Source organism: Stenotrophomonas sp. GD03958, from assembly GCF_029839005.1.
Lineage (GTDB): Bacteria > Pseudomonadota > Gammaproteobacteria > Xanthomonadales > Xanthomonadaceae > Stenotrophomonas > Stenotrophomonas hibiscicola.
Genome location: NZ_JAOBZT010000008.1, coordinates 1 through 57,671 on the forward strand (window position 1 = coordinate 1; position 57,671 = coordinate 57,671).

47 protein-coding genes (1 of these 47 running past the window's edge) are annotated in these 57,671 nt (G+C 66.3%); 24 read left to right on the forward strand and 23 right to left on the reverse strand.

The genetic code is table 11. From position 1 onward, the window contains the following. The 3 genes from metH to N5C25_RS04060 form a co-directional block, all read right to left on the reverse strand. A partial coding sequence (gene metH, locus N5C25_RS04050; protein ID WP_279936473.1) for a methionine synthase occupies positions 1-2,675 on the reverse strand: 2,675 nt, incomplete at its 3' end. Further along, positions 2,672-3,766 carry a homocysteine S-methyltransferase family protein gene (locus N5C25_RS04055; protein ID WP_279936474.1) on the reverse strand — a complete coding sequence of 365 codons (1,095 nt, stop codon included), beginning with the start codon at positions 3,764-3,766 and terminating at the stop codon, positions 2,672-2,674. The genes metH and N5C25_RS04055, both read right to left, overlap by 4 nt. A gap of 13 nt (positions 3,767-3,779) precedes the next feature. Next, a complete protein-coding gene (locus tag N5C25_RS04060; RefSeq protein WP_019660391.1) occupies positions 3,780-4,709 on the reverse strand; it encodes a metalloregulator ArsR/SmtB family transcription factor in 930 nt (309 codons plus the stop codon). A 153-nt stretch (positions 4,710-4,862) separates the two neighbouring features. Here N5C25_RS04060 and N5C25_RS04065 point away from each other — a divergent pair, with 153 nt between their 5' ends. Continuing rightward, positions 4,863-6,011: an acyl-CoA dehydrogenase family protein gene (locus tag N5C25_RS04065; protein ID WP_279936475.1), complete on the forward strand. Its 1,149-nt coding sequence runs from the start codon at positions 4,863-4,865 to the stop codon at positions 6,009-6,011. Positions 6,012-6,056: 45 nt separating this feature from the next. Here N5C25_RS04065 and N5C25_RS04070 read toward each other — a convergent pair whose 3' ends face one another. Then, the gene (locus N5C25_RS04070; protein ID WP_058981279.1) at positions 6,057-6,974 is read right to left on the reverse strand and encodes a hypothetical protein; all 918 of its coding nucleotides are present in this window, start codon (positions 6,972-6,974) and stop codon (positions 6,057-6,059) included. Positions 6,975-7,251: 277 nt separating this feature from the next. On the opposite strand from N5C25_RS04070, the gene N5C25_RS04075 reads away from it, so the two are divergent. Then, on the forward strand, positions 7,252-7,545 hold the full coding sequence (locus tag N5C25_RS04075; protein ID WP_058981281.1) for a hypothetical protein: 294 nt from the start codon (positions 7,252-7,254) through the stop codon (positions 7,543-7,545). A gap of 153 nt (positions 7,546-7,698) precedes the next feature. Here the strand turns inward: N5C25_RS04075 and N5C25_RS04080 are convergent, their stop codons facing one another. From N5C25_RS04080 to N5C25_RS04090, 3 genes are read right to left on the reverse strand one after another with little or no spacing between them, the layout of a single operon-like run. Then, on the reverse strand, positions 7,699-10,872 hold the full coding sequence (locus tag N5C25_RS04080) for a multidrug efflux RND transporter permease subunit (RefSeq protein ID WP_279936476.1): 3,174 nt from the start codon (positions 10,870-10,872) through the stop codon (positions 7,699-7,701). 15 nt (positions 10,873-10,887) lie between these two features. Then, complete coding sequence (locus N5C25_RS04085; protein ID WP_134735630.1) at positions 10,888-12,156, reverse strand: efflux RND transporter periplasmic adaptor subunit; 1,269 nt, start codon at positions 12,154-12,156, stop codon at positions 10,888-10,890. Continuing rightward, positions 12,156-12,812: a TetR/AcrR family transcriptional regulator gene (locus N5C25_RS04090; protein ID WP_019660385.1), complete on the reverse strand. Its 657-nt coding sequence runs from the start codon at positions 12,810-12,812 to the stop codon at positions 12,156-12,158. The genes N5C25_RS04085 and N5C25_RS04090 overlap by 1 nt, the downstream gene beginning before the upstream one ends. A gap of 250 nt (positions 12,813-13,062) precedes the next feature. Between N5C25_RS04090 and N5C25_RS04095 the strand changes: the two genes are divergently transcribed. The 3 genes from N5C25_RS04095 to N5C25_RS04105 all read left to right on the forward strand — a co-directional run bounded on the left by N5C25_RS04095 (position 13,063) and on the right by N5C25_RS04105 (position 20,098). Further along, positions 13,063-18,039, forward strand: a complete 4,977-nt coding sequence (locus N5C25_RS04095) for an NAD-glutamate dehydrogenase domain-containing protein (protein WP_279936477.1) — start codon at positions 13,063-13,065, stop codon at positions 18,037-18,039. A 293-nt stretch (positions 18,040-18,332) separates the two neighbouring features. Then, on the forward strand, positions 18,333-19,106 hold the full coding sequence (locus N5C25_RS04100; protein WP_279936478.1) for an NAD kinase: 774 nt from the start codon (positions 18,333-18,335) through the stop codon (positions 19,104-19,106). Positions 19,107-19,153: 47 nt separating this feature from the next. Continuing rightward, positions 19,154-20,098, forward strand: coding sequence for a 5'-nucleotidase (locus N5C25_RS04105; RefSeq protein ID WP_019660382.1), 945 nt, complete (start codon positions 19,154-19,156; stop codon positions 20,096-20,098). Positions 20,099-20,146: 48 nt separating this feature from the next. On the opposite strand, the gene N5C25_RS04110 is transcribed toward N5C25_RS04105, so the two are convergent. The 12 genes from N5C25_RS04110 to asnS all read right to left on the reverse strand — a co-directional run bounded on the left by N5C25_RS04110 (position 20,147) and on the right by asnS (position 30,623). Then, a complete protein-coding gene (locus tag N5C25_RS04110; protein WP_058981293.1) occupies positions 20,147-20,698 on the reverse strand; it encodes a DUF2939 domain-containing protein in 552 nt (183 codons plus the stop codon). A gap of 42 nt (positions 20,699-20,740) precedes the next feature. Further along, the gene (locus N5C25_RS04115) at positions 20,741-21,721 is read right to left on the reverse strand and encodes an aldo/keto reductase (RefSeq protein WP_279936479.1); all 981 of its coding nucleotides are present in this window, start codon (positions 21,719-21,721) and stop codon (positions 20,741-20,743) included. Next, entirely contained in the window at positions 21,721-22,407 is a 687-nt protein-coding gene (locus N5C25_RS04120; RefSeq protein WP_021202728.1) for a DUF2461 domain-containing protein, read from the reverse strand. Before N5C25_RS04120 ends, N5C25_RS04115 begins: the two co-directional genes overlap by 1 nt. Next, entirely contained in the window at positions 22,404-23,843 is a 1,440-nt protein-coding gene (gene sbcB, locus N5C25_RS04125; protein ID WP_279936480.1) for an exodeoxyribonuclease I, read from the reverse strand. The genes N5C25_RS04120 and sbcB overlap by 4 nt, the downstream gene beginning before the upstream one ends. Continuing rightward, positions 23,843-25,210: an NAD(P)/FAD-dependent oxidoreductase gene (locus N5C25_RS04130; RefSeq protein WP_155029810.1), complete on the reverse strand. Its 1,368-nt coding sequence runs from the start codon at positions 25,208-25,210 to the stop codon at positions 23,843-23,845. The genes sbcB and N5C25_RS04130 overlap by 1 nt, the downstream gene beginning before the upstream one ends. A gap of 31 nt (positions 25,211-25,241) precedes the next feature. Further along, positions 25,242-26,516 (reverse strand): kynureninase, encoded by a 1,275-nt coding sequence (gene kynU / locus N5C25_RS04135; protein WP_019660376.1) that lies wholly within the window; start codon positions 26,514-26,516, stop codon positions 25,242-25,244. Positions 26,517-26,654: 138 nt separating this feature from the next. After that, positions 26,655-27,176 (reverse strand): 3-hydroxyanthranilate 3,4-dioxygenase, encoded by a 522-nt coding sequence (locus tag N5C25_RS04140; RefSeq protein WP_251103007.1) that lies wholly within the window; start codon positions 27,174-27,176, stop codon positions 26,655-26,657. A gap of 19 nt (positions 27,177-27,195) precedes the next feature. Continuing rightward, positions 27,196-27,858, reverse strand: coding sequence for a carbonate dehydratase (gene can / locus N5C25_RS04145; protein WP_005417406.1), 663 nt, complete (start codon positions 27,856-27,858; stop codon positions 27,196-27,198). A 72-nt stretch (positions 27,859-27,930) separates the two neighbouring features. After that, positions 27,931-28,569 carry an FMN-binding negative transcriptional regulator gene (locus tag N5C25_RS04150; protein ID WP_279936481.1) on the reverse strand — a complete coding sequence of 213 codons (639 nt, stop codon included), beginning with the start codon at positions 28,567-28,569 and terminating at the stop codon, positions 27,931-27,933. A 7-nt stretch (positions 28,570-28,576) separates the two neighbouring features. Then, complete coding sequence (locus N5C25_RS04155; RefSeq protein ID WP_019660373.1) at positions 28,577-28,891, reverse strand: hypothetical protein; 315 nt, start codon at positions 28,889-28,891, stop codon at positions 28,577-28,579. 7 nt (positions 28,892-28,898) lie between these two features. After that, on the reverse strand, positions 28,899-29,198 hold the full coding sequence (locus N5C25_RS04160) for a hypothetical protein (protein WP_005417403.1): 300 nt from the start codon (positions 29,196-29,198) through the stop codon (positions 28,899-28,901). Between the two features lie 30 nt (positions 29,199-29,228). Beyond that, positions 29,229-30,623, reverse strand: coding sequence for an asparagine--tRNA ligase (gene asnS, locus N5C25_RS04165; protein ID WP_134730866.1), 1,395 nt, complete (start codon positions 30,621-30,623; stop codon positions 29,229-29,231). A 128-nt stretch (positions 30,624-30,751) separates the two neighbouring features. On the opposite strand from asnS, the gene N5C25_RS04170 reads away from it, so the two are divergent. The 6 genes from N5C25_RS04170 (at position 30,752) to zipA (ending at position 37,091) form a co-directional block, all read left to right on the forward strand. After that, a complete protein-coding gene (locus N5C25_RS04170) occupies positions 30,752-31,090 on the forward strand; it encodes an iron-sulfur cluster assembly accessory protein (protein ID WP_019660371.1) in 339 nt (112 codons plus the stop codon). A 221-nt stretch (positions 31,091-31,311) separates the two neighbouring features. Next, the gene (gene rpsF, locus N5C25_RS04175) at positions 31,312-31,749 is read left to right on the forward strand and encodes a 30S ribosomal protein S6 (protein WP_005410228.1); all 438 of its coding nucleotides are present in this window, start codon (positions 31,312-31,314) and stop codon (positions 31,747-31,749) included. 11 nt (positions 31,750-31,760) lie between these two features. Then, entirely contained in the window at positions 31,761-31,991 is a 231-nt protein-coding gene (rpsR, locus tag N5C25_RS04180) for a 30S ribosomal protein S18 (protein WP_002804494.1), read from the forward strand. Positions 31,992-32,095: 104 nt separating this feature from the next. Next, on the forward strand, positions 32,096-32,545 hold the full coding sequence (gene rplI / locus N5C25_RS04185) for a 50S ribosomal protein L9 (RefSeq protein ID WP_005410227.1): 450 nt from the start codon (positions 32,096-32,098) through the stop codon (positions 32,543-32,545). 258 nt (positions 32,546-32,803) lie between these two features. Then, positions 32,804-36,307: a chromosome segregation protein SMC gene (gene smc / locus N5C25_RS04190; RefSeq protein WP_279936482.1), complete on the forward strand. Its 3,504-nt coding sequence runs from the start codon at positions 32,804-32,806 to the stop codon at positions 36,305-36,307. A gap of 46 nt (positions 36,308-36,353) precedes the next feature. Next, entirely contained in the window at positions 36,354-37,091 is a 738-nt protein-coding gene (gene zipA / locus N5C25_RS04195; protein WP_019660368.1) for a cell division protein ZipA, read from the forward strand. Positions 37,092-37,209: 118 nt separating this feature from the next. Here zipA and N5C25_RS04200 read toward each other — a convergent pair whose 3' ends face one another. Beyond that, a complete protein-coding gene (locus N5C25_RS04200; RefSeq protein ID WP_279936505.1) occupies positions 37,210-38,334 on the reverse strand; it encodes a pyridoxal phosphate-dependent aminotransferase in 1,125 nt (374 codons plus the stop codon). A 330-nt stretch (positions 38,335-38,664) separates the two neighbouring features. Between N5C25_RS04200 and ligA the strand changes: the two genes are divergently transcribed. The 7 genes from ligA (at position 38,665) to N5C25_RS04235 (ending at position 50,385) form a co-directional block, all read left to right on the forward strand. Then, complete coding sequence (gene ligA / locus N5C25_RS04205) at positions 38,665-41,136, forward strand: NAD-dependent DNA ligase LigA (RefSeq protein ID WP_279936506.1); 2,472 nt, start codon at positions 38,665-38,667, stop codon at positions 41,134-41,136. Positions 41,137-41,183: 47 nt separating this feature from the next. Then, the gene (locus N5C25_RS04210) at positions 41,184-41,669 is read left to right on the forward strand and encodes a GNAT family N-acetyltransferase (RefSeq protein ID WP_019660365.1); all 486 of its coding nucleotides are present in this window, start codon (positions 41,184-41,186) and stop codon (positions 41,667-41,669) included. Then, a complete protein-coding gene (gene epmA, locus N5C25_RS04215; protein WP_279936483.1) occupies positions 41,666-42,622 on the forward strand; it encodes an EF-P lysine aminoacylase EpmA in 957 nt (318 codons plus the stop codon). Before N5C25_RS04210 ends, epmA begins: the two co-directional genes overlap by 4 nt. 141 nt (positions 42,623-42,763) lie before the next feature. Further along, on the forward strand, positions 42,764-43,492 hold the full coding sequence (locus N5C25_RS04220; protein ID WP_058981310.1) for a DUF3011 domain-containing protein: 729 nt from the start codon (positions 42,764-42,766) through the stop codon (positions 43,490-43,492). A gap of 47 nt (positions 43,493-43,539) precedes the next feature. Continuing rightward, positions 43,540-44,604, forward strand: coding sequence for an S-methyl-5-thioribose-1-phosphate isomerase (gene mtnA, locus N5C25_RS04225; protein ID WP_251103014.1), 1,065 nt, complete (start codon positions 43,540-43,542; stop codon positions 44,602-44,604). 215 nt (positions 44,605-44,819) lie between these two features. Then, positions 44,820-47,534 carry a DNA gyrase subunit A gene (gyrA, locus tag N5C25_RS04230; protein WP_134735639.1) on the forward strand — a complete coding sequence of 905 codons (2,715 nt, stop codon included), beginning with the start codon at positions 44,820-44,822 and terminating at the stop codon, positions 47,532-47,534. Between the two features lie 322 nt (positions 47,535-47,856). Next, positions 47,857-50,385 (forward strand): membrane-bound PQQ-dependent dehydrogenase, glucose/quinate/shikimate family, encoded by a 2,529-nt coding sequence (locus tag N5C25_RS04235; protein ID WP_279936484.1) that lies wholly within the window; start codon positions 47,857-47,859, stop codon positions 50,383-50,385. A 43-nt stretch (positions 50,386-50,428) separates the two neighbouring features. Here the strand turns inward: N5C25_RS04235 and N5C25_RS04240 are convergent, their stop codons facing one another. Beyond that, positions 50,429-51,418 carry a zinc-dependent alcohol dehydrogenase family protein gene (locus N5C25_RS04240; protein ID WP_279936485.1) on the reverse strand — a complete coding sequence of 330 codons (990 nt, stop codon included), beginning with the start codon at positions 51,416-51,418 and terminating at the stop codon, positions 50,429-50,431. Positions 51,419-51,537: 119 nt separating this feature from the next. Between N5C25_RS04240 and N5C25_RS04245 the strand changes: the two genes are divergently transcribed. From N5C25_RS04245 to N5C25_RS04260, 4 genes are all read left to right on the forward strand, one after another. Continuing rightward, positions 51,538-52,443 carry a LysR family transcriptional regulator gene (locus N5C25_RS04245; protein WP_279936486.1) on the forward strand — a complete coding sequence of 302 codons (906 nt, stop codon included), beginning with the start codon at positions 51,538-51,540 and terminating at the stop codon, positions 52,441-52,443. A 51-nt stretch (positions 52,444-52,494) separates the two neighbouring features. Beyond that, on the forward strand, positions 52,495-52,887 hold the full coding sequence (locus N5C25_RS04250; protein WP_279936487.1) for a DUF4952 domain-containing protein: 393 nt from the start codon (positions 52,495-52,497) through the stop codon (positions 52,885-52,887). Positions 52,888-53,058: 171 nt separating this feature from the next. Then, the gene (locus tag N5C25_RS04255; protein WP_279936488.1) at positions 53,059-54,489 is read left to right on the forward strand and encodes a serine hydrolase; all 1,431 of its coding nucleotides are present in this window, start codon (positions 53,059-53,061) and stop codon (positions 54,487-54,489) included. Between the two features lie 62 nt (positions 54,490-54,551). Continuing rightward, positions 54,552-54,776, forward strand: a complete 225-nt coding sequence (locus N5C25_RS04260) for a hypothetical protein (protein WP_138984362.1) — start codon at positions 54,552-54,554, stop codon at positions 54,774-54,776. 12 nt (positions 54,777-54,788) lie between these two features. On the opposite strand, the gene N5C25_RS04265 is transcribed toward N5C25_RS04260, so the two are convergent. Next, positions 54,789-55,181, reverse strand: coding sequence for a DUF3037 domain-containing protein (locus tag N5C25_RS04265; RefSeq protein WP_279936489.1), 393 nt, complete (start codon positions 55,179-55,181; stop codon positions 54,789-54,791). Then, entirely contained in the window at positions 55,159-55,935 is a 777-nt protein-coding gene (locus N5C25_RS04270; protein ID WP_251103163.1) for a HipA family kinase, read from the reverse strand. The genes N5C25_RS04265 and N5C25_RS04270 overlap by 23 nt, the downstream gene beginning before the upstream one ends. A 238-nt stretch (positions 55,936-56,173) precedes the next feature. Here N5C25_RS04270 and N5C25_RS04275 point away from each other — a divergent pair, with 238 nt between their 5' ends. Continuing rightward, positions 56,174-56,503, forward strand: coding sequence for a hypothetical protein (locus tag N5C25_RS04275; RefSeq protein ID WP_010480503.1), 330 nt, complete (start codon positions 56,174-56,176; stop codon positions 56,501-56,503). A 166-nt stretch (positions 56,504-56,669) separates the two neighbouring features. Further along, positions 56,670-57,671 carry the start of a prolyl oligopeptidase family serine peptidase gene (locus N5C25_RS04280; RefSeq protein ID WP_279936490.1) on the forward strand. It continues 1,461 nt past the right edge of the window, so only the first 1,002 of its 2,463 coding nucleotides appear in the window; it begins with the start codon at positions 56,670-56,672; its stop codon lies beyond the right edge, outside the window.

The following is a 57,671-nucleotide window of genomic DNA, read 5'->3' on the forward strand; positions in this document are numbered from 1 at the left end:
TCGTAGTCGAGATTGGAGGCCAGCCAGCGTTCGGCCTGGGCGCGGTCCACGCCCTTGCGCCAGGCATAGTCGGTGACCTGTTCGCGGCTGAGCCGTCCGACAACGAAGTACTGGCTCTGCGGATGGCTGAAGTAGTAGCCGGAGACAGCGGCCGTGGGCAACATCGCGAAGCTCTCGGTCAGTTCCATGCCAGCGTTCTTCTCAGCCTGCAGCAGGTCGAACAGGCGGCGCTTCTCGCTGTGCTCGGGGCAGGCCGGGTAGCCCGGCGCCGGACGGATGCCGCGGTACTGCTCGTCGATCAAGGCTTCGTTGTCCAGCGTCTCGGCGCGGTCGTAGCCCCAGAATTCTGTACGCACGCGCTGGTGCAGGCGCTCGGCCAGTGCCTCGGCGAAGCGGTCGGCGAGGGCCTTCAGCAGGATCGCGTTGTAGTCGTCATGCTCGGCCTCGAAGCGCGCGACGTGGGTGTCGATGCCGATACCGGCAGTGACCGCAAACGCGCCGATCCAGTCCTGCTTTCCGCTGTCGGCCGGTGCAATGAAATCGGCCAGGCAGAAATCCGGGCGTTCGGCTGGCTTGTCCACCTGCTGGCGCAGGAAGTGCAGGGTGGTTTCGCCCTGTGCGTGCTGCACGCGGACATCGTCGCCGATGCTGTTGGCCGGCCACAGGCCGAACACGGCCTTGGCCGTCAGCCACTTCTCGCCGACGATGCGCTCGAGCATCGCACGGGCATCCTTGTACAGCTCGCTGGCCTGGGTGCCGACGATCTCGTCGGTGAGGATCGCCGGGAACTTGCCGGCCAGCTCCCAGGCCTGGAAGAACGGCGTCCAGTCGATGTAGTCGACCAGTTCGGCCAGGGGATAGTCGTCGAACACGTGCAGGCCGGGCTGATTCGGTGCCGGTGGCGTGTAACTGTCCCAGCCGCCCTGGAACTTCTGCCCGCGCGCATGTTCCAGCGTGACCAGACGCTTGGCGTCGCCCCGGTTGCGGTGGCGTGCGCGGATTTCGGCATAGTCGGCTTCGTTGGCGGCAACGAAGGCCTCGCGCAGATCACGCGAGATCAGCGACTGCGCCACGCCAACCGCGCGCGACGCATCCTTCACCCACACCGTCGGCGCCTTGTAGTGCGGGTCGATCTTCAGCGCGGTATGCGCACGCGAAGTGGTTGCGCCCCCGATCAGCAGCGGCAGGTCGAAGCCCTGGCGCTCCATCTCGCGGGCGACGTGGCTCATCTCCTCCAGGGACGGGGTGATCAGCCCGGACAGGCCGATCAGGTCTGCGTTGTGCTCGCGGGCAGCATCGAGGATCTTCTGCGCCGGCACCATCACGCCGAGGTCGACCACGTCGAAGTTGTTGCAGGCCAGTACGACGCCGACGATGTTCTTGCCGATGTCATGCACATCGCCCTTCACCGTAGCCATGATGATCTTGCCGTTGCTCTTGGCGGTGTCACCGCTGCGCGCCTTTTCCGCTTCGATGTAGGGCAGCAGGTAGGCCACGGCCTTCTTCATCACGCGCGCGGATTTCACCACCTGTGGCAGGAACATCTTGCCGGCGCCGAACAGGTCGCCGACGATGTTCATGCCGTCCATCAGCGGGCCTTCGATCACATCCAGCGGGCGGCTGGAGGCCTGCCGGGCCAGTTCGGTGTCTTCCTCGACGAAGGCATCCAGGCCGTGTACCAGGGCATGCGCCAAACGCTGTGCCACCGGCTTTTCGCGCCAGGCCAGGTCTTCGGTCTTCGCCGCGCCCTTCTTGCCCTTGTAGCGCTCGGCGATCTCCAGCAGACGCTCGGTGGCATCGCTTCGGCGGTTGAGGATCACGTCTTCGACGCGCTCGCGCAGGTCCGGCTCCAGGTCGTCGTAGATCGGCATCGCGCCGGCGTTGACGATGCCCATGTCCATGCCGGCGGCGATCGCGTGGTACAGGAACACCGAGTGGATGGCCTGGCGTACCGTTTCGTTGCCGCGGAAGGAGAACGAGACGTTGGAGACGCCGCCGGAGACGTGGCAGTGCGGCAGGGTCTGCTTGATGATGCGGGTGGCTTCGATGAAGTCCACTGCATAGTTGTCGTGCTCTTCGATGCCCGTAGCGACGGCGAAGATGTTCGGGTCGAAGATGATGTCCTGCGGCGGGAAACCGATCTCGTCGACCAGGATGCGGTAGGCACGGGTACAGATTTCGACCTTGCGCGCGCAGGTGTCGGCCTGCCCGTTTTCGTCGAACGCCATCACCACCGCAGCAGCACCGTAGCGCAGCACCTTGCGCGCGTGCTCGCGGAACAGCGCCTCGCCTTCCTTCAGCGAAATCGAGTTGACCACGCTCTTGCCCTGCAGGCATTTCAGGCCGGCCTCGATCACGCTCCACTTGGAGGAGTCGACCATCACCGGGATGCGCGCGATGTCCGGCTCGGACATGATCAGGTTCAGGTAGCGGGTCATCGCCGCTTCCGAGTCGATCAGGCCCTCGTCCATGTTCACATCGAGGATCTGCGCACCGCTGGCCACCTGCTGGCGGGCCACGTCCACCGCTTCTTCGTAGCGGCCTTCCTTGATGAGCTTGCGGAACTGCGCACTGCCGGTGACGTTGGTGCGTTCGCCGACGTTGATGAACAGCAGGTCCGGGGTAATGACCAGCGGTTCCAGGCCGGACAGGCGGGTGAGGGGCGTGCTGCTCATGCGGCGTGCTGCTCCCGTGCGCCCGGCAGGGCACGCGGTGCCAGCCCGGCCACGGCCTGGGCGATCGCGCGGATATGGTCGGGGGTGGAACCACAGCAGCCACCGACCAGGTTCAACAGGCCATCCTCGGCGAAGCCCCGCAGGGTGGTGGCCATCTCTTCAGGGGTTTCGTCGTACTCGCCGAACGCGTTGGGCAGGCCGGCGTTGGGGTGGGCGCTGACGTAACAGTCGGCGACCTGCGAGAGGGTTTCCACATGCGGGCGCATCGCATTGGCGCCCAGCGCGCAGTTCAGGCCGATCGACAGCGGTCGCGCATGCGCCAGCGAGGCGTGGAAGGCTTCGGCAGTCTGTCCGGACAAGGTGCGCCCCGACGCGTCGGTGATGGTGCCGGAGATCATCACCGGCAACCGCGCGCCACGTGCATCAAAGGCCTCTTCCAGCGCATACAGCGCGGCCTTGGCATTGAGCGTATCGAAGATGGTCTCGACCATGAGCGTGTCGGCGCCGCCGTCGATCAGGCCTTCGATGGCTTCGCGATAGGTGTCGCGAAGCTCGTCGAAGCTGGTGTTGCGGAAGCCCGGATCGTTCACGTCGGGACTGATCGAGGCGGTGCGGCTGGTCGGGCCGATCACCCCGATCACGAAGCGCGGCTTGCCGGGCGTGGTCGCTTCCGCCGCGTCACAGCAGGCGCGCGCGACGGCCGCACCGGCTTTGTTCAGTTCGTACACCAGGTGCTCGAGGTGGTAGTCAGCTTGGCTGACCGAGGTGGCATTGAAGGTGTTGGTCTCGACCAGATCCGCGCCTGCCTCCAGGTAGGCGGTATGGATGTCGGCGACGATCTGCGGCCGGGTCAGCAGCAGCAGATCGTTGTTGCCCTTCAGATCATGGCCTTCGGGCACGCCGTGGTCACAGCCGGGGCCATGCGCATGGTCGTAGCCACCGGCGAAGCGCTCGCCACGGTAATCGTCTTCCTGCAGGCCATGGCGCTGGATCATCGTGCCCATCGCGCCGTCGATGATCAGGATCCGCTCGCGCAGGGCGTCGAGCAGCGCGTTGGCACGATCGGGATGCAACCAAGGCAGGGCAGGCATGGCGGTCTCGGGCTCAGGGCTTGTTGGCGATCAGCGAAATCACTTCAAAGTGCGGCGGGCGTTTCTCGCGGGTGACCGTCTCCAGGCTGGACACCTGCAGGCCGGCCTTGTCGACGAACCTGCGCAGCTCCTTGTCGCTGAAGCCGAGGTTGACATGGCCATAGGCCTCCACGGCGGCCTTGTGCTCGTGGCGCGCCAGGCTGCACAGCAGCAGCCGGCCACCGGGCCGCAGCACGCGCGCGGCTTCGGTCACCGCCTGCGCCGGCTTGCTGGCGTAGGTCAGCGCGTGCATCAGCACGACCAGATCGAAGCTGGCATCCTTGAACGGCAGTGCATGCATGTCGCCCTCGCGCACTTCCACGTTCGGCAGGCGGCGCAGGCGTTCGCTGGCGGCGGCGACCACGCGCGCGCTGGTGTCGATGCAGATGTAGCGCTTGGCATGTGGGGCTACCAGTTCGGCCAGCACGCCGTCACCGGAAGCGATATCCAGCACGTCGCCGGTCTCCAGCAGCGGCAGCGCGGTACGCGCCAGTGCCTCCCAGGTGCGGCCAGGTGAGTAGTGGCGTTCCATGTCGCCGGCCACGCTGTCGGCCCAGTTCTGGTCCGAGGCGCGGTGCGCCAGCACGGCGGCGACGCGTTCGGCATCCTGGCGCAGCAGCGGGTCATCGCTTCCGTTGCTCAAGGCATGCCACAATGCACGCTGCGCCGGGTCCAGCTGGGCCTCGTCGAAGCGGTAGTACGCCGACACGCCAGCACGGCGGTCGCGGACCAGGCCGGCTTCCTTCAGGCGTGCCAGGTGGGTGGACACGCGCGGCTGCGCCAGCCGGGTGATCGCCGACAGTTCGGCCACGGTCAGTTCCTCCTGCTCCAGCAACGCCAGCAGGCGGACGCGAGTGGCATCGGCGAACACCTTCAGGCGGGTCGACCAGTCTTCCAGATCCATAAACATCTACCTATCGCGATATAGAGATATATTCGCCGAGAGGGCCTGTCGTGGTCAAGTCGGCAGCGTACGGAAGCAGCCGGCCCCCGGTACAATCGAGGCACCTGGGCGCGCCGTATGCGGCCCATAACTTCATGTACCCGGGAGGGTGTTGTGGATTTCAGCTTTACCGAAGAGCAGTTGATGCTGCAGGACGTGGCGCGGCGTATCGCGCAGGAGAAGATCGCCCCGAGCGCGGAGCATCATGACCGTACCGGCGAGTTCCCGCTGGACAACATTCGCCTGTTGGGCGAGAACGGCCTGATGGGCATCGAAGTGCCGACCGAATACGGCGGCGCGGGCATGGACCCGATCGCGTACGTGCTGGCAATGGTGGAGGTCGCCGCCGCCGACGCAGCCCATTCGACGATCATGTCCGTCAACAACTCGCTGTTCTGCAACGGCATCCTCACTCACGGTTCCGAGCAGCAGAAGCAGAAGTACTTGCGTGCCATCGCCGAGGGCGAGGCCATCGGCGCGTTTGCGCTGACCGAGCCGCAGTCCGGCTCCGACGCCACGGCCATGCGCTGCCGCGCGGTGAAGCAGGCAGACGGCACCTTTGTCATCAATGGCAAGAAGAGCTGGATCACCTCCGGCCCGGTGGCAAAGTACATCGTGCTGTTCGCGATGAGCGAGCCGGACAAGGGCGCACGCGGCATCACCGCCTTCCTCATCGACACCGACAAGGCCGGCTTCGGCCGCGGCAAGACCGAGCCGAAACTGGGCATCCGCGCCTCGGCTACCTGCGAGATCGAGTTCAACGATTACGTGGCGCGGGCCGAAGACGTGCTGGGCCAGGAAGGCGAGGGCTTCAAGATCGCCATGAGCGTGCTCGATGCCGGCCGCATCGGCATCGCTTCGCAGGCCATCGGCATCGCCCGTGCCGCCTATGAAGCGACTCTGGAATACGTGAAGGAGCGCAAGGCGTTCGGCGCGGCCATCGGCACTTTCCAGATGACCCAGGCCAAGATTGCCGACATGAAGTGCAAGCTGGACGCAGCGCTGCTGCTGACCCTGCGCGCGGCGTGGGTGAAGGGCCAGGGCAAGCGCTTCAGCAATGAGGCTGCCATTGCCAAGCTGACCGCCTCTGAGGCGGCGATGTGGATTACCCACCAGGCGGTGCAGATCCACGGCGGCATGGGGTATTCCAAGGAAATGCCGCTGGAGCGCTACTTCCGTGATGCCAAGATCACCGAGATCTACGAAGGTACTTCGGAGATCCAGCGCCTGGTGATCGCCCGCAACGAGACCGGGCTGCGCTGATGGACACGACGGGGCGGCGATTGCCGCCCCGTTTCCTCTGCGCTGTCAACGTGGCAACCGGCAAACGATATCCTTTCCATTCCATTCACAGACGATCTGAAGGGATTCCCGTGGCATTCCCGGATGCATGGTCACGCCGTAGAGCCGGGCGGAGTCAACCCATCGTTCGAGCTCGCCGGCATCGTCAAAGCGATAGTTGCCGATGAAGCTCCGGGCCATCTCTGGATCGGTTGCCGCACCATCCGGAATCTTGTTGCCCTTGGCGTCACGGCTTTCACCTTGCACATAGCGGGCTTGATCAACCGCAGAAGGCGTGATGACCAGCGTGGTTTTTGAACCATCGCGCCATGTGATCCGATAGATGGCGCTGTCAATGCCGACGGTCTTGCTGACGAAGCTCAGGCCGATCGAGGAAAGGAATGTTGCCATGCCGTTCCAGGCGGCCGACGATGTTGTCGCCCCCGTGAAGGCCTTGCCGATGTCACCTTCCAGCCTTGATCGCTCAGTGGCCATCTGAACGACATCGTAGGCGTTGAGGTTCTTGTGCTCTTCCGGGAAGCTTATGCCGTTGGCGTATTGCGGGTCATCAGGATGAACCTCGTACTGGACTCCTCTTCCGGCCCGCTGCCGCGGCGCGAACTGTACGGTTGGCACGTTGTTGTCGAGCATGCCCATGATCCGATTGAAGGATGCGTTGATTGGCCCCGGAATCTGCGCCCTTGTTGCGCGATAGCGCCGTAGCTCGCGATCGTATTCCACATCGAAACCATGGATCCGGCGCTGCTGGAAGTCGGCGACGATGGTCGGCCCCGTACCCGAGGAAAGCGCCAATGCGCGCGGGTCACGACAGTTGTCGCAGACGAGGACGCCTGCCGCGTGGCTGTCCTGGATGCTGCTGGCCGCGAAGAGCGCGCCAAACAGCAGGGCAGGGCAGCTGAAGAATCGTAGTGGTGCTCTTTCCATGATCAGTCTCCTGGAGGGCTTCGGATCGATTGCCGTGGAGGCATCTGGATAGCAACGATCCGGGCGTGCCGCACTTCTGCGCGCCCAGGAATCCAAAGCGGGGGCCTTATGCGAAACCGGTAGACGCCTTGAGCGCCTCGTTGTCGGCGCAGCAGTGGAAGGGACTTTTCAGTACAGGCCGTATGCGACCGGTCTCCGGGCAGGCGACATGCCAACGATCCATTGGCATTCCCGCTCCTTGGTCGCAGAATGCTCCACCGTTCATGGACGCCACCACATGCTCATCTATCGAGGCGCAGGGCTGCTGACCCTGCTCACACCGATCGCTGCCGTGCTGCTCATCCTCATCCTGTTCCCGGATCCAGCGGTGGGTCGCGGCAATACTTCACTCGGCCAGGTCCTGCTGGCGTTCGGCCTTGGCTCGGCAATCAACACGGTGCTGGGTTTCGTGCTCAATCGAAAGCCGCGTGCACCTGGGCAGCATGCTCCGCATCACTTTTTCTTCCTGCCGATGCAATGGCCTGCGCTGGCGATTGTGGCGGCATGCGTGGTGATCGCAGTGTTGCGCTGAGACGTTGCCCGGACAGCGCCCACCAAGGTTGGCGACTACCGGGTATGCCGTTGCCCCGGTAGATGCCAACCTGGGGCGGCATGGATCCAGAAGCGGCAACAAAAAAGGCCCCGGATCGCTCCGGGGCCTTTCTCGTTTCAGCGCACCGCCGGATCAACGATCCGGACGGTGTGCTGCATCCGCGTCGCGCTGGCGCTCCATGAACTCCTTGGACGGTTCATCCAGCTTGTCGCCCAGCATGCGGCGCACGACCACGAAGAACACCGGGATCATCAACAGGCCGAGCAGGGTGGCGAACAGCATGCCGCCGATCACGCCGGTACCGATGGCATGGCGGGAGTTGGCGCCTGCGCCGGTGGAGATCGCCATCGGGATCACGCCCATGATGAACGCGAACGAGGTCATCAGGATCGGGCGGAAACGCAGGCGCGCCGCTTCGATGGTGGCATCACGCAGGTTCTTGCCTGCTGCGCGCTGCTCCACCGCGAACTCCACGATCAGGATGGCGTTCTTCGCCGCCAGGCCGATCACGGTGATCAGGCCGATCTTGAAGAACAGATCGTTGGGCAGGCCGCGCAGCATCGACAGGCCGAGGGCACCCAGCACGCCCAGCGGCACCACCAACAGCACCGCCACCGGGATCGACCAGCTTTCATACAGGGCGGCCAGGCACAGGAACACCACCACGATCGACAGTACCAGCAGCAGGGTCGCCGCGTTGCCGGCCAGGATTTCCTGGTAGGACATGCCGGACCAGTCGTAGCCGAAGCCGGCCGGGAGGTCGTCGTTGACGATGCTCTCCATGGTCTGCATCGCTTCGCCCGAGCTGGTGCCCGGGGCCTGCGAGCCGACGATGTTGATCGCCGAATAGCCGTTGTAGCGGCTCAGCGACGGCGGTGCCGACACCCATTCGGACTTGACCACCGTGTTCAACGGGATCATCGCGTTGGTGCCATCGGCGTTCTGGGTCAGGCTGGACGGGCTGTAGAAGCTCTTCAGCGATTCCTGGCCAGTGCGGTACGGACCATCGGCCTGCATGGTCACGCGCTTGATGCGGCCTTCGTAGAAGAAGTCGTTGACGTACACCGGGGCCAGCATCAGCTGGATGGTGCTGTACACGTCCGACACTGACATGCCCATCGACTGTGCCTGCACACGGTCCACGTGCAGCTGCAGCTGAGGGGCGTTCTCCAGCCCGTTCGGACGCACGCCAACGAGTGCTTCAGGCTTCTGCGCGGCCTGGCCCAGCAGGATGTTGCGCGCCTGTGTCAACTGTTCGTAGCCGGCACCACTGCGGTCCTGCAGCCACATGTCAAAGCCACCGAACTGGCCCAGGCCCTGCACGGTGGGCAGGTTGACCACGAAGATCTGCGCTTCCTTGATGCCGTAGAACGCGCCGTTCATGTTCTGGATGAACTCGGGCGCGGTGAACTTGCGTTCCTCCCACGGCTTCAGGCGGATGAAGCCCATGCCCACGTTCTCGCCGGAACCGACGAAGCTGAAGCCGGCCACCTGCAGCATGCCTTCATAGCCATCCTGCTTTTCCAGGATGCCACGCATCTGCGCGAACACTTCGTTGGTCCGGCCCTTGGTCGAGCCCGGCGGCAGCTGCACGATCGCCAGCGCATAGCCCTGGTCTTCTTCTGGCAGGAAGCTGCCCGGCATGCGGGTGAACAGGAATCCACACAGCGCGGTGAGCACCACGAACAGGATCATCCAGCGCGGCGCATGGCGCACCGCAGAGGTGATGTGGCCCACATAGGTGTGGCTGATCTTGTCGTAGTACTTGTTGAAGGTGCGGTAGACGATGTTCGGGTTGTCGTGGTGCGTCGGCTTGAGGAAGGTCGCGCACAGCGCCGGCGTGAAGCCCAGGGCCAGGAACGCCGAGAATGCCATCGAGATGGCGATGGTCAGCGCGAACTGCTTGTAGATCTCACCGGCGGCACCGCCCTGCAGGGCGGAGGGGATGAACACCGCGGCCAGCACGACGGTGATCGCCACCACCGCACCGGTGATCTGGGTCATCGCTTTCTGCGTGGCCGGCTTGGGCGCCAGGCCCTCCTCGGTCATGATGCGTTCGACGTTCTCGATCACCACGATCGCGTCGTCGACCACGATGCCGATCGCCAGCACCATCGCAAACAGCGTCAGCTGGTTGATCGTGAAGCCGATCATCCACATGCCCAGGAAGGTACCGAGCAGGGCGACCGGGATCACCAGGGTCGGGATCAGGGTGGCGCGGAAGTTCTGCAGGAAGATCAGCATCACCAGGAACACCAGCAAGACCGCTTCAAACAGAGTCTTGACCACTTCCTGGATCGAGATCTTGACGAAGGTGGTGCTGTCGTACGGCGAGAACCAGGTCACCCCGGACGGGAAGCTGGGCTGCAGCTCGTCCATCTTGGCGCGCACCGCTTCGGCCACGTTCAGGGCATTGGCGCCCGGCAGAAGCTGGATGGCGAAGGCGCCGGTCGGCTTGCCGTTGTACTGGGTGTCGAAGCCGTAGTTGTTGGCACCGAAGGCGACGCGGGCGATGTCCTTCAGCAGCACGCGCGAACCGTCAGCGTTGGCGCGCAGGATGATGTTCTCGAATTCCTGCGGCGAGCTGAAGCGGCCTTCGGCCGAGACCGTGGCGGTGAAGTGCTGGCCTTCCGGCGACGGGTCCGAACCCAGCGCACCGGCGGCGAACTGCACGTTCTGCGCACGTACCGCGGCCAGTACCTGGCTGGCCGACAGGCCATAGCCCTGCATCTTCTCCGGGTTCAGCCAGATGTTCATGGCGTACTCGGAACCGAACTGCTGGGTGCTGCCGACGCCGGGGATGCGCGAGACCTGGTCGAGCACGCGCGAACCGACGATGTCGTTCAGGGCGTCACGGTTGATGGTCGGGGTATCGGACTGCAGCGCCACCACCATCAGGAAGCCGGCGTTGGCCTTGGCCACCACCACGCCCTGCTGGGTCACTTCCGAGGGCAGGCGTGGCGTGGCCAGCGAGACCTTGTTCTGCACCTGCACCTGGGCGATGTCCGGATCGGTACCGGTCTCGAAGGTCAGGGTGATCTGCGCACGGCCGTTGGACGCGGACGAGGAACTGAAGTACAGCAGGTGATCGATACCGGTCAGCTGCTGCTCGATCACCTGGGTGACCGATTTTTCCGTGGTGTCGGCACTGGCACCCGGGTAGGTCGCCGAGACGGTGACCTGCGGCGGGGCGATGTTGGGATAGGACTCCACGCCCAGGTTGAGGATCGCGATCACGCCGCTGAGCGAGATCAGGATCGCAACCACCCAGGCGAAGACTGGATGTTCGATGAAAAATTTAGGCATGACGGAAGGTTCCCGTTACTGCTTGTTCGAATCGGTGGCGGCCGGCTTGGCCGTATCGGCCTGCTCGGGCTTGGCAGCGTCGGCCGGTGCCTTGCCTGCGGCCGGTGCCGCGCCCGCCGGAGCGGCGCCGCCTGCGGCAGGCTTGCCGTTGGCGTCTTGCCCCGGGGTCCACGGCTTGGCCACCGCCGGTGCACCTTCCTTGACCTTCTGCACGCCGGCCACGATCACCTTGTCACCGGCGGCCAGGCCGTCGCTGACCAGCCAGTTGCCGTTCTGCGCGCCATCGGTCTTCACGTTCTTGCGCACGACCTTGCCGTCGGCGCCGACCACCATCACGTAGCCGCCGGTGGTATCGCGCAGCAGGGCCTGCTGCGGTACCAGGTAGGCGTTGTTGCGTTCGCCCAGGTTGGCCTGGAAGCTGACGAAGGCACCTGGCAGCAGGATCTGCTGCGGGTTCGGCAGCACAGCGCGCAATGACACTGCACCGGTGGCCGGGTCGACCGTAGTGGAGGAGAAGTCCAGCGTGCCCGGCTCGCTGTAGGTGCTGCCATCGGCCAGCTTCACTGCCACCGTCGCCTTGCCGTCGCCGGACAGCGCCAGCGCGCCCTTGGCCTGCTGCGCGCGCAGCTGGGTCAGTTCGTCCACGCTCAGCGAGAAGTTCACGTACAGCGGGTCGAGCTGATCGACGGTGGTCAGCAGGGTCACATCGCCCTGGCCGACCAGTGCGCCCTCGGTGACCTGCTGCTTGTTGGCCACGCCACTGATCGGCGCGGTCACTTCGGCGTAACCCAGGTTGATCCGCGAGGAGGTCACGGCGGCTTCGGCCTGCTTGACCGCGGCCAGCGCGGTGCGCTCGGCCGACTCGGCGTTGTCCAGGTCGGACTTGGAGACGAACTGCTGCGGCGCCAGCGAGCGTGCACGGTCGGCGGCCACCTTGGCGTTGGCGTAGGTCGCGCGGGCCGAGGCCAGCTGCGCTTCAGACGCATTGAGCGAGGCACGCAGCGGCGCCGGGTCGATCAGGAACAGGGTCTGGCCCTGCTTGACCTGCGAGCCTTCCTGGTAGACGCGCTTGAGCAGCACGCCCGGCACCCGCGCGCGCACGTCGGCACTGCGGAACGGCGACAGGCGGCCGACCAGCTCACGCTGCAGCGGCAGGGTCTGCGGCTTGGCGTCGATCACGCCCACCTCCGGCGGCGGGGGCGTCTGCTGTTCCGGCTTCTTGCAGGCAGCCAGCGCGACAGCAACGGCGCACGTCAAGGCAAGGGTGCGGAGTGGGGCGGTCATCAGGAGGAACTCCGGGGTTGGTTTGTAGACGGGGCCGCCGACGGCTGTGGCGCGAAGGCGCGCAGGAAGCTGTCGACGGAGAACTCTGCCCAACGCCGACGCAGCAGTGCGTCATCACGGTGGGGGGTATGGAAACGCTGTTTGTCGAAATCCTGACCGGCAATCATGCTCAGCAGCAGTTCGGCCATGAAGTGCGGGTCGTCATGCCGGAGCTGGCCACGCATGCAAACGGTTTCAATCCATTCAGCAAGATGAAGCGTCAGCGCGCCGGCACCGTGCCGGTACAGCGTACGCGCCTCTTCGGGAAACTGGGCCGCATCGGCGGCAATCAGCCGGCAGGCCTGGCCCACGTGCGGTTGGTTGAAGTGCTCCAGGAAGTCAATGGCGAACTGGAGCAGGCTGGCACGCAGGTCGTCAGTGCGGAGTGCACGGACCATGGCGCCGGTGGCGTGGCCGACATGGCGCTGCATCACCCGGCGCAGCAGCTCCTGCTTGCTGCCGTAGCGCGAGTACAGGGTCTGCTTGGAGCAGCCCGCATGCTGGGCCACTGCGTCCATGCTCATCTGCATGCCCTGCTGGGCCAACAGCTGGCGTACGGCTTCGAACACGCGCTCATCGCGTGCGTCGAGGGCAACGGGGAGGTAGGCCGGATTCACGCGGTGGACTATACCGTCCAGTTCAGGATTGTGGAATCGAAACGGCGTTGCCGCGTGTGTCTTCCGGTAACACGCTTTGCCGATCCTGTCGCCAGAGCCGAACCGGGCGCCATCACCCTGCCGGCGCGAACTGAATAGGCGTCTAAACCGCAGCAAACCCGAATCTGCTTATTCCGTCCTGCAGCAAGGCCTTTTCCCGCGGTAGGGCTACAATTTCATTTTCCCAACTGAGCAAGCGCATCGCTCTGCCATGAAACCGCAAAAAACCGCAGCCAAGACCGTGAAAAACAAGACCAAACCAGCAGAAGCGGAGGTCGCAGTGACCGCTGGTTTCTCCCTGGAGCCGGTGTACACGGCCTTGCGCAAGCGCTACCCCGCGGCCGCACAGGCCGAAGCAGTGGCCTTTGCCACTGACTTCTACAAGCGCATGGAGGCGGACGAGTTCCCGCACCACAGCGCTGAAGAGTGGGCCGCTCTCGCGGCTGAGACGCTGGAATTCGCCCGTGCCCGCAAGGCTGGCAAGGCCAACGTCCGCGTGTTCAATCCGACCGCGAAGGCCAACGGTTGGGAATCGCCGCATACCGTGCTGCAGATCGTCAACGACGACATGCCGTTCCTGGTCGACACCGTCACCATGTCGCTGGCCGAGCAGGGCGTGGGTGTCCACGTGCTGGGCCACCCGGTGCTGCGCTTCACCCGCGACAAGGCCGGCAAGCTGGTCAAGGTCGGCGAGGGTGATGCCGAGTCGGTGATGCTGCTGGAGATCGACCGCCAACCGGCCGACGCCATGGCCGCCATCGAACAGGCCATCAACAAGGCGCTGGATGAAGTGCGTGCGATCGTGCGCGACTGGCAGCCGATGAAGGACAAGGCGCTGGCGCTGGCCGACGACCTGGGCAGCCGCCAGCTGCCGGTCGACGACGCGTCGCGCAAGGAAGCACAGGAGTTCCTGCGCTGGGCCGCTGACAACCACTTCACCTTCTTCGGCTACCGCGAGTACCGCGTCGAGAAGCAGGGCAAGGAAGAGGTGCTGGCGCCGCTCAACGACACCGGCCTGGGCCTGATGCGCGGCAAGGACAAGTCCGCCGCCCGTCCGGTCAAGACCCTGGCCGCGCAGGGCCTGAACACCACGTCCGGTTTGAAGGACGCGCTGATCCTGACCAAGACCAATGCCCGTTCGCGCGTGCACCGCGCCGGTTACATGGACTACATCGGCGTGCTGGAATTTGACGCCAAGGGCAAGATCATCGGCGAGCAGCGTTTCCTCGGCCTGTTCACCTCCAGCGCCTACAACCGTCGCCCGTGGGAAATCCCGCTGGTGCGCCAGCGCCACGAGCACGTGATGAAGCAGTCCGGCCTGGCCCCGGCCAGCCACAGTGGCAAGGCCCTGCGCCATATCCTGGAAACCCTGCCGCGCGAAGAACTGTTCCAGTCCAGCGAGGACGAACTGTTCCGCACCGCGATGGGCGTGCTGGGCCTGCAGGAACGCGTGCGCAGCCGCCTGTTCCTGCGCCGCGACAAGTACAGCCGTTTCATCTCCGCGCTGGTCTACCTGCCGCGCGAGCGCTTCAACACCGACGTGCGCCTGCGCATCGAAGCGATGCTGAAGGACGCGCTCCACGGCGAGTTCGTCGACAGCTCGGTGGTGCTGGGCGAATCGCCGCTGGCCCAGGTGCACCTGATCGTGCGCCCGAAGCCGGGTGAAATGCTCGACGTCGATACCGCCGAACTGGAGCAGAAGCTGGCCCAGGTCCTGCGCAACTGGCAGGACGACCTGCGCGAGGCGCTGGTGGCCCGCCATGGCGAGACCGAAGGCCTGCGCATCGCCGCCCGCATCGGCAAGGCGCTGCCGGCCGGTTACATCGAAGACAACAGCACGGCTGTTGCGGCCAACGATGTCAGCCAGCTCGACGCGCTGACCGGCCCGGACGACCTGCGCCTGAGCCTGCAGGCCGTGCCGCGCGAAAGCGGTGATGGTCTGCGCCTGAAGCTGTATCGCCAGCTGGACGACATCCCGCTGTCGGACGCGCTGCCGATGATGGAAAACATGGGCCTGCGCGTGATCGCCGAGCGTCCGTACCGCCTGTCGGTCGACAACGCCCCGGTATACGTGCAGGACTTCGAGGTCGAGTCCACCGCTGGCGCGATCGATGCCGCCAGTGTCGATGAAGCCTTCGGCGAGACCTTCGCCCGCGTCTGGCACGGCGATGCCGAGAACGATGGCTTCAACCGCCTGGTGCTGGCGGCCGGCCTGCACTGGCGCCAGGTCGCCATGCTGCGTGGCTACTGCAAGTACCTGCTGCAGACCGGCGTGCCGTTCTCGCAGGCCTACGTGGAAGGCACGTTCGCGCGCTACCCGCTGCTGGCCCGTCTGCTGGTCGAGCTGTTCGAAGCCCGCTTCGATCCGGCCACCGGCCACGAGAGCAAGGACGACATCGCCGCCGGCCAGGCCCAGCTGAAGGCCCACTTCGATGTGCTGGCTGCTGGCGACGAGGCCACCCTGAAGGTGCTCAAGACCGTGGTCGGCGCCCGCAAGGGCGACCGTGACACGCAGATGCAGGCCGCGCGCGATGCGCTGCTGAAGCTGATGGACCGCGTGTCCAGCCTGGACGAGGACCGCATCCTGCGCTCGTTCATGGGCGTGATCGACGCGACCCTGCGCACCAGCTACTACCAGACCGATGCCAACGGCCAGCACGGCCATGTCATCAGCTTCAAGTTCGATTCGGCGCTGGTGCCGGACCTGCCGAAGCCGCGCCCGTACCGCGAGATCTTCGTGTACGGCCCGCGCGTGGAAGGTACCCACCTGCGCTTCGGTGCGGTTGCGCGTGGCGGCCTGCGCTGGTCGGATCGTCGCGAAGACTTCCGTACCGAAGTGCTGGGCCTGGTCAAGGCACAGATGGTCAAGAACACCGTCATCGTGCCGGTCGGCGCGAAGGGTGGCTTCTTCGCCAAGACCCCGCCGGTGAACGGCGACCGCGATGCGATCTTCGCCAACGGCGTGGCCTGCTACAAGCTGTTCATCCAGGGCCTGCTGGACATCACCGACAACATCGTCAACAACAAGATCGTGCCGCCGGTGGATGTCGTGCGCCACGACATGGACGATCCGTACCTGGTGGTGGCCGCCGACAAGGGCACCGCGACCTTCTCCGACATCGCCAACGGCCTGGCCGTCGCGCACGGCTTCTGGATGGGCGATGCGTTCGCCTCCGGTGGTTCGGTCGGCTACGACCACAAGGGCATGGGCATCACCGCGCGCGGTGCGTGGGAATCGGTCAAGCGCCACTTCCGTGCGCTGGGCCGTGACAGCCAGAGCCAGGACTTCACTGCGGTCGGCGTCGGCGACATGTCCGGCGACGTGTTCGGCAACGGCATGCTGCTGTCGCGCCACATCCGCCTGGTCGCTGCGTTCGACCACCGCCACATCTTCCTGGACCCGAATCCGGATGCGGCCACGTCGTTCATCGAGCGTGAGCGCCTGTTCACCCTGCCGCGTTCGAGCTGGGCGGACTACGACACCAAGCTGATCAGCAAGGGCGGCGGCGTGTACCCGCGCAGCCTGAAGTCGATCGAGATCACCCCGCAGGTGCGTGAGGCGCTGGGCCTGGACGAGAACGTCAAGGCGCTGTCGCCGAATGATCTGATGAGTGCGATCCTGAAGGCACCGGTCGACCTGCTGTGGAACGGTGGCATCGGTACCTACGTCAAGGCCGCCAGCGAACAGCACAGCGACGTCGGCGACCGTGCCAACAACGCGCTGCGCGTGAACGGTGGCGAGCTGCGCTGCAAGGTGGTGGGCGAGGGCGGCAACCTGGGCATGACCCAGCTGGGCCGCATCGAAGCTGCCCAGGCTGGCGTGCTGCTCAACACCGACTTCATCGACAACTCGGCCGGTGTCGACACCTCCGACCATGAAGTCAACATCAAGATCCTGCTCAACGATGTGGTGCGGGCCAAGAAGCTGACCGTCGAGCAGCGCAACAAGCTGCTGGCGTCGATGACCGATGAAGTCGCCGAGCTGGTGCTCAACGACAACTACCGCCAGAACCAGGCGCTGAGCCTGATGGAGCGGATGGCGGTCAAGCGCCTGGGTTCCAAGCAGCACTTCATCCGCACCTTGGAACAGCAGGGCCTGCTGGATCGCCAGATCGAGTTCCTGCCGTCCGACGCCGAGCTGTCCCAGCGCAAGGCGCGCGGCCAGGGCCTGACCCGTCCGGAACTGTCGGTGCTGCTGTCCTACTCCAAGCTGGTGGCGTTCAACCAGCTGCTGGATTCGGACATCCCGGAAGATCCGTACCTGTCCAAGGAACTGCAGCGCTACTTCCCGACCCCGCTGCAGAAGAAGTACGCCGACGCGATGGAGCGTCACCGCCTGAAGCGCGAAATCATCGCCACGGCCGTGACCAACCAGACCATCAACCGCATGGGCGCCACCTTCCTGATGCGCATGCAGGAAGACACCGGTCGTTCCATCGCCGAGGTCGCCAAGGCGTACACCATCAGCCGTGAAACGCTGGATGCACGCGCGCTGTGGGCGCAGATCGATGCCCTCGACGGCAAGGTGCCGGAGTCGGTGCAGATCGACGCACTGGAAGTGATCTGGAAGCTGCAGCGTTCGTTCGTGCGCTGGCTGCTGTCGCGCCCGGGCGCGATGCCGGGCATCACCGAAGCGGTCAACCGCTACCAGGGACCGTTCAACGACATCCGCGTTGCCTCGGGCGTGCTGCCGGATTCGCAGCGTCCGACCTACGAGGCCCTGGTGGCCGAGTGGAAGGAAAAGGGCCTGCCGTCTGCACTGGCACAGCAGCTGGCCGAACTGCACTTCCTGGAACCGGCGTTCGACATCATCGAACTGGCCCGCACCCGCAAGCTGAAGCCGGTGGACGTGTCCAAGGTCCACTTCCGCCTGGGCGATGCCCTGCAGCTGCCGTGGCTGTTCGAGCAGGTCGATGCGCTGGAGGTCAATGGCCGTTGGCACGCCGTGGCACGTGGCGTGCTGCGTGACGAACTGGCAGCCAACCACCGCAACCTGGCCGGGCAGGTGCTGGGCACCAAGGGCAACAGTGCCGAGGCCAAGGTCGCTGCCTGGATGGGCCGTGATGACAACAGCCTGCGCTTCACCCTGGCGATGCTGGCCGAACTGGCCGAGCAGAAGACCCTGGACTACCCGACCGTCTCGGTCGCGGTGCAGCGCCTGGGCCAGCTTGCGGCACACGGCGCGTAAGTGAAGTAGTGCCAGACCATGCCTGGCATGCGTGAACCGGAACGGCCCCGCGAAAGCGGGGCCGTTTTGTTTCTGCCATTGACCTTTGCGACCACCTGACCCGACGCCGGCCGTGAACCTGCCAGGTGGATGACCGGCATATCCGCCGGGACCGTGAGCGCCATGGATGGCGCGATCGAGCCCCCAGGGACGGGTTTACGGCGTGTCCCGGCGGATATGCCGGTCATCCGCCCCACGGGGTCCAACTCCCGGCGCTCGGTTATGCTCTCCATCAAACCCACCCGGATCCACCGATGAGCGACACCCCCCGCATCGCTTTCCTCGCCAGCAACACCGAACCGGCGCAGATGGCGCGCGCGGCCATGATCTCGCGTTATGGCGATCACGCGCCTGAGCAGGCCGACGTGCTTTGCCCGCTGGGGGGCGACGGTTTCATGCTGCAGACCCTGCACCGGCACGGGCACCTGGGCAAGCCGGTGTTCGGCATGAAGCTGGGCACCGTGGGCTTCCTGATGAACCAGTACCGCGGCGACGACGACGTGCAGGCCCGCATTGCGCGTGCCGAACCGGCCAACCTGCGCCCGCTGGAAATGGTGGCGCTGACCGAGTCGGGCACCAGTACCGGTTCGCTGGCCTACAACGATGTCTCGCTGCTGCGCCAGACCCGGCAGGCCGCGCATATCGGCATCGACCTCAACGGCCAGGAACGCGTGGCCGAGCTGATCGGTGACGGCGTGCTGGTGGCCACCCCGGCGGGCAGCACCGCCTACAACTATTCCGCGCATGGTCCGGTGCTGCCGCTGGGCTCGCACACCATCGCGCTGACGCCGTTGGCCCCGTACCGGCCGCGTCGCTGGCGCGGGGCGATCCTCAAGGCCGATACCGAGGTGCGCTTCCGCGTGCTCGATCCGTACAAGCGCCCGGTCAGCGTCACGGCGGATTCGCACGAGACCCGCGACGTGGTCGAGGTGACCATCCGCGAGTCGAAGGACCGCCGCGTGACCCTGCTGTTCGACCCGGAGCACAACCTGGAAGACCGGATCCTGAGCGAACAGTTCGTTTTTTGAGGACAATGGGCGGCCGGCCCTGCCGACCGCTTGAAGGACCCCCACCGATGGGCGACAACTCCCCCCGTTTGCTGACCGTCGCGGTCACCTCGCGCGCGCTGTTCGACCTCGAGGAAAGCCATGCGCTGTTCGAGAGCGATGGCGTGGCGGCCTATGCCGAATTCCAGCGCCAGCACGAGGACGACATCCTCGGCCCCGGCGTGGCCTTTCCCGTGGTGCGCAAGCTGCTGGCGCTGAACCAGGGCGCCAGCCCGGAGAACCCGCGGGTCGAGGTGATCCTGCTGTCGCGCAATTCGGCCGACACCGGCCTGCGCATCTTCAATTCGATCCAGCACTATGGCCTGGGCATCATCCGCGCGACGTTCACCGCCGGCGAGCCGACCTGGCCCTACGTGAAGCCGTTCGGCACCGACCTGTTCCTGTCGGCCAACCCCGAATCGGTGCGCAGCGCGCTGCGCCATGGCATCGCGGCGGCGACCATCCTGCCCAAGCCGCCTGGCGAGACCGCAGCCGCAGCGGCCGACCAGATCGACATCGGTCGCCCTGCCGGGCAGCTGCGCATCGCCTTTGACGGTGACGCGGTGATCTTTGGTGACGAGAGTGAACGAATTTCGCGCGAGCAGGGCGTGGAAGCCTTTGGCCGCCATGAGCGCGAACGCGCCCGCGAGCCGCTCAGCGGCGGTCCGTTCCGTGGCTTCCTGTCAGCGCTGCACACGCTGCAGGAAGTATTCCCTGCCGGCGAGAGCGCGCCGATCCGTACCGCACTGGTGACTGCGCGTTCGGCGCCGGCCCATGAGCGGGTGATCCGCACCCTGCGCGAGTGGGGCGTGCGCCTGGACGAAGCGCTGTTCCTCGGCGGCCGGCACAAGGGGCCGTTCCTGCAGGCGTTCGGCGCCGACATCTTCTTCGACGATTCGCAGCACAACATCGACAGCGCCCGCGAGCATGTGGCTGCCGGCCACGTACCGCACGGCGTCGCCAACGAGGGGTGAAACCATGCCGGGTGGGTGCCAACCGTTGGTTGGCACTGCCGTTACCGGTCAATGCGCGACCGACATCCCCAGCTGCAGATCCACTACCTTCCAGCGCAGCCCCTGCGGCTCCAGTACCACCTTCATCGGCGGCTGGCCCGGACCGCGATCGACATCGATCACGAAGCGGTCCAGCGCTTCGAAATGGTGTTCGGCATTCTTCAACGGTCGCGCCGGTTCGGTCGGGCCGAAGGCATCGCCGCCCTGCAGTTCATTGCGGCCGCGCTTCCACAGCACGTGGCCCTGCAGCATCGCGCCGATCCCGGTGGGGGTCACCATGGTGTCCACCGCGGCACCGCCCAGCTGGTCGCCCAGCCCGTACAGCAGGGCACCGAAGGGACTGGCCGCCACGTCCGGGCCGGCCTGGCGCACCAGGTAGTCATTGAGCTGCGCGCGCAGGCTGCTGCGCACGCGCGGGAAATCGACGTAGCGTTCCAGGCGCGCGGTGTCGCGCTGCTCGATGGCCTTGGAAAGGCCATTGACGGTCAGGTAGGGGCCGCCGAACCACCAGGCCGCCAGGGCCAGGACCAGCAGCACAACCAGTGCAGAGAGTTTCTTCATGGCGGACAGACTGCCGCAACGGCGGCAGTGCCGGGTGAAGACTCACTGACTGGGCGAACCACGGCCATCACCGAAGGCATCGACCAGCTGTTGCCGTTCCGCCGGGGTCAGCGCCTCAAGGCGCGTCGCCAGCACTTCGTCCAGGCTGCCGGTGCGGGTGGTGCCCAGAATGCCGCTGGCGACGCCGCGATGGCCCAGGGCGTAGGCAAACGCGGTCTGGGCGGGGCGCTGGCTGTGGATGGCGGCGATGGTGTGGCGCATCCGGCGTGCGCTGTGCATCAGGGAGCGGCTGCTTGGCTTGAGCCAGGCTCTGGCCAGGTACCAGGCGTCGGCCGGGCGCGGCAGGCGGGCCCGTGATGGCAGCAGGTGGCCCTGCGCCAGCACGGTGCCGGCCAGCACGCCGATACCGGCCGCGTGCAGCCGGTCGATGAGGGGTTCACGATCCTGCTGCAGGGCGTTGTAGTCCAGAAGCACCACGTCGAACAGCGTGGGATGGTCGATCATCCAGCACAGGGTCGACGCCGTGTGCGAATTGATGCCGGTGTGCCGGATCAGCCCGCGTTCGCGCAGTCGCTGCAGTGCGGCCAGCAGGTCATCGTTGATGTCGTGCTGGCTGGCACCGTGCAGCTGGTAGATATCGAGGTAATCCAGGCCGAGGTTGCGCAGCGAGGCTTCGCAGCTGGCGGTGATGGCCGCTGGCGAAAAATTGCGCTGCTCGGCGCCGCTGACGCCGGCCTGGCCGGTCAGCGTGCCGCCCTTGCTGGAGATCACCAGCGAATCGCGCGGGTATTGCTTGAGCAAGGAGCGCAGGATGCGGCCCAGCCGCGGCTCGGCGTGGAAACCGGAGTAGTTGTGACCGGTGTCCAACAGGTTCACGCCCTGTGCCAGTGCATGCTCGACGACGTGCGCGGCCGACTGCTCCGGGAAGCGCCGATGCCCCCAGAAGCCGGAGCACCCAAGGCCGACCGGCGAAACCGCCAGGCCGGTGCGGCCCAGCGTGCGCCGTTGGTGCGCCAACGGCATCAGAATTCCAGGTCCAGCGCTGCGCACAGATAGTCGACGAACGGGCCGAGCGCGGCCAGATCCTTGCCCAGCGTGGACAGCAGGCGTGGGCCGGTCATCGTGGCGTCATCCAGCGGGCGCCACATCACCCAGTTGCGGTGCTTGAGGTCGTCGATGAACTCGAAGTCGGCCGGGAAGCCGCGCGGCGGACGCACCAGCTTTTCGCTCTCCTCGAACTCGAAGCGCCTGCGCAGCGCAGGTGCATGGGCCGCGGCCTTCCAGCTGCCCGGATTGTCGAGGATGAAGTGGCGCACGCGGCGCTGGGTTTCCGGTTCCGGGTGCCACAGGCCGGCACCGACAAAGCTCTCGCCCGGCTGCAGGTGCACATAGAACGAGGGCGCGGCCACTTCGCGACGGCGCTCATGGAACAGGCGCGCACCCTGCCAGGTCTTGTAAGGCGATTTGTCGTTGGAGAAACGCGCGTCGCGGTGGATGCGGAACAGTGAGCCGCCGACGCCGCGGGTATCGGCGCGGAAGTGTTCGCTGACCTCGGCAAGGGCTGGCTGAAGGTCACCCAACAGGCGCAGGAACGGCTGTCGCACATGCTCTTCGTACTGCTGGCGGTGGTCGTTGAACCACGCCTTTTCGTTGTGGCGCGCCAGGCTGCGCAGGAACTTGAAGCTGGCGTCCGAGAAATAGGTACTCACAAGGTCTCCTGCAGGTGCTGGCCCCAGTCGCGCAACGATTGCAGCAGGGCCTGGCGCCGCGCGTCGTCGGGCGACTCGGCGGCCAGCGCATCGAGCTGCTGCTGGTACTGGGGCAGGTTGAGTTCGCCCAGGCCGCCGTCTCCCAGCAGGCGCTGGCGCCGGTAATCCTGCCAGCGCTGGCGTTCAGCCGGCGCGAGGCTGTCGGGATGATTGCGCGCACGGTAGCGGAACAGCAGCTCCGGCAGGCGCGGGTCGCGGAAGCGGCCTTCCAGCGCGGCCAACTGCTCCGGTGCGGTGGTGCGGGCCAGCGCCAGCAGCGATTTGTCGCCGTTGCCGAGGAAGCCGTCGTACAGGGAGGCATCGACGTCGGCCACGGTGGCCGCGCGCGGCTGGTTGTAGACCTGGCGCGCCTTCTCGGCAAGCTGAGGGGCGAACCCGCGCAGCCGTTCAACCTTGGCCTCGATCGCGGCCACGTCCAGGCCCAGGCGCGCGTGGTCGTCGCCACGAAGGTGGTTCCAGGCGACCAGGGCGGGCACCTTGTTCAGGTGCACTTCCTTCAGCGGCACCCGTGCGACGCCCTCGGGCAGTTCACTGGCGCGCAGGTACAGGCGCTGTGCGATCACCTCGGCCGGCAGGGCCAGCAGGTCGTCGATGTCGCCGTCCAGGTCGAACACGATCACCCGGTTGCTGATCGTCGGGTGCACGGCCAAGGGCAGCACCGGCGCCGCGCACAGACGGCTGGCGGGGTAGCGCATGGAAATGTGCAGCACCGGCGTCATCGTGGTGACATCCAGCAGGGTGCCGACGAAACGCTTGTCGCGCAGCTTCAGGGCGTAGTCCCACAGGCGCGGCTGCGACTGCTTGAACAGCCGTGCCATGCCGATCGTGGCTCGCACGTCGGATAGCGCTTCGTGCGCATCACCCTCGCGCACGTTGTTGGCTTCGGCCAGGTGCTCGAGTTTGAACGAGGTGGCACCGTCCTCGCGCAGCGGCCACTGGATGCCATCCGGGCGCATCGCGCGCATCAGCCGCAGCATGTCCAGCAGGTCCCAGCGCGAATTGCCGTTGCGCCACTCGCGTTCGTATGGGTCATGGAAGTTGCGGAACAGGCCGTAGCGGACGAATTCATCGTCGAAGCGCAGCGTGTTGTAGCCCAGCGCGCAGGTGCCGGGTCGCGACATCAGTTCGTTGATGCGGTCGAAGGCTTGGGACTCGCTGATGCCTTCGGCCAAGGCCTGCTGCGGGGTGATGCCGGTGACCAGGGTGGCCATCGGCGAGGGCAGCAGGTCATCGGCCGGGCGCACGAAGAAGCTGACCGGCGTGTCGATCTCGTTGAGGTCGGCGTCGGTGCGGATGGCGGCGAACTGCGAGATGCGGGTGCGCCGTGGATCCTGGCCGAAGGTTTCCAGGTCGTAGAACAGGAAGCTGTCAGCCATCAGTGCGCACCCTCCAGGACCGGTAGCTGCGCGTGGATCTGCGCTTCCAGCGCCGCCCAGTCGATGTTGTCCAGCGACTCGTGGCCGACCGTGGCCGCCGCCAGCAAATCGCGCTGCAGTTCGGTGCGGCGCAGCGCTTCGGCGTACGGCGTGTGCAGGAAGGTGACCATCGTGTAGTGCGGGACGAAGCGGGTCGGCCAGCGCCGCTGCAGTTCCTGCTCCAGTTCGCGCTGCAGCAGGAACGAGGGATCGGCCACGCGGTCGCGCATTTCCAGGTAGTTCTCCAGCGCCATCTGCTGGATCGCGCGTGCATTGGGTTTGCGCTCGGCCTCGAACGCAGCGAACGCACTTTCCAGGTCATCCGCCTCCATCAGGTGACGGGCCAGCGCAACGCAATCCTCGAACGCGCAGTTCATGCCCTGGCCGTGGAACGGCACCATTGCATGCGCGGCGTCGCCGATCAGTACGGCGCGACCCTGCTGGTGCCAGCGCTCCAGGGTGAGCGTGCCGAGCAGGCCCGGCGGGTGCTGTTCCCAATCCACGCGCAGGTTCGGGATCAGCGGCAGCGCGTCCGCGAACTCGCGAGCGAACAGCGCCTCGGCCTGCGCACCGGTATTGATCGTGGCAAAGCTGGGATCGCCCTGGTTGGGCAGGAACAGGGTGACGGTGAAGGTGCCTTCATGATTGGGCAGGGCGATGCACATGTAGTGGCCGCGTGGCCAGATGTGCAGCGCGTTGCGCTCGATGCGGAAGCCCCCGTCTTCGGCCGGCGGAATCTCCAGCTCCTTGTAGGAGTGATCGAGGAAGGCGATGTCCTCGCCCAGCGGCGCGCGCCGGTTCATTGCCGCACGCAGCGCCGAACCGGCACCGTCTGCACCGATCAGGGTGTCGAAGCGGATGTCGTGCGGGCTGTCATCGCGGTCATCGATGAAGCGGGCGTAGCCGGCATCGAAATCAACGGTGTGCAGGCGGCGATGGAAATGCACGGTGGCCCCTGCCTGTTCGGCCAGTTCCAGCAGCGTGGTGTTCAGGTCGCTGCGGTGGATCGACCAGATCACTTCGCTGTCATCACGGCCATAGCGCTGCAGCTGCGGTTCGCCGTCGCGTGGATGCACCATGCGTCCGCGCATCATCACCGCGCGCGCCATCACCTCGTCTTCCACACCGGCCTGGCGCAGGGCGTTGCGCCCACGCTCGGCCAGCGCCAGGTTGATCGAGCGGCCGCTCTCGTAGTCGGCCACGCGCGGATCGCCGCGGCGTTCGTACAGGGTGATGCGCCAGCCCTGGCGTGACAGCAGGATGGCCAGCAGGGAGCCGGCGAGGCCGGCACCGATAATGCTCAACGAGCGGGAGGCGTGTGCGATCAACGAACTGTCCAGCAGTAGGGGAGGGACCGGCTCAAAGGCCTGCCCAGGCTTCCACTTCCTCGACGAAGTGGTGCACGTCCAGGTAGCGGTTGTAGAGCGGGGTGGGCGAGATGCGGATCACGTCGGGCTCGCGCCAGTCGCCGAGCACGCCGATGCTGCGCAGGTGCTCGAACAGGGCGCGCCCGCGCTCGCGGCCGCCGATCACGCGCAGCGACAACTGGCAGCCGCGGCGCTGCGGGTCTGCCGGGGTGATGATCTCCAGCACCTGCGGCAGGCGTGCGCGCACCAGTGCTTCGAGCATGCCGGTCAGCGCCAGCGATTTGCTGCGCAGCGCGTCCATGCCGGCTCGCTCGAACAGGTCCAGCGAGGCGCGCAACGGTGCCAGCCCCAGAATGGGCGGATTGCTCAGCTGCCACCCTTCGGCACCGATGGCCGGGGTGAACTGCGGTGCCATCTGGAAACGGGTGGCTTCCTCATGGCCCCACCAGCCAGCGAATCGGGGCAGGGTGGTGTCGCGATGGTGGCGCTCGTGCACGAAGGCGCCGGCAACCGCGCCCGGGCCGCTGTTGAGGTATTTGTAATGGCACCACACCGCAAAGTCCGGCGCCACGTCATGCAGGCGCAGCGGCAGGTTGCCCACCGAATGCGCCAGGTCGAAACCGATGCGCGCCCCCTGCAGGCGTGCGGCGCGGGTGATTGCATCGAGGTCGAAGGCCTGACCGGTGCGGTACTGCACGCCGGGCCACAGCACCAGCGCCAGGCGCGGGCCGTGCTCGGCGATGGCGCGTTCGATCGCGGTCAGCGAGATCGTGCCGTTGGCTTCGTCCGGCTGCACTTCCACCAGGCACTGGGCCGGGTCGAAGCCATGGAAGCGGATCTGTGCTTCGACCGCGTGGCGGTCGGTCGGGAATGCGCCGGCTTCCATCAGGATCACCGGGCGCTGCGTGGTCGGCCGGTAGAAGCTGACCATCATCAGATGCAGGTTCACGCTCAGCGTGTTCATCGCCACCACTTCGCTGGGCAGCGCACCGACCACGCGGGCCAGCTGCGCGCTCACCAGGCGGTGGTAGGACAGCCACTGGGTAGGGCCGGTGAAGTGGCCTTCCACCGCCAGCTCGCCCCACTGCTTCATCACTTCCTGCACCGCGGCCTGAGCGCCACGCGGCTGCAGGCCCAGCGAGTTGCCGACGAAGTAGGTCTGCTCGCCGCCGCCATGGCGCGGAATCAGGAATTCGTTACGCATCGGACGCAGCGGATCGGCGGCGTCCAGGGCAATGGCGTGGGTGCGGCTGAGCAGGTCGGACATGGTCGGGCAACAGGCTGCAACGGGACCGCCAGTGTAGCGCTTGGCGGCGTGCCTGCCGCCGAACCTGTAGAGCCGAGCCCATGCTCGGCTGCCGGGCCACGAAGCCGAGCATGGGCTCGGTTCTACAGGGGCAGGTGCTCAGCCCGCCGCCGGCACCGGCAGCGGATCCACGTGCCCGCACTGGCTGCAGGTACGCAGTTCCAGGCTGGCGTGGTAGCGCGCAAACACCTTGGGCAGGTCGGTTTCGATGTTCTGCAGCGGGAAATACTCTTCGTGCAGCTTGTGGTTGCAGCGCTCGCAGTGCCAGATCACGCCGTCCATCTCATGCGGCAGCCGCTTGCGCTCGACCACCAGGCCGATGCCCCCGGGCGGGCGCCGCGGCGAGTGCGGCACCTTCGCCGGCAACAGGAAGACCTCGCCGGCGCGGATCGGAATGTCGCGTACCGCGCCGTCCTCCTGCACCTTCAGCACCATCTCGCCTTCGAGCTGGTAGAACCACTCGGGGCCTTCGTCGTAGTGGTAGTCGGTACGCGAGTTCGGCCCGCCGACCACCATCACGATGAAATCGCCGTTGTCGATCATCTTGTTGCCCACCGGCGGCTTCAGCAGGTGGCGGTTCTCTTCGATCCAGGCGTGCAGGTTGATCGGCGAAGCGAGCATGGTGGTCATCCGTGGGGGATCAGTCGCGACGGCCCTTGCGCGGCACGAAGGATAGTGCCTTCTCATATGCCGGCTGCAGCTCTTCCAGCGAGCCTACGTCGATGCCCATTTCACGCACGCGACCGTCCTTCAGGCTGTACACCCAGCCATGCACCATCAGCTTCTGGCCGCGGGCCCAGGCGTCCAGCACGATGGTCGAGCGACAGAGGTTGGCGACCTGCTCGATCACGTTCAGCTCGCACAGGCGGGCGTGCTTGAGTTCATCGTCTTCGATCGCATCGAGGATGCCCTGGTGCTTCTGAACGACGTCGCCGACGTGGCGCAGCCAGTTGTCGGCCAGGCCGACGCGGGTATTGTGCAGGCAGGCGTGCACGCCGCCGCAGCCGTAATGGCCGACGATCAGAATGTGCTTGACCTTCAGCTGGTCCACCGCGTACTGCACCACGCTCAGGCAGTTCAGGTCGGTGTGGGCGACCACGTTGGCAACGTTGCGGTGCACGAACACTTCGCCGGGTGCCATGCCGATGATCTGGTTGGCCGGAACTCGTGAATCGGAGCAGCCGATCCACAGGTACTCGGGATGCTGCTGCTTGGCCAGCTGGTGGAAGAAGTCCGGGTCTTCCTTCTCGATGCGGTCGGCCCAGTCGCGGTTGTTCTGCAGCAGCTTGTGGATGTCTTTCATGTTCGGATGCCTGGCGTCGGGTGGGGGCGCGCCGCAGCCGTCCGGCTGCGTCGTCGCGGGAATCGGGGGCGTTCAGCCGCTGCGGGTGGCCTGTTCGCGGTGCCAGCGCATCCACTGCGCCAACTCGGTGGAGTAAGGGGTGCCCAGCTGTTCCAGTTCGGCGATCACGGCACGCTGGTTCGCATCGGGGTGGTTCTGGCTCAGCTTCAGCTTCAGCTGCACGTGTTCAACCTGGAAGCGGAAGCCGACGATGGCGCGCAGCTCCGGGCCGTGTTCGGCGCGCGCGGCATCGAAGCGCCAGGCCTGGCCGACGCTGGCTTCGAAACGGTCGCTGATCGCGCCGACCAGTTCGGCCAGCGCATCGGTGTCGTCGAAGGTGTGCAGCTGGCCGCGCAGCTCGGCGGCCGCATAGTTCCAGGTCGGCACCCGCGCGGCGCGCTCCTTGTCCGGATACCAGCTGGCCGAGACGTAGCCGTGCGGGCCATCGACCAGTACCTTGGCCGCACCGCTGTGGCGCGACTGCGGGTTGGCGCGGGCCCAGTGCCCGCGCAGCTCGATGCGCTCGCCCTCGCGCCGGTACAACACCGGCATCCGCGTCAGCTCCGGCAGGCCATCGCTGCCCGGGGTGAGCACGCTGACGAACGGATCGCGCGCCAGCAGGCGGTCCAGCCAGAGCAGGTCGGTCTCGGCGAAGGCGCGCGGGGTGAACATGCCAAGGTCAGGCGCGCCCGCCCAGCGACTGGATCATGCGGCCACGCAGGCCCTCGTCGCTGTCGGCCTGCGGCGGCTGCACTTCGTGCAGGCTGAAGCCGCGCACCAGCGCGTCCTCCTCGTCCAGGCCGTCATACTCGACGAATTCAGCGTCGAACAGCTGCGAACGGGCGGTGTCTTCACTGTCATAGCTCAGCGTGTTGCCGTCGCTGTCGAGCACTTCGGCGGTGCCGGCAGGGCGCACCCGCAGGCGTGCCCAGATCAGGGTGTTGCCGAGGCTGGCCAGCCACCAGCTGTCGCGCGAAGTGGTGATGTCATTCATGGATGTGTTACCAGAGCGAGGCCAGCCAGAGCAGGGCAGCCATGCCCAGTCCGGCCAGCAGGGTCAGCAGCGATACCCAGGCCGGCGTCGCCAGCCCGGACAATGATCGGTCCGGCTGCTGGCGATAGTCGCGGCGCAGCAGCCAGGCCAGGGCATCGGGCTTGAGGAAGGCGCCGCTGCCGAAGCGCTCGGCGAGCGCCGGATGGCGGTCGCGCACGTGCACCAGGGTCAGTGGCCAGAAGATCACGAAGGCACTGAACCCGGCCACTGCAACGCCAACGAAACAGAGGGCGAAGAACAGGGTCATGGGGGCAGCACCTCCGTGGTCGTTTGGGGCTTAGAAGTCCGCGCTGCCCGGGGCGCGCGGGTAGGGGATCGCATCGCGGATGTTGGACAGCCCGCAGACGTACACCACCAGGCGCTCGAAGCCCAGGCCGAAGCCGGCGTGCGGCACCGAACCATAGCGGCGGAAATCGCGGTACCAGCTGTAGTGCTCGCGATCCAGGCCGAACTGGGCCATGCGCGCATCCAGCACGTCCAGGCGCTCTTCGCGCTGGCTGCCGCCGATGATCTCGCCGATGCCCGGGGCCAGCACGTCCATCGCGGCAACGGTCTTGCCGTCGTCGTTCAGGCGCATGTAGAAGGCCTTGATGTGCTCCGGGTAGTTGGTCACCACCACCGGGCGGCCGACGTGTTCCTCGGTCAGCCAGCGCTCGTGCTCGGTCTGCAGGTCCAGGCCCCATTCCACCGGGAAGTCGAACTTCCTGCCGGATTTCTGCAGCAGGCTGACCGCATCGGTGTAGTCGATGCGCTCGAACGGTGCGTTGATGAAATCTTCCAGCTTGGTGATCGCGTTCTTGTCCACGCGCTCGGCGATGAAGGCCAGGTCGTCGCTGCGCTCGTTCAGCACCGCGCGGAACAGGTACTTCAGGAACTCTTCGGCCAGGCGTGCGTCTTCGGCCAGGTCGGCGAAGGCGATTTCCGGCTCGATCATCCAGAACTCCGCCAGGTGGCGGGTGGTGTGGCTGTTTTCGGCGCGGAAGGTCGGGCCGAAGGTGTAGACCTTGCTCAGCGCCAGGCAATAGGCCTCGACGTTCAGCTGGCCAGACACGGTCAGGAAGGTTTCCTTGCCGAAGAAGTCGCGGCTGAAATCGATCGCGCCCTTCTCGTCGCGCGGCAGGTTCACCATGTCCAGGGTGGACACGCGGAACATCTGGCCGGCGCCTTCGGCGTCGGAGGTGGTGATGATCGGGGTGCTGATCCAGTTGAAGCCGTTCTCGTGGAAGAAGCGGTGCACGGCCTGGGCCAGGCAGTTGCGGATGCGGGTGACCGCCCCGAACAGGTTGGTGCGCGGGCGCAGGTGCGCCACTTCGCGCAGGAACTCCGGCGACATCGGCTTGGGCTGGATCGGATAGGTGAGCGGGTCTTCGACCCAGCCGACCACTTCAAGCGTGCTGGCCTGGATCTCGAACGACTGGCCCTTGCCCTGCGACTTCACCAGGGTACCGGTGCCGATGACCGAGCAGCCGCTGGTCAGTCGCTTGATCTCGTCGAAGTTGCCCAGGGTGTCGTTGGCCACGACCTGGATCGGGGCGAAGCAGGAGCCGTCGCTCACATTCACGAAGGCCAGATTCGCTGAACCGCGCACCGTGCGCACCCATCCGCGTACCGTGACTTCGCCGCCTTCCGGGATCTTCCCGGCAAGCGCATGTTCAACGCTGACCACCGTCATGACTTGAATCCTCTGCTGATCGACTCGATCTGTGAACACGGGAGTTTACCGGTTGCAGCGTTCTGCTTGCGAGGCATTTTTCGCAGCCACAGCTCCTTATAATGTCCCCGTACCTCTGGAGTAGCCCCATGGCCGTCAGCCTGACCCCCGTTGCCTTCGAGCGCGTGCAGCGCTTTGTCGCCCAGACCCCCGGCGCGCTGGGCCTGCGTTTCGGCGTGACCAGGACCGGCTGCTCCGGCTGGGGCCACATCACCGACCTGGCCCGCGATGAGCGCGAGGGCGATACCGTGTTCGAGCAGGACGGCGTGAAGATCTATGTCGACGCCAAGAGCCTGGCGCTGGTGGACGGCACCGTGATCGACTTCGGCAAGCACGGCCTGAGCGAGACCTTCACGTTCAGCAACCCGAACGCCACCGCCGAGTGTGGCTGCGGCGAGAGCTTCACCACTGACGCCGACAAGGCCTGACGGCCGGCCGGGGCCTGATCGTTCTGGTAGCGCCCAACCCGGGTTGGCTGGGCGCTCGCCCCCGGTTCAGGGTGTCAGGTGGCCCACCGGTTGCCCGGCCACCCCATCTGCGCCATAATGCGCGGCTTCCTGCCTCCCTGGCGGGAACCCTTGCCCCACCGCGGTCTCAACGGCGGGGGGCTGTCCGGCCGCAAGGCCACATCCGAAAGGTAGAAAAAAACATGAGTCGTCATTACGAAATCGTGTTCATGGTCCACCCGGACCAGAGCGAGCAGGTCCCGGCCATGATCGAGCGCTACAAGTCGCTGGTCGAGAACGGCAACGGCACCATCCACCGGCTGGAAGACTGGGGCCGCCGCCAGCTGGCGTACCCGATCCAGAACCTGGTGAAGGCCCACTACGTGCTGATGAACATCGAAGCCGACCAGGCCGTTCTGAACGAACTGACCGAGAGCTTCCGCTTCAACGACGCCGTGCTGCGCAACCTGGTCATCAAGCGTGACGAGGCTGACACCGAGCAGTCGCTGATCATGAAGAGCAAGGACGAGAAGGGTGACAAGCCGGAGCGCGGTGAGCGCCGTCGTCGTGACGACGAAGAAGGCGAGTCCAACAACACCGCTGACAACGAAGCCGGCGACGACGCCGCTTCCGCCGCCTAAGGAGCCTTCCCATGTCCAAGTTCTTCCGTCGCCGCAAGTTCTGCAAGTTCACTGCTGAAGGTGTGAAGGAGATCGACTACAAGGATCTCAACACCCTGCGCCAGTACCTGACCGAGAACGGCAAGATCGTGCCGAGCCGCGTCACCGGTACCAAGTCGAAGTACCAGCGCCAGCTGGCGACCGCCGTCAAGCGCGCTCGCTTCCTGGCCCTGATCCCGTACACCGACAACCACGACGTCTGATGCAGGCGGGGCGGCCCGACGCCGCCCCCGCTGTGCCAGCTATTCGGACAGCCTTTGTTGCGGGGCGTTGCCTCGCTAACGAATAACTTATCTGGAGCAATACCATGCAGTTGATCCTCCTGCAGAAAGTCACCAACCTCGGCAACCTGGGCGACCTGGTCGACGTGAAGCCGGGCTACGGCCGTAACTTCCTCGTGCCGCAGGGCAAGGCCGTGCCGGCCACCGAGAGCAACAAGGCCGAGTTCGAAGCCAAGCGCGCCGAATACGAAGCCAAGGCCCAGGCCATCCACGCCGACGCTGAAGGCCGCAAGGCCAAGCTGGAAGGCGCGAGCGTGACCATCGCCGCCAACGCTTCGACCGAAGGCAAGCTGTACGGCTCGGTTGGCCCGCGCGACATCGCCGAGGCCTTCACCGCCGCCGGCCTGCCGCTGGAAAAGAGCGAAGTCATCCTGGGCGAAGGCGCCTTCCGCAACATCGGCGAATACGACGTGCTGGTCCACCTGCACGCCGACGTCGAGACCACCGTCAAGGTCGTCGTCGTCGCCGAAGCCTGATCCCACGCCGCAAGGCCTGGCATCACCGCAGAACGGGCGCCCGCAAGGGTGCCCGTTTTGTTTTGTGGCCCCGTTTCATGGCGTCGATCCATGTTCGCCTGGCGGCAGGGGACCGGTAATGTTCCACGCCCATTCGTAGAACACGGCCACATCGGTATACTCAGGGCGTCACACCCGTTCCACGGGCATCGATCCCAGCAGGATCAATGACTTGGAGGGTACACGCAGGCCGCTTGCCGGCCCCAGTCCGGAACCCCTATGCGTCTTTCCACGATCAAGCTGTCCGGCTTCAAGTCGTTCGTCGATCCGACCACCCTGCACCTGCCGACCAACATGACCGGCGTGGTGGGGCCCAATGGCTGCGGCAAGTCGAACATCATCGACGCCGTGCGCTGGGTCATGGGCGAGAGTTCGGCCAGCCGCCTGCGTGGCGACTCGCTGACCGACGTGATCTTCTCCGGGTCCAATGCCCGCAAGCCGGTGTCGCAGGCCACGGTCGAGCTGATCTTCGACAACTCGGACCACACGATTTCCGGCGAGTACGCCTCGTTCAACGAAATCTCGGTCAAGCGCACGGTCAGCCGCGACGGCACCAGCAACTACTACCTCAACGGCACCAAGTGCCGTCGCCGCGACATCACCGATCTGTTCCTCGGCACCGGCCTGGGGCCGCGCAGCTACTCGATCATCGAGCAGGGCATGATCAGCCAGATCATCGAGGCACGCCCGGAAGACCTGCGCGTGTACCTGGAGGAGGCGGCCGGCATCTCCAAGTACAAGGAGCGCCGCAAGGAGACCGAGACCCGCATCCGCCACACCCGCGAGAACCTGGACCGGCTGGGCGACCTGCGCGACGAGATCAGCAAGCAGCTGGAGCACCTCAAGCGCCAGGCCAGGCAGGCCGAGCAGTACCAGGCCCTGCAGGAAGAGCGCCGGGTCAAGGACGCCGAGTGGAAGGCGCTGGAGTTCCGCGGCCTCGACGGACGCCTGTCCAAGCTGCGCGAAGGATTGTCGCAGGAAGAAACGCGGCTGCAGCAGCTGATCGCCGACCAGCGTGATGCCGAAGCCCGCATCGAAACCTCGCGCGCGCGGCGCGAAGAGGCTGCCGACGCGCTCAACACTGCGCAGGCGGCGGTCTACCAGGTCGGCAGTACGCTGGCGCGCCTGGAACAGCAGATCCAGCACCAGCGCGAGTTGTCGCAGCGCCTGCACAAGGCACGCGATGAAACCCAGCAGGCCCTGGCCGAACTGGGGCAGCACATCAGCGGTGATGAGGCCAGGCTGAGGGTGCTGCGTGAGGCGGTGGAGGCCGCCACTCCGCAGCTGGAAGCACTGCAGGAAGAAAACGAGATCAAGCAGGAAAGCCTGCGCGAGGCCGAAGAGCGGCTGGCCAGCTGGCAGCAGCGCTGGGAACAGCACACCTCGCAGAGTTCGGAAGCCTCGCGCGCCGGCGATGTCGAGCGCACGCGCGTGGACTATCTGGACAAGCAGATCCTCGATGCCGACCGGCGTCGTGAGGCCCTGGCCGCCGAGCGCGCCGGGCTGGATGTGGATGCGCTGGAAGAGGCCTTCGAGCAGCTGCACCTGCAACACGACACGCAGAAGGCTGCGCTGGATGAGCTGAGCGAAGACGTCGAGCTGCGCAAGCAGGGCGTGGCGGCGGTGCAGGAACAGCAGCGCAATGGCCAGAACGAACTGGCCGAACTGCGCAAGCAGGCCAACGGCCTGCGTGGCCGCCTGGCCTCGCTGGAGGCCCTGCAGCAGGCCGCGCTGGGCCAGGAGCAGGGCGCGGCAGTCGCGTGGCTGAAGGCGCGTGGGCTGGATTCTGCGGCGCGTGTCGGCGAGCGCCTCGACGTGGATGCCGGCTGGGAAAACGCGGTGGAAAGCGCGCTCGGCCACTTGATCGAAGGTGTGCTGGTCGATGACCCGGCCAGCCTGGTCGATGCCCTGGGTGAGCTCGGCGATGGTCACCTTGCGCTGGTCGCCAACGGCGATGACGACCTGAAGGTCGCACCGACCTCGCTGGCCGCGCGCGTGCGTGGTCCGGTGGCGATCCGTCGCCTGCTGGCACACCTGCATGCTGCCAAGGACCTTTCCGAAGCGAAGGCGTTGCAGGGCAGCCTGCCGGAAGGTGATTCGGTCATCACCCAGGGTGGCGAGCGCCTGGGCCAGGGCTGGCTGCGCGTATCGCGCTCCGGCGCGGCCCAGCAGGGTGCGCTGCTGCGCGAACGCGAGATCCAGGAGCTTCGCGAGCAGATCGAACAGCTGCAGGACCGCGAGGCCGAGCTGGAAGAACAGCTGGCCGGTTTCCGTGAGCAGCTGCACGCTGCCGAACAGCAGCGTGAAGACGCGCAGCGCGCGCTGTACCAGGCCCATCGTGCGGTCTCCGAACTGGCCGGCCAGTTGCAGGGCCAGCAGGGCAAGGTGGAGGCGGCGCGCACGCGCATCGACCGCATCGAAGGCGAGCTGAAGCAACTGCAGGAAACCATTGAAGCCAACAACGAGCAGGCGCGTGAAGCACGCTCGCGGTTGGAGAGTGCGGTCAGCAGCATGGGCGACCTGGAGTCGACCCGGCAGCGGCTGGAGGGCGAACGCCGCCAGCTGACCGAAGCCCGCGACCTGGCCCGCGATGCCGCCCGCGCGGTACGCGAGCGCGCGCATTCGTTGGCCCTGACTTTGGAATCGCAGCGGGCGCAGCTGGCCTCGTTGAGCCAGGCGCTGGAACGCATGGGCACCCAACGTGGACAGTTGGATTCGCGGCTGGGCGAACTGCATTCGCAGCTGGACGAAGGTGATTCGCCGATCGAAGCACTGCAGACCGAGCACCAGAATGCGCTGGAAGAGCGTGTGCGCGCCGATCGCGTGCTGACCGAGGCGCGAACGCTGCTGGACGGCATCGACGCCGAGCTGCGCAATTACGAGCAGACCCGCCACCAGCGCGACGAGCAGGCATTGGTCCAGCGCGAGCGCATTTCGCAGCGCAAGCTCGACCAGCAGGCGCTGGTGCTCAGTGCCGACACCCTGCAAGCGGCGGTGGAAAAGGCCGGCTTCGTGCTGCAGGACGTGCTCAACGCACTGCCCGAGGATGCCCGCCTGGGCGACTGGGAGCAGGCGGTCCACCAGATCGATGCTCGAATGCGCCGGCTGGAGCCGGTCAATCTGGCGGCCATCCACGAGTATGGCGAGGCGTCGCAGCGCTCGGACTACCTGGATTCGCAGCACGCCGACCTGACCACAGCACTGGAAACCCTCGAAGATGCCATCCGCAAGATCGACCGCGAGACCCGCGGCCGCTTCAAGGACACTTTCGACCGCGTCAACGCCGGCGTGCAGGCGCTGTACCCGCGCCTGTTCGGTGGCGGCCACGCCTACCTGGAATTGACCGGTGAAGACCTGCTCGACACCGGCGTGACCATCATGGCGCGCCCGCCGGGCAAGCGCGTGTCCAGCATCTCGCTGCTGTCCGGCGGTGAGAAAGCGATGACCGCGGTGGCGCTGGTGTTCGCCATCTTCCAGCTGAATCCGGCGCCGTTCTGCCTGTTGGATGAGGTGGACGCACCGCTGGACGAAGCCAACGTCGGCCGCCTGGCCAACATGGTCAAGGAAATGAGCGAGAAGGTGCAGTTCCTGTTCGTCAGCCACAACAAGGCGACGATGGAGGCCGCGCACCAGCTGTCCGGCGTGACCATGCGTGAGCCAGGCGTCAGCCGCCTGGTCAGCGTGGACCTGGAAGAGGCCGCGCGATTGGCGGGCGCGGCCTGACGTGCCATCCTAGTTACCTGAATGAACTAGCCGGAGAACCTATCGAATGTCCGACACGGCACTGTTGCGCATCGGCATCCTGGCCGCCGGCCTGCTGTTGATCGCCGCGATCTTCCTGTTTGGCCGTCCGAAGAAAAAGCCCCAGGGGCGCCGCGTGGAAAGCGCGGAGCCCACCAGTGGCGAGCGCCGTGAGCCGGTGCTGGGCGACGACGGCGTCGCCGTGGCCGAGGGTCGCGTCGAACCGGGCATGGGCACGGAGGGCGAGCAGGCCGAACTCGGCCTGACCGATACCGACCCGGGCGCCAGCGACCTCGGCAAGCGCGCCACCCAGGATTTCGACAAGATCGTCTCGCTGTTCGTGGCCGCCCGGGCCGGCGAGCAGCTGCGTGGCGAGGACATCGTGGTGGCCGCAGAGAAGACCGGCCTGGTGTTCGGCCACATGAACGTGTTCCACCGCCTGGTGGAAGGCCACCCCGAACGCGGGCCGATCTTCTCGATGGCCAGCATCATGAAGCCGGGCAGCTTCGACATGGCCAACATCCGCGCCATGGAAACCCCGGCCATCGCATTCTTCCTGACGCTGCCGGCGCCGCTGACCGCGCTGGACGCCTGGGAGAAGATGCTGCCGACCGTGCAGCGCATGGCCGAGCTGCTCGATGGCGTGGTGCTGGATGACAGCCGCAACGCCCTGGGGCGCCAGCGCATCGCGCACATCCGTGACGAGCTGCGCGCCTACGACCGCCAGCACCAGGCACCGCCGCTGACCAAGACCCCTCGCTGGTAAGCGCCATGGTGTGCCGACCAACGGTCGGCACCCACCCCGACCAACGGTCGGCACCCACAACAGTAGATGCACGCCATGCGTGGATGGGGCGAACCAAGGTTCGCCCCTATCAACAGGGTCAGGCCGGTACGCCGGCCACCTTGGCGAACGCACGGCGGAATGCGGCCATCTCCTCTTCGGTGCCGACCGTTACGCGCACGCGCTGCGGCCAGATCGGCCAGCTGCGCCCGATCACCACGCCGTTCTCCGCCATTGCCTTGGCGAACGCGCTGCCATCGCGCTGCACGTCGACTATGAAGCAGTTCGCCTCCGAGGGTACGCAGCTGAACCCGCGCTTGCCGAGCCAGGCGATGGTGGCCTGCCGCACCGTGGCGTTCTGCAGGCGCCGCTGGGGGATCAGCTGCGGGTCGCGCAGGCTGGCCAGTGCCGCCGCCAGCGCCGGAACCGGCAGCGGGTTGTCGCCCAGGCTGGCCAGTTCGCGCAGACGGTCGGGATGTGCGGCCGCCACGCCCAGGCGCAGGCCGGCCATGCCGTACAGCTTGGAAAACGTGCGCAGCACGATCAGGTCATCGCGCTGCGTCACCTGGGTGATCAGGCTGGGCTGATCGCTGTACTGCAGGTAGGCCTCGTCGACCAGCACGCGGGTCGATGCGGGCTTGTGGGCCAGCAGCCAGGCAAGCTCATCTGGCGGGCTGATCGACCCAGTCGGATTGTTCGGGTTGCACACATACAGCAGCCCGGTCGGGCGCGCGTGCGCGGCAGCGACCATCGCACGCAGGTCATGCGCACCGTCCTCGCGCAGCGGCACTTTCTGCACATGCGCACCGTGGGCGGCGGCGACCTCGCCGAGCGTCTCGAAGGTCGGGTCGGCGACTACCAGTCCCGCCTGCGGCCCGGTCCACAGCACGGCGGCACGGTTCAGCGGTTCGCTGGAACCCGGATAGAGGCGCACGTGATCAGCCGGGATGCGCGCCTGCTCGATGAAGGCATCGCGCACTTGGCCTGCCAGCGCGAAGCGGTAGCGACCGCATCCGGCGATGCTGTCGCGTGCTGCCTGCTGGGCTGCAGGCGAGGGGCCGTAGGGACATTCGTTGAAATTCAGCAGCACCGCACCTTCGGCGGGGGCGGGAGCGGCGGCTGTCGCCGGTTGGGTATGGCCAAGCTGCGGCAGCCCGCTGCCAGCGACGGCGAGGCCAGCACCGGCCAGTTGCAGGAAGCGTCGACGGGAAGCAGGCAGGGGCACGGGCAGGGTCACGGGCAGGAATCCGAGGGGAGACCGTGGCACGCTAGCGTCGGCGGGGGCCGGGCGGCAAGTAGGTTTTTTTGTGGCGTCGAGGCATGCTCGATGACAGCTGTGCCAACCAGGGAGAAGGTTTGCATCCACCGGGGCGGGGAGAAGGCTTGCATCCACCGGGGCGGGGAGAAGGCTTGCATCCACCAAGGCGGCGAGAAGGTTGGCATCCACCAGGGCAGGGGAGCGGCCGTCGAGCATGGCTCGACGCTGCGAAGGCAGGGCGTTACAGGGCCTGACGGCCGGGCGCGGTAGAATCCCCGGCCATCCCAGAACCACCGGATCCCGATGAGTCCCAGCCCCGCCGAACGCGCCGACGACCTCCGCCGGCAGATCGCCCAGGCCAACCGCGCCTACCATGAGCTGGACGCGCCGGAGATCCCCGACGTCGATTACGACCGGTTGGTGCGCGAACTGGAAGCACTGGAGCGCGAACATCCTGAACTGGCCCGCGCCGACAGCCCGACCCAGCAGGTCGGTGCGCGTCCTTCCGGCCGCTTCGCCGAGGTGCGCCATGCTGTGCCGATGCTGTCGCTGTCCAACGCGTTCAGCGACGAGGAGGTGGCTGATTTCGTGCGCCGCATTGACGAGCGGCTGGGGCGTCGCAGCCTGCGGTTTTCGGCCGAGCCGAAGATGGACGGGCTGGCGATCAGCCTGCGCTACGAGGACGGTCATTTCGTGCTCGGCGCGACCCGTGGCGATGGCACGACCGGCGAGGACGTGACGGCCAATCTGCGCGAGATCGGCGACATTCCCAAGCGCCTGCACGGCAAGGACTGGCCGGATGTGCTGGAGGTGCGCGGCGAGGTGTACATGGCCCGCGCCGACTTCGAGGCCTACAACGAGCGTGCGCGCCTGCACGGCGGCAAGGTGCTGGCCAATCCGCGCAACGCGGCGGCCGGTTCGCTGCGCCAGCTCGACCCGAAGATCAGTGCGCAGCGCAGGTTGAGCTTCTTTGCCTACGGTACCGGTGAAGTGCAGGGCGGCGAGCTGCCCGATACCCATTCGGGCACCCTGGCCCAGCTCGGCGCCTGGGGCTTCCCGGTCAGCGAGCTGTGCAAGGTGGTGGAGGGCACCGATGGCCTGCTCGCCTACTACCGCGATATCGGTGAGCGCCGCGATCGCCTGCCGTTCGACATCGACGGCGTGGTCTACAAGCTGGATGACCGCGCCGGCCAGCAGGCCATGGGCTTCGTTTCGCGCGCGCCGCGCTGGGCCATCGCGCACAAGTTCCCGGCGCAGGAACAGAGCACGACGGTGGAGGCCATCGAGATCCAGATCGGCCGCACCGGTGCCGCAACACCGGTCGCGCGACTGGCACCGGTGGCCGTGGCCGGCGTGATCGTGTCCAACGCCACCCTGCACAACGCCGACCAGATCGCACGCCTGGATGTGCGCGTGGGCGACAGCGTGATCGTGCGCCGTGCCGGCGACGTGATCCCGGAAGTGGTCAGCGTCATCCTCGACCGCCGCCCACAGGGCACTATGCCGTGGCAGATGCCGACGCGCTGCCCGGTGTGCGGCTCGGAGATCGTGCGCGAGGAAGGGGCAGCGGCATGGCGCTGCTCGGGCGAACTGTCCTGCCCGGCGCAGCGCAAGGAAGCCATTGCCCATTTCGCCTCGCGCCGCGCGATGGACATCGATGGCCTGGGCGACAAGTACATTGAAACCCTGGTCGACGCCGGCATCGTCAGGAGCGTGGCCGACCTGTACCGGCTCAGTCGTGACCAGCTGCTGCACCTGAAGCTGGTGCTGGACGCTGAAGATCCCTCGGCGCTGGCCGCCGCACTGAAGCTGCACCTGCCGGCCGAAGGCAGTGGCGCGGTACTCAACGCCGTGCTGAAGCTGGACGGCAGCGATCCGGGCTGGCGCGCGCAGGCGCTGGCACAGCCCGCCAGCTTCGAATGGAACACGAAGAAGATCGCCACCAAGTGGGCCGACAACCTGATCGCAGCAATCGACGCCAGTCGTGCCGCCACGCTGGAACGCCTGCTGTTCGCGCTCGGCATCGAACACGTTGGCGAGAGCACCGCCAAGGCCCTGGCGCAGTGGTTCGGTGACCTGGAACTGATCCGCCATCTGCCGTGGCCGCTGTTCAAGCGCGTGCCGGACATCGGTGGCGAAGTGGCGCGCTCGCTCGGTCACTTCTTCGAACAGCAGGGCAACCAGCAGGCCATCGATGACCTGCTGCAGGTCGGCCAGGTGCGCATCAGCGATGTACATGCGCCCAGTGCCAAGCTGCGCGAGGGACTGGACCTGGCGCAGCTGCTGGTCGAATCGGAGATCCCCGGCATCACCCGTCTGCGCGCCGAAAAACTGGTGGCAGCGCTCCCGGGGGCACAGGCGGTGCTCGATGCCGAGCATGGCCAGTTCGTCAATGCCGGCTTGCCCGATGACACCGCGCGCGGACTGGGGGAGTGGCTCGATGCCGATGGCCATGGCGAGATGTTGCTGGCGGCCGAGAAGGCGATGCAGCAGATCCTGGCCAAGGCGCCGGCGCTGACCGAGATCGTGGCGGGCCCGCTGGACGGGCAGACCGTTGTGCTCACTGGCACCCTGGCCCAACTCACCCGCGATGTCGCCAAGGAGCGCCTGGAGGCGCTGGGCGCCAAGGTTTCCGGCAGCGTGTCGAAGAAAACCAGCTTCGTGGTCGCCGGCACCGAGGCCGGCTCCAAGCTGGACAAGGCGCAGTCGCTGGGCGTGCCGGTGTGGGACGAGGAACGCCTGCTGGCCTACCTTGCCGAACACGAATGACGATCCCGCCGGGTGCCCCGCCTGGCATGCAGCACGAAGGAACACCGATGCAGACCGCCCCACTGGATTTCCGCCTGGCCACCCGTGCCGACGAGGAATTGTTGATCACCTTGATGCGCGAGTTCTACGCCGAAGACAGGATCGACTTCGATGACGCGCGCGTGCGTCGCGGCGTGGACGCGCTGCTGGCCGATCCGCGCAATGGCGAAGTGCTGTTGTGGCTGGACGAGGCGGGCGAGGTGGTCGGCTACGCGGTGATCGCGATGGGCTTCAGCCTGGAACAGGGCGGCCACTTCATGCTGCTGGACGAGCTGTACCTGAGCCATCGCGCGCGTGGGCGTGGCCGCGGCAAGCAGGCGCTGGCCATCTGCGAACAGCGCGCTCGCGGTCGTGGCGTCAGCCGCCTGCGCCTGGAAGTGAACCACCACAACGAACTGGCACGGCGCCTGTACCTGGCCAGCGGCTACATCGACGATACGCGCGATCTGCTGACCCTGCCGCTCGACCATCCGCGCCCGGAGGGCATCCTGTGAGCGAGGCCCTGCTGCGCGCGCTGCAGCAGCGCGCCGCGCTCAATGCGCTGGTGCGCCGCTTCTTTGCAGAGCGCGATGTGCTCGAGGTGGAGACGCCGATCCTGTCGGTCGCGGGCAACACCGAGCCGAACATCGACAGCTTCCATACCGACTTCACCGGCCATGTCGATGCCGGTGGACGCCGCCGATGGCTGCGCACCTCGCCGGAGTATCCGCTCAAGCGCCTGCTCGCTGCCGGCGTGGGCGACTGTTATGAACTGGGCCGGGTGTTCCGCAATGGCGAGGCCGGCGGCCGCCACAACCCGGAGTTCACCATGCTTGAGTGGTACCGGGTCGGCTGGGACCACCACCGGCTGGTGCAGGAAACCGCCGAGCTGGTAGGCCAGGCGTTGGCCCTGGTCGGGCGCCATGCGACGCTGCATGTGCTCAGTTACCGGGAGCTGTTCCAGCAGTACGTGGGCGTGGATCCGTTCGAGGCCGATGAGGCCGCGCTGCGTGCCGCGTTGGGCGAGGTGCACATTGACCCGGTCGGGCTGACCCGCGATGACTGGCTGGATGTGCTGATGACCCACCGTATCCAGCCGCGCTTCGATGGCGATGTCATGACCGTGGTCCACGACTGGCCGGCCAGCCAGGCAGCATTGGCCCGCGTCCGCCCGGGCACGCCCCCGCTGGCCGAACGTTTCGAGCTGTACCTGGGCGCGGTGGAACTGGCCAACGGCTACCACGAACTGAACGACGCCGACGAGCAGCGCGCGCGCTTCCAGCGCGATCTGCAGCGCCGCCACGAGCGCGGCCAGGTGCTACCGGCCGTGGACGAGGCGCTGCTGTTGGCGCTGCCGTCGATGCCCGCCTGCGCCGGGGTGGCGGTGGGTGTCGACCGCCTGTTGATGGCGATGAACCGCACGCCGCGGATTGCTGATGTGCTGGCCTACGACTTTGCCCACGCGTGAGTGCGGCGCACGTTCCTGAACGTTGAAGACTGAACGGATTGCCGCGTTTCCGCGCTTGCTTCGGTAAGCGGGATGATGCTCTTATCACGGCAGATGCGGGACACTGGCATCGGAATTCGTCCACTCCTGTTGGGGAAGGCATTGGTCAAGTGGTTTGCGGTCGTGGCGGCACCGGTGTACTCCATCGCGCTTTGGGGTGCCTGGCTGCCGTCATCGGCGTCGGCCCAGCAGGCAGGCTATGACGGCGAAGTGGTGACCTGCGAATCGCGCGACATGGGCTGGGTGCACTGCGATATCGATGTGGACAACGGCGTCGATCTGGTGCGCCAGCTGTCGAGCAACAGCTGCATCCGCGGCAGCGAGTGGGGCACCGACCGCAGCGGCGTGTGGGTCACCCTTGGCTGCCGCGCCGAATTCCGGGCGCGCCGTGCGCAGGGTGCGGCGCCTGCGGCAACGGAAGGCAAGCGCCTGGTGCGCCGCGTGGTGCGCTGCGAATCCAATGGCCGTCCGCAGAGTTGCCCGGTACGCCTGGATGGCGCGCCGGTGCGCCTGCTTCGCCAGTTGTCGGTGCTGCCGTGCCGCGAAGGCCAGGGATGGGGCTACAAGCGCAATGAAGTCTGGACCAGCCGTGGCTGCCAGGGCGATTTCGAGGTGGCCGACGAGGAGGGCCGCTTCGTCGATGTGCCGCGCCGCCTGACCTGCGAATCGAAGTCGAAGAAGCGCCGCTTCTGCGGCGCCAGCATCTCGGTGGGTGCTGTGGTCTCCGAGCAGCTGTCCAGCACGCCCTGCGAGGAAGGCAGCACCTGGGGCTGGAACCGCAACGGGATCTGGGTGGACGGCGGCTGCCGCGCCGAATTCTCGGTGAATTGAGCCGGGACGGGCTCCAACCACGCGGGGCGTGGCCCTACAATGGGCCCATGAACACTGCCTCCGACATCGACTACGCCCGTTACGACCACATCCGCCCGATCCTGTGGACCGGCGATGCCTTGCAACTGCTGGACCAGCGCAAGCTGCCGTTCGTGGTCGAGCACGTGGTCTGCCATGACAGTGACGAGGTTGCCAGCGCCATCCACGCGCTGACCGTGCGTGGCGCGCCGGCGATCGGTATTGCCGCCGCGTGGGGCGTGGTGCTGGCGGCACGCGAGGTGCAGGCCGCCGATGGCGCGCATGCGCTGCAGCAGCTGGAGCCAGCCCTGCAGCGCCTCAATGCGTCGCGCCCGACGGCGGTCAACCTGGCCTGGGCGCTGGCGCGCATGCGCCGTTGCCTGAACGCCGCCGGCGCAGACTGGAAGGCGTTGCTGGAGGCGGAAGCGCAGGCGATTGCCGATGAAGACCTGGCCGCCAACCGCCACATGGGGGCGCTGGGTGCTGGCCTGATCGAGGCCGGCAGCGGCGTGCTGACCCATTGCAATACCGGCTCGCTGGCCACCGCAGGCTTCGGCACGGCGCTGGGCGTGATCCGCGCTGGCATGGCCCAGCACCGCATCGCCCGCGTGTTTGCCGGCGAGACCCGGCCCTGGCTGCAGGGCGCCCGCCTGACCGTGTGGGAACTGCAGCAGGATGGCATCGACGCTACCCTGATCGCCGATTCGGCTGCCTCGCACCTGATGAAGACCGGCGCCGTGCAGTGGGTGATCGTCGGTGCAGACCGCATCTGCGCCAATGGCGATACCGCCAACAAGATCGGCACCTACCAGCTGGCCATCGCGGCCCGCCATCACGGCGTGAAGTTCATGGTCGTAGCGCCGTCCTCGACGGTGGACATGGACACCGTGGACGGCAGCCAGATCGAGATCGAGCAGCGCGACCCGGGCGAGCTGTACGGCGTGGGCGGTACCCGCACCGTCGCCGAGGGCATTGCCGCCTGGAACCCGGTGTTCGACGTCACCCCGGGCGAGTTGATCGACGCCATCGTGACCGAGCGCGGGGTGATCCTGAACCCGGCCGCCCACAACATGCGCGCCGCCTTCGGCGGCTGAGGCGCAGGGGAGGGCGGCGCGACCGCCGCCCCGGTAGTGCCGGCCGCTGGCCGGCAACTCCCTAAGTTCCTGATTTGTGCCGGTAAAATCCCTGTAAAGGGAGGCGGAAAACGGCCTGTTGTGGTAGTATCCACAGGTTGAATCGAGGTTCCGGCGCGACCCCCTCCCGCAGAGGGCTGCGCCGGACTGGACCGCTACCAGACAACGGAACCCGAATGGCAGAAACCGCCAAGGAAATCATCCAGGTCAACCTGGAAGACGAGATGCGCAAGAGCTACCTCGATTACGCCATGAGCGTGATCGTGGGCCGCGCGCTCCCGGATGCGCGCGACGGCCTCAAGCCGGTGCATCGTCGCGTGCTGTTCGCGATGAACGAGTTGAACGCGCACAGCAACAAGCCTTACTTCAAGTCGGCGCGTATCGTCGGTGATGTCATCGGTAAGTACCACCCGCATGGCGATCAGTCGGTATACGACACGCTGGTGCGCCTGGCTCAGCCGTTCTCGCTGCGCTACATGCTGGTCGACGGCCAGGGTAACTTCGGTTCGATCGACGGCGACTCCGCTGCGGCGATGCGATACACCGAGGCGCGCATGTCGCGCCTGGCGCATGAGCTGATGGCGGACATCGACAAGGAAACCGTCGATTTCCAGCCCAACTACGATGAAAAGGAACTGGAGCCGACGGTCATGCCGACCCGGTTCCCGAACCTGCTGGTCAATGGTTCGGCTGGCATCGCGGTGGGCATGGCGACCAACATTCCGCCGCACAACCTGAGCGAATCGATCAACGCCTGCATCGCGCTGATCGACAATCCGGAAATCGACGTTGATGGCCTGATGGAATACATCCCGGGCCCGGATTTCCCGACTGCCGGCATCATCAACGGCACTGCCGGCATCGTCGCCGGCTACCGCACCGGCCGTGGCCGCGTGCGCATCCGTGCCAAGGCCGATATCGAAGTGGCCGACAACGGCCGCGAATCGATCATCGTCACCGAAATTCCTTACCAGGTGAACAAGGCGCGTCTGATCGAGAAGATCGCCGAGCTGGTCAAGGAAAAGAAGATCGAAGGCATCAGCGAGCTGCGCGATGAGTCCGACAAGGACGGCATGCGCATCTACATCGAGATCAAGCGCGGCGAATCTGCCGAGGTTGTGCTGAACAACCTGTACCAGCAGACGCAGATGGAATCGGTGTTCGGCATCAACATGGTGGCGCTGGTCGACGGCCGCCCGCAGTTGATGAATCTGAAGCAGATGCTGGAGGCGTTCGTCCGCCACCGTCGCGAAGTGGTCACCCGCCGCACCGTGTTCGAACTGCGCAAGGCGCGCGCCCGTGCCCACGTGCTGGAAGGCCTGACCGTCGCGCTGGCCAACATCGACGAAATGATCGAACTGATCAAGACCTCGCCGAACCCGAATGAAGCCCGCGAGCGCATGCTGGCACGCGTGTGGGAGCCGGGCCTGGTCGGTGCGATGCTGGGTGCCGCCGGTGCCGAAGCATCGCGTCCTGAAGACCTGCCCAAGGGTGTGGGCCTGATCGAGGGCGGCTACCAGCTGACCGAGATCCAGGCCACCCAGATCCTGGAAATGCGCCTGCACCGCCTGACCGGGCTGGAGCAGGACCGCCTGACCGACGAGTACAAGCAGCTGCTGGAAGTGATCGCCGGGCTGATCCACATCCTGGAAGATCCCGATCGCCTGCTGCAGGTCATCCGAGAGGAGCTGGTCAACGTCAAGGCCGAGTTCGGCGACGAACGTCGCACCGAAATCCGCCACAGCGAAGAAGACCTGGACATCCTGGATCTGATCGCGCCGGAAGACGTGGTGGTCACCGTGTCCCACGCCGGCTACGTGAAGCGCCAGCCGGTCAGCGTGTACCGCGCGCAGCGCCGCGGCGGCCGTGGTCGCAGTGCGGCGGCGACCAAGGAAGAGGATTTCATCGAACAGCTGTGGCTGGTCAACACGCACGATACGCTGCTGACCTTCACCAGTTCGGGCAAGGTGTTCTGGCTGCCGGTCTACCAGCTGCCGGAAGCGGGTTCCAACGCCCGTGGCCGTCCGATCATCAACTGGATTCCGCTGGAACCGGGCGAACGCGTGCAGGCCGTGCTGCCGGTGCGCGAGTACGCCGATGGCCAGTTCGTGTTCTTTGCCACGAAGAACGGTACGGTCAAGAAGACCCCGCTGGGCGAGTTCGCCTTCCGCCTGGCCCGCGGCAAGATCGCGATCAACCTCGATGAGGGCGATGCCCTGGTCGGCGTCGGCCTGACCGATGGCCAGCGCGACATCCTGCTGTTCGCCTCCAATGGCAAGACCGTGCGCTTCGGCGAGGATAAAGTCCGCTCGATGGGCCGTACCGCAACCGGCGTGCGTGGCATCAAGATGCCGGCCGGCGAGGAAGTGGTCAGCCTGATCGTGGCCGAAAGTGCCGGTGGCATCGAGGACGAGAACGAGGACGACAACGGTGTCGAGGAAGCCACCGCCAATGGCGATGCGGTGATCGATAGTGCCGATGACGCCAGCGTGCAGTACATCCTGACCGCCACCGAGAACGGCTACGGCAAGCGCACCCCGCTGCCGGACTACCCGCGCAAGGGCCGTGGCACCCAGGGCGTGATCGGCATCCAGACCACCGAGCGCAACGGCAAGCTGGTCGCTGCGGTGCTGATGGGCTCGAATGACGAAGTCCTGCTGATCTCCGATGGCGGCACCCTGGTGCGTACGCGTGGCTCGGAAATCAGCCGCGTCGGCCGCAACACCCAGGGCGTCACCCTGATCCGCCTGTCCAAGGATGAGAAGCTGCAGGCGGTGGAGCGCTTGGATGCCTCGATCGATGAGGACGAGGACGAGGTGGCGGTCGCCACCCCCGCCACGACCGACGGCGCGCCGGCTGCGGCCAGCAGCGAGGACGCCGCGCAGGAATGACCCTGCCGCTGTGAGAGGTACCCGACGACGCCGGCCCTGTGCCGGCGTCGTCATTTCTGCGGATCTTCGTGGTGGATTCTCCGATCGCTGCGGACCCTCCGATCGCTGCGGTAGAGTCGACTGTCAGTCGACTGCTCTGCGCAGGCGATGAAAAGCCCGCGCTGCGCGCGATAGTCGACTAACAGTCGACTCTACCCAGCCGACAATCACCCAGTCGGCAACCACCCAGCCGACGATCACCCCGTCAGGTCCACCCAAAAAATGCGCGCGCGCTTCACATCGGCGGTGGGATAAGGGCGCATGCTGCCCCCGGAGATCGACGATGTCCGCCACGCCGCAATCCGCTCCTGCTCCCGTCCGCGCCTCCCGGCATCCCCTTGTCACCGTGCTGTCGCTGCTGCTGGTCGTGCTCGGCCTGGTCATCGGCGGCTTGGGGGCGTGGCTGCTCAGTCTCGGGGGCTCGGCCTACTACGCCATCGCCGGGGGCGGCCTGCTGGCCAGCGGCATCCTGCTGTTCGGCAACCGCCGCAGCGGGGCGCTGCTGTACGCACTGGTGTTCATTGGTACGCTGCTGTGGACCTGGTGGGAGTCAGGCAGCGACTACTGGCGCTGGGTGCCGCGGCTGGGCCTGGTGACCGCGCTCGGCATCGTGCTGGCGCTGCTCGCGCCGACCCTTCGCGAACCGGTTTCAAAGCGGCTGTCGCGCAGCGTGGCGGGCGTGCTGATGCTGGTGTTCGTGGCGGCCTTCGGTCTGGCTTTCGCCCCGCATGGCGAAGTGGATGGGCACTTGCCATTCCCGGAAGGCGCAGCCAGTGCCGGACTGGAACCTACGCGCGATACCACTGGCCTGCAGCCGGCTGACCAGCCCGCCGAAGGCGACTGGCCGGCCTGGGGGCGCAGCAATGCCGGCACCCGCTACTCGCCGCTGCAGCAGATCACCCCGGCCAACGTGGCCACGTTGCAGCTGGCCTGGCAGTTCCGTACTGGCGACATGCCGAACAAGCGCTGGGGTGCGGAAACCACGCCGCTGAAGGTCGGCGACCGCGTGTACCTGTGCACCGCGCGCAACCGCCTGATCGCACTCGACGCCGCCAGTGGCAAGGAACTGTGGCGGTTCGATCCAAAGGTGAGGGATGCTTCGATTCCGTATACCGCCGCCTGTCGTGGCGTGAGCTATTACGAGCAGCCCAGCACGCCGACCATTGCCGATGCGGCGTTGGCCGATGCCGCTGCGGATCTGGCCCTTCCCGAGCCACCGCCAACGGTCACCCGCAGCGCCGCACCCGGCAGCCGTCCGGCGTGCTGGGCGCGCATCATCGAAGGCACGTTGGACGGGCGCATCATTGCAGTGGACGCGGACAGCGGCCGTCCGTGCGTGCATTTCGGCAACAACGGCCAGGTCGACATCACCCTGGGCATGGGCGAGGTCCCACCGGGCTATGTTTCGATCACCTCGCCACCGGCCATCGTGCGTGGGGTGATCGTCACGGGTCACCAGGTGCTGGATGGGCAGCGCCGCGATGCGCCGTCGGGCGTGATCCAGGCCTACGACGCGGTCAGCGGCAAGCTGCGCTGGGCGTGGGACATGGACCAGCCCGAGCGCAGCGGACTGCCGCCACGCGAGCAGACCTATACGCGTGGCACCCCGAACATGTGGATCACGGCCACCGGTGATGAGGCGCTCGGGCTGGTCTACCTGCCGCTGGGCAATTCAGCCGGCGACTACTGGAGTGGCTCACGCACGGAAAACCAGAACCGCTACTCGACCTCGCTGGTGGCGATCGACGTCAGCACTGGCAAGCCGGCCTGGCATTTCCAGGCCGTGCGCAAGGATGTGTGGGACTACGACCTCGGTTCGCAGGCCAGCCTGATCGACTACCCGACGGCTGCAGGCAAGGTGCCGGCGATCCTGCTGCCGACCAAGCAGGGTGACATCTACATTCTCGACCGCCGCAACGGCCAGCTGCTGACCGCTGCCGAAGAGCGCAAGGTACCGGTGGGTGGCGTCGAGCCCGAGCAGCGTTCACCCACCCAGCTGTTCTCGCTGTACCACACGCTGCGTCGCGAGCATGACCTGACCGAGCGTGACATGTGGGGCATCACCCCGATCGACCAGCTGGTCTGCCGCATCCAGTTCCGCAAGGCGTACTACGAAGGCTTCTACACGCCGCCGAGCAGCGAGCGCCATTCCATCGAATACCCCGGTTACAACGGCGGCTCGGACTGGGGCAGCGTGTCCATCGACACGCGACGCGGCGTGATCGTAGCCAACTACAACGACATGCCCAACTACAACCGGCTGGTGCCACGCGCAGAGGCCGACCGGCTGGGCTGGTTGCCGCGCGAGAAGATCCGCGCCGACAAGGGCGGTGGCGAGGGCGCCGGCGATCCGCAGGTCGGCACGCCGTATGCCATCGACGTCAACGCCGGTTGGCGCCTGCCATTCACCGGCCTGCTGTGCAAGCAGCCGCCCTATGGCGGCATCCGTGCCATCGACCTGCGCACCGGCAAGCTGCTGTGGGACCGCCCGTTCGGCAGTGCGCGCGGCAATGGTCCGTTCGGCATCCGTTCCGGCCTGCCGATCGAGATCGGCACGCCGAACAACGGTGGTTCGGTAGTGACCGCCAGCGGCCTGATCTTCATCGCCGCCGCCACCGATGACCTGCTGCGCGCCATCGACCTGAAGACCGGCAAGGAGCTTTGGCATGCCAAGCTGCCTGCCGGCGGCCAGGCCAACCCGATGGTGTACGAGCAGGGCGGGCGCCAGTACGTAGTGATCATGGCCGGCGGCCACCATTTCATGGAAACCCCGAACGGCGATTATGTGATGGCGTTTGCGTTGCCCAGGTAACCGCAATGGGGGCGATGATCCACCCCCATTGCATGACGCTGGATCACACCGTCACCACCACCTTGCCGATCTGCTCGTTCGATTCCAGGTAACGGTGTGCCTCCTGGATCTGCGCAAACGGGAACACCTTGGCAATCTTTGGCGCCAGCGTGCCCTTGTCCAGGCCATCGACGATGAACGCCTTGGCGCGGGCCAGTGCTGCATCGTCAGAAACGATTTCCGAGTACAGATAGCCCTTCAGCGTCAGCGACTTGCCCAGCACGTTGAACAGCGGGAACGGCGTGGGTTCGCTGCTCAGCGCGCCGTATTCCAGCAGGATGCCGCCACGGGCCATCGCTTCGGTGAGCGGCACGAACTGCGGGCCACCGATCGGATCGAACACCACACGGGCACCGGCACCGCCGGTGATGCGCGCCACTTCGGTCACCAGATCCTGCTCCTGGGTGGCGATGACGTGGGCGGCACCGGCATCGAGCAGGGCCTGGCGCTTGCCCGGGCCACGGGTGACCGCGATCGGCGTGGCGCCTACTGCATTGGCGATCTGGATGGCGGCCAGGCCGACGCTGCTGCTGGCGGCGGTGATGATGACGAAATCCCCGGCGGCCAGGTGAGCCTGTTCCAGAAGCGCGCCCCAGGCGGTGACGTACTGCATCCACACCGCGGCCGCCGTTTCAAAGTCCAACGCCTGTGGGTGCTTGACCACCAGTCGTGCCGGCACGTTTGCCAGCTCGCCATAGGTGCCCCAGCGCGCAATGTCCAGCGGCGGTATCACGCTGACCGCATCGCCAGCAGTGAAGCCGCTCACCGTACTACCGACCGCTTCGACAACGCCCGCCGCTTCATAGCCCAGCCGGCTGGGGAACTGCGCTTCCTGCAGATAGGCGCCGTTGCGGAACATCACCTCGGCGCGGTTCAGGCCGATTGCCTTCACCCGGATCTGGACTTCGTCAGGGGCGGGGGCGGGAACGTCGATATCGTCGATGCGCAGCACATCGGCGGTGCCATATTCGTGGATGCGGACAACCTGGCTCATGGGGGGCTCCGAGAAAGGGCCGACGAGGGCGCCGGCGAAAGGGTGACCGCTACTGTGCGCGTAGTCTGCAACCAGAATAAGGGGTAATCTGGCGTTTCATTGAAAAGCAATTTTTTGCAATGGACCTGATCGTTCCCCTGCGGACCTTCGCCAAGGTGGCCGAGGTCGGCTCCTTCGCCGCCGCTGCCGAGGCATTGGACGTGTCGCCGCAGCTGGTCGGCAAGCACATCCAAGCGCTGGAGCAGCATCTGGGCGTGCGCCTGCTCAACCGCACCACGCGAAAGCAGAGCCTGACCGACTTCGGCCAGGCCTACTTGGCGCGGGCGCGGGTGATCCTGGAGGAAGTGGAGGGCGCCGAGGAATTGGCGGAAGTGGCGCGTGGACGGCCGATGGGGCGCCTGCGCATCAGCGCGCCGGTCACCTTCGGCGTGCACGCGCTCGGCCCGGCGGTGGTGGCTTACATGCAGCAGTACCCGGATGTGCAGGTCGATCTGAACCTGTCCAACAGCCTGGTGGACATCGTCGAGGACGGCTACGACCTGGTGTTCCGTACCGGTGACCTGGCCGACAGCGGGCTGGTGGCGCGACGGCTGGGGCCGTATCCGCTGGTCCTGTGTGCGTCGCCAGGCTATCTGGCTTCGCGCCCGGCCATCACCCATCCCAATGACCTGAGCCGCCACGAGTGCCTGGGCTTCGCGCATTCGATCATCCGCACACGCTGGAGTTTCCGCGATGCCGATGGCAGCGTGCTGACCGTGCCGGTGTCCAGTCGCTTCATGGTCAACCAGGCCGAGCCGCTGCTGACAGCGGCCGTGGGTGGGCTGGGATTGATCCTGCAGCCCTACGAAATGCTTGCCGCTGCGCTGGCGCGTGGTGAACTGGTGGAAGTGCTGCCGGACCATGTGCCGGTATCGACGTGGATCAACCTGGTGTATCCGCGCGACCGCCAGCTGACGCCCAAGCTGCGCAGCTTCCTGGACTTCTGCGTGGCGCGTTTCACAGAGCAGACGATGGCAAGGCGATAGCGTGGCATCGATCAGCATTCCTATGTTCCCATGCGAAGGACTCGCCCCGTGATGTCTCTCCTGCTGCCGCAGCATGCCGCCCGCGTCCTGCTGCTGGCGTCATTTTCCAGCGCCATCGTGCTTGCGCAGCAGACGCCTGCGCAGGCGTTGGCCGAGTGGGAGGTGCAAGGGTGCGCGGATGGCCTGGCGCGACCTGATACTGAATGCCAGGATTTCCTGCAGGCAATGGGCCGGAAGCCTCCGGAACTGCAGTATGTAGGCTGCAGCCAGGATGACGTGTCCTACATCAAGCCGATGGAGGCCCACTATCGTGTTTCAGGCGCGCAAGCGGCGCAGGTCGAAGCCTATCTGCACACGGCATTCGGCCTGCCTGCATTGCGCTACGTCTGTGTGGCTGGAGCAACGGCGCACCCTACTACTGGCGCGAAGGTCCGGATGCGGTGAGGTATCAGATCGGCATGGGGGTGGAATCGCTGCCGTACGAACGGGGCCAATGGCATAGCATCGAGGCATTCAACGTCACCGTCGAGGTGGTGCGGCAGCGTCCCTAGCGTGGATGCGGCGGGCCGATCCATCGTCTAGGATGCGCCCAGGGATACCCGCAAAGGAATTGCCATGAGGGCTGTTGGACGCCTGTTTCTCTGCAATGCGCTGGCCTGTTTGGTCCTGGTGACCGCCTCGGCATTTCCGGCAGTTGGCGCAGCATCTTCCGAGCGCGAACATCCACGCGCGCGCGATGCCATCGATGACTGGCTTGCCGCCTTCAATGCGGGCAGCCTCGAGGGGTTGCAGGCATTCGCCGACAGATATGCCAAGCAGGAGGGCAGCACGCCCAAGGACTATCTCGAGTTCCGCGAGAGCACGGGCCCGCTGAGCGTTCTGGAAACACTCGAGCGCGCGCCCAGCCAGGCGAAGGTGCTGGTGATGGGCCAGCTGAGCGAACGTGCGATGTGGGTGACGGCGGTCATGGACCCGGCCAACCCGTCGAACGTGAAGCAGTTCCAGATCGAGGGCACTGAAACGCCGGACAAATACAAGCCGGCACGAGTTGCATTGCCTGCGCTGATGGCTGATGCCGCGGCACGGCTGGAGGCGCTGCGGGCGCAGGACGCGCTGTCGGGTGCATTGCAGGTGGCGCAGAATGGCAAGGTGCTGCTGGACTGGCGCGGTGGCGATGCCGATCGCACCGCTGGCATTCCAGTGGACGTGGATACACAGTTCCGCCTTGCGTCCTCCAACAAGATGTTCACCGCAGTGGCCGTCCTGCAGCTGGTGCAGGACGGCAAGCTCAGTCTCGATGACACGATCGGCAGTCACCTGCCGGACTATCCGAACAAGGCCGTTGCCAACAGCGTAACCGTTCGCCAGCTGCTGTCACATACCAGTGGCCTGGGCGACTTCTTCGGTGACGATTTCGAACAGTATTCCGCGTCGTTGAAGACGCTGGATGACTACGTGCGTCGCTTTGCCAAGGATGCGCCGCAATTCACGCCAGGCAGCCAGGACAGCTACTCGAACTATGGCTTCATCGTGCTTGGGCGGATCATCGAGGCCGTCTCCGGGCAGTCGTACTATGCCTATGTGGAGCAACACATCCTGCGCCCGGCGGGCATGATGGGCACCGGCTTCGAACCGGAAACAGTGAACGTCCCGCAGCGTGCCGTCGCCTACACGAAGAAGGACGGGCAATGGGTCCGTGAAACGAAGTCGCTGCCCTGGCGCGGCATGTCAGCCGGTGGGGGCTACAGCGCGGTGGGCGACATGGTGAAGTTCGCCGAGGCATTGCGCAGTGGAAAGCTGGTCTCACCTGCATTGCTGCAGCAGGCCACCACGGCGCAGAACCACAAGGGCTGGTATGGATTCGGCTTCGTGGTGCAGGGCAAGGGCAGGGAGCACCAGTACGGCCACGAAGGCGGTGCGCCCGGATCGAACAGTGCCATCGTGGTGATGCCCGCACAGGGCTATGTGATCGTTGGCCTGGCCAATGTCGATCCGGATGCGATCAGCAACGTGGTCAACTACATCGCGCGAAGAGTGCCGTTGTAGCCCCGAGCGACTGTGCTGCAGCGATGTTGACGCTGGGGCAGTTGGCGGACCAGAATCGGTCCATGAGCCGATTCCTTCCCGTGGTGTGTCTGGTCGCCAGCATGGTGCTCCTGCTGCGCGGGGTGCACGTGATACTCAGGGGTGTCCCGGCGATGGCCAGCGAAGGTACCAGTGCTGCGTATGCACAAGGTTACCTGCATGGACAGGCAGCAGCCGGGTGGGTGTTGATTTCCGCTGCGGTAGCCTGTGCACTCATTGCCTGGTACCGGGCGCGCGCCAGGAAGTGAGAGACGGGCGCATCAGCGCGGCACCCGCACCATCTTCGTCATCAAGTGTTCCACCACGCCCGCCGGGTCCGCCGTGCGGCCCACATGCGTGCTCGACATCTGCACAACCGAACTGCGCTTGGCGGTAAGGAAATGGAAGCGCGCACGCGCGGGCAGCTGTGCGATCGGCCCGGCGCTGGCGTCGCCGCGACAGATCGCCACGATCGCATCCAGCCACGGCTGCAGCGCCTCCTGGTCCAGCGCCGGCGCGAAGGCGCGCAGGCGCGCAGGATCGATCTCGATGGCCGCCTCCAGATGACGCACACCAGGGCAGGAGACGATCACCCCGACGTTGATGAACTCCTCGCGTTCCACCCGCGGTACCACGCGGATGACCGCATAGTCATACGTGTGCAGCGTGGGCACGGATGGCCTCCTGCACGAACACCGCACGCACTTTCAGGCGATGCTTGAGATAGTCGATGTAGCCTTGGCGATAGGCCTGCGGGCTTTCGAATGCCGGCTCGTTGACCAGCCAGCTGTCCGGCACCAGGCCGACGATGCGCTCGATCTCGGCATCGGTCAGGCGCGCGGCCAGTTCGGCATCCACCTCGGCGACGCGGCTGGCGAACGACAGCAGCACGTGGTCGCGGATCAGCACGAACGGCTTTTCGCAGGCATCGCCGGCGTTGGCCCAGTCGTGATGGAAATACATGGCGGCACCGTGATCGATCAGGTACAGCTTTCGATGCCACACCATCAGGTTCGGATTGCGCGTGGTGCGATCGACATTGCTGGTGAGCGCATCGAACCAGACGATGCGCGAGGCCAGGTCGGCGTCCACCGGCATCGCCGCAGGGTCGTAGTTGATCGCACCGGGCAGGTAGTCCAGGCCCAGGTTCAGGCCCTCGCTGGCGCGGATCAGCTCCTGGATCTCCGGGTCCGGTTCGGTGCGGGCGAACTCGCGGTCCAGCTCCACGAACAGGATTTCCGGAATCGGCAGGCCCAGCGTGCGCGCCATTTCGCCGGCGATCAGCTCGGCGATCAGCGCCTTCGGGCCCTGGCCGGCGCCACGGAACTTCAGCACGGCCATGCCGTCGTCGTCGGTCTCGACCACGGCCGGCAGGGAGCCACCTTCCCGCAAGGGCGTGATGTAGCGGAGGGCATGTACGGTGCGCATGGGCGCATTCTAGCGTGTTGCAGGTGCAACCCCCTGATCGGCGAGGACCGAGTTCGGCCTTCACCTGTCCCTTCCGCCTGTGATGGCAGCATCGTGCTCCAGGAACCCTTGGGTTCATGGGCGTACTGGCACTCTCGATGCAGAGGCTTCAGGCCGGGCATTTGCTCGGCTGCCAGCGACGCGCACTGCGAAGCGGAAACCTCATCCACGATGTCCTGCAGGCTACGGAGGTGCACCGATGAGCGACGAATTCACTCCCATGCTGCCGCCCTTGGACGACGCCAAGGTCGAGGAAATGATCGGCAAGGTCGTACTGGTAGGGGTGACCCGCTATGGCGGCGACGGCCAGGTAAAGGGGCTGGAGCAGTATGCCGGCACGGTGCTGCGCATCAGCGCCGACGAGGGCGTGGTGCTGGCCGACGAGAATGATGGCCACGAGCGCTATCTGCCGCCGATGCTGGACCAGTACCAGCCAGCCGAGCCTGGGGAGTACCGCATGCACACCAGCGGCATGATCGTGGTCGATCCCGATTACCTGGCCACCTGGGACCTGCACGCGCAGCAGTAGTGCCAGGCCACGCCCGGCAGGTGCCGGCAGTTCCGCGGCACCTGCCGGGGCTGCACTTTGCCCCATCCGGCCACTAGCCCTTCCGGCCCATTCACGACAACCCCTGCGGTGCTAGATTCGGGTTCATGCCCGATTCCGGGTACCCATTCACACCCAGGGGATAAGGATGCTGATCCGTCGAACCTCTCTGGCGGCGGCCGTTGCCGTTGCCACCGTCGGCCTGCTGGCCGCTGGCCCGTCTCTTGCCGACTACGCCAAGCCGCCGGAACACCTGCTCAAGGTGCTGAAGGCACCGCCGCCGCCGGCGCCGAACGTGGCCCCGGGCGGCCAGCGCCTGCTGCTGACCACCGCGCAGACCTACCCGTCAATCAGCCGCGTCGCCCAGCCTTACCTGAAGCTGGCCGGCGTGCGCCTGGAGCCGAAGAACCGCAGTCGCCATGACACCCCCGGTGGCTACGGCATTCCGGCCTGCGTGGCCGACTTCACCCTGGTCGACATCGGCAGCGGCAAGGAGACCAAGGTCAACCTGCCGCAGGGCTGCGCCACCGGCGCGTTGTGGTCGGCCGATGGCAGCCACTTCGCCTTCCAGAATGCGGTCGATACCAGCGTGCAGCTGTGGGTGGGCGATGCGGCAACCGGCCAGGTGAAGCAGGTGCCGAACGTGCAGCTGAACCCGATTTTCGGCTATACCGTGCAGTGGCTGGGCGGCAGCCAGAACCTGCTGGTGAAGCTGGTGCCGGCCAACCAGGGCCCGGCGCCGTCCAATGGCGGCGTGCCGACCGGTCCGGACGCGCAGGAGTCGCTGGGCAGCAGCGGCGAAAGCAGCACCTACGAAGCCCGCGACACGCTGACCAGCGTCCATGACGAGAAGCTGTTCGCCTATTACGGTACCTCGCAGCTGGCCGTGGTCGATACCGTCGCCAACCGCGTGCGTCCGGTCGGGCAACCGGCGCTGTTCAATGAAGTCAGCGCCGCGCCCGATGGCGTGCACGTGCTGACCGAATCGATCAAGGCACCGTATTCGCATGCGGTGACCTACCAGCGTTTCGCCAACGACGTGGCCGTGCTGGACATCGCCAGCGGCAAGTCCACGCCGATCGCCAGCCTGCCGTTGGCCGACCGCGTGCCGGTGCACGGCGTACCGGAAGGTCCGCGCGGTTTCGACTGG

Coding starts and splice junctions, on each gene's coding strand:
- N5C25_RS04075 (WP_058981281.1), top strand. CDS start 7,252: ATGCTCATCTATCGAGGCGCAGGGCTGCTGACCCTGCTCACACCGATC.
- N5C25_RS04055 (WP_279936474.1), bottom strand. CDS start 3,766: ATGCCTGCCCTGCCTTGGTTGCATCCCGATCGTGCCAACGCGCTGCTC.
- sbcB (WP_279936480.1), bottom strand. CDS start 23,843: ATGGCTGACAGCTTCCTGTTCTACGACCTGGAAACCTTCGGCCAGGAT.
- N5C25_RS04245 (WP_279936486.1), top strand. CDS start 51,538: ATGGACCTGATCGTTCCCCTGCGGACCTTCGCCAAGGTGGCCGAGGTC.
- N5C25_RS04150 (WP_279936481.1), bottom strand. CDS start 28,569: ATGTTCACCCCGCGCGCCTTCGCCGAGACCGACCTGCTCTGGCTGGAC.
- N5C25_RS04080 (WP_279936476.1), bottom strand. CDS start 10,872: ATGCCTAAATTTTTCATCGAACATCCAGTCTTCGCCTGGGTGGTTGCG.
- smc (WP_279936482.1), top strand. CDS start 32,804: ATGCGTCTTTCCACGATCAAGCTGTCCGGCTTCAAGTCGTTCGTCGAT.
- N5C25_RS04155 (WP_019660373.1), bottom strand. CDS start 28,891: ATGAATGACATCACCACTTCGCGCGACAGCTGGTGGCTGGCCAGCCTC.
- N5C25_RS04070 (WP_058981279.1), bottom strand. CDS start 6,974: ATGGAAAGAGCACCACTACGATTCTTCAGCTGCCCTGCCCTGCTGTTT.
- N5C25_RS04235 (WP_279936484.1), top strand. CDS start 47,857: ATGTCCGCCACGCCGCAATCCGCTCCTGCTCCCGTCCGCGCCTCCCGG.
- rplI (WP_005410227.1), top strand. CDS start 32,096: ATGCAGTTGATCCTCCTGCAGAAAGTCACCAACCTCGGCAACCTGGGC.
- N5C25_RS04100 (WP_279936478.1), top strand. CDS start 18,333: ATGAGCGACACCCCCCGCATCGCTTTCCTCGCCAGCAACACCGAACCG.
- can (WP_005417406.1), bottom strand. CDS start 27,858: ATGAAAGACATCCACAAGCTGCTGCAGAACAACCGCGACTGGGCCGAC.
- N5C25_RS04110 (WP_058981293.1), bottom strand. CDS start 20,698: ATGAAGAAACTCTCTGCACTGGTTGTGCTGCTGGTCCTGGCCCTGGCG.
- N5C25_RS04210 (WP_019660365.1), top strand. CDS start 41,184: ATGCAGACCGCCCCACTGGATTTCCGCCTGGCCACCCGTGCCGACGAG.
- asnS (WP_134730866.1), bottom strand. CDS start 30,623: ATGACGGTGGTCAGCGTTGAACATGCGCTTGCCGGGAAGATCCCGGAA.
- N5C25_RS04250 (WP_279936487.1), top strand. CDS start 52,495: ATGTCTCTCCTGCTGCCGCAGCATGCCGCCCGCGTCCTGCTGCTGGCG.
- N5C25_RS04060 (WP_019660391.1), bottom strand. CDS start 4,709: ATGGATCTGGAAGACTGGTCGACCCGCCTGAAGGTGTTCGCCGATGCC.
- N5C25_RS04275 (WP_010480503.1), top strand. CDS start 56,174: ATGAGCGACGAATTCACTCCCATGCTGCCGCCCTTGGACGACGCCAAG.
- gyrA (WP_134735639.1), top strand. CDS start 44,820: ATGGCAGAAACCGCCAAGGAAATCATCCAGGTCAACCTGGAAGACGAG.
- N5C25_RS04170 (WP_019660371.1), top strand. CDS start 30,752: ATGGCCGTCAGCCTGACCCCCGTTGCCTTCGAGCGCGTGCAGCGCTTT.
- N5C25_RS04160 (WP_005417403.1), bottom strand. CDS start 29,198: ATGACCCTGTTCTTCGCCCTCTGTTTCGTTGGCGTTGCAGTGGCCGGG.
- N5C25_RS04140 (WP_251103007.1), bottom strand. CDS start 27,176: ATGCTCGCTTCGCCGATCAACCTGCACGCCTGGATCGAAGAGAACCGC.
- zipA (WP_019660368.1), top strand. CDS start 36,354: ATGTCCGACACGGCACTGTTGCGCATCGGCATCCTGGCCGCCGGCCTG.
- rpsR (WP_002804494.1), top strand. CDS start 31,761: ATGTCCAAGTTCTTCCGTCGCCGCAAGTTCTGCAAGTTCACTGCTGAA.
- N5C25_RS04105 (WP_019660382.1), top strand. CDS start 19,154: ATGGGCGACAACTCCCCCCGTTTGCTGACCGTCGCGGTCACCTCGCGC.
- N5C25_RS04270 (WP_251103163.1), bottom strand. CDS start 55,935: ATGCGCACCGTACATGCCCTCCGCTACATCACGCCCTTGCGGGAAGGT.
- N5C25_RS04095 (WP_279936477.1), top strand. CDS start 13,063: ATGAAACCGCAAAAAACCGCAGCCAAGACCGTGAAAAACAAGACCAAA.
- N5C25_RS04115 (WP_279936479.1), bottom strand. CDS start 21,721: ATGCCGTTGGCGCACCAACGGCGCACGCTGGGCCGCACCGGCCTGGCG.
- N5C25_RS04240 (WP_279936485.1), bottom strand. CDS start 51,418: ATGAGCCAGGTTGTCCGCATCCACGAATATGGCACCGCCGATGTGCTG.
- N5C25_RS04255 (WP_279936488.1), top strand. CDS start 53,059: ATGAGGGCTGTTGGACGCCTGTTTCTCTGCAATGCGCTGGCCTGTTTG.
- mtnA (WP_251103014.1), top strand. CDS start 43,540: ATGAACACTGCCTCCGACATCGACTACGCCCGTTACGACCACATCCGC.
- N5C25_RS04085 (WP_134735630.1), bottom strand. CDS start 12,156: ATGACCGCCCCACTCCGCACCCTTGCCTTGACGTGCGCCGTTGCTGTC.
- rpsF (WP_005410228.1), top strand. CDS start 31,312: ATGAGTCGTCATTACGAAATCGTGTTCATGGTCCACCCGGACCAGAGC.
- N5C25_RS04260 (WP_138984362.1), top strand. CDS start 54,552: ATGAGCCGATTCCTTCCCGTGGTGTGTCTGGTCGCCAGCATGGTGCTC.
- kynU (WP_019660376.1), bottom strand. CDS start 26,516: ATGTCCGACCTGCTCAGCCGCACCCACGCCATTGCCCTGGACGCCGCC.